The sequence below is a fragment of the Gordonia liuliyuniae genome, assembly GCF_021738805.1.
GTDB lineage: Bacteria > Actinomycetota > Actinomycetes > Mycobacteriales > Mycobacteriaceae > Gordonia > Gordonia liuliyuniae.
Genome location: NZ_JAKKOR010000014.1, coordinates 1 through 57,671 on the forward strand (window position 1 = coordinate 1; position 57,671 = coordinate 57,671).

Below are 57,671 nucleotides of genomic sequence, written 5' to 3' on the forward strand. Positions count from 1 at the left end.
CCATTCCGAACCCGGAAGCTAAGCCCTCCAGCGCCGATGGTACTGCACCCTAACCAGTGTGGGAGAGTAGGACACCGCCGAACTAAACCCGAGTTAGAGCCCCCAACACCACGTGTTGGGGGCTCTAACTCTATCTCGACTCGACCTCCATCTCGCTCACTCGGGCGTCGTGGGCGAGTGGTCGCCGATAGACTGTGCGGTATGGCTATCGACAGGCCGGCGGACGGTGCGGAAGTAGTAGTGAAGGCGCCTCGCGCACGGATGACGGGCGCGCAGCGTCGTCTGCAGCTGATCGAGGTAGCGCGCGGTCTGTTCGCGGAGCGAGGCTTCGAAGGGACGTCGATCGAAGAGATCGCGCAGCGGGCCGGAGTGTCCAAGCCGATCGTCTACGAGCACTTCGGCGGCAAGGAAGGCCTCTACGCCGTCGTCGTCGACCGCGAGATGGACAAGCTGCTCGAGCTCGTGACGTCCTCGCTGACGAAGAACCGATCGCTGTACCGCATCCAGCAGGTCGCGCTCGCTCTCCTCACCTACATGGAAGAGCGGACAGACGGCTTCCGCATCCTGGTGCGCGGCGAGTCGCCGCACAGCAATAAGGATGACACCCGGTATTCGAGCCTCTTGAACGATGCGATCAGCCAGGTTGAGCACATCCTGGCGGGCGACTTCGAACGACGTGGCTTCGACCCGACGTTGGCACCGCTGTATGCGCAGGCGCTCGTCGGCATGGTGTCCGTGACCGCCCAGTGGTGGTTGGACGTCCGGGAGCCGTCGAAGGAGGTCGTGGCAGCTCATCTGGTCAACCTGTGCTGGAACGGGCTCACCCGGCTCGACCCGTCCCCGATGCTGGTTGACTCCGACTACACCGAGCCGGTCCCGCAGACTACGAGTCCGGCGAAGCGGAACGCCGCCGAGCAATGATTGTGCCCACGCCCCACAGCACGAACGCGAGGAGCGCCGTCGACGCGATCTGACCGCGCACCGAGTCGGTCCATAATCCCAGCAAAACGATCACCGCCAATGCGAGCATCGTCGCCCACGACAGATACGGGAACAGCCACATCCTCATCGGAAGGTGGACGCCCTCGCGCTCGGCGCGACGGCGCAGAACTATCTGGGCGGCAGTGATGGCCAGCCAGGTGACGAGTAACGTTGAACCGACCAACGCCAGGAGCTTGTCGAGCACCTGCTCGCCCCACACATAGTTCGCGGGCACCATCGCGAATCCGACGATGACGCTCGCCAACACCGCGATGATCGGTACCCCTCTTGTCGACGTCGTTGCGGTCTCGGACGGCGCCATACGACGCAGTCCCAACGAGAACAGCATTCGCGACGCCCCGTACAGGTTGACGTTCATCGACGATAGGAGCGCGACGACGATGATCGCGCCCATCGTCGTCGCCACCGCCGGAAGCCCCGCCTGCTCGAGGACACCGACGAACGGGCCGGACTGCAGTCGGTCGTCGGTGGCAGGCAACACCAGAATGATGATGAGGACGGACCCCACATAGAACAGCAGGATCCGCCAGACGATCGTGCGGATCGCCTTCGTCACGCTCGGCCCCGGATCGTCGGTCTCCGCGGCAGCGACGGCGATGATCTCGATGCCGCCGAACGCGAACGCGATTACCAACAGGGCAGCGGTGACGCCGCCGATTCCGTTGGGCAGGAACTCGCCGACGTTGTCGATACCCGGCGAGGGTTCCGACGTCCAACCGAACAGGTAGGCGGCGCCGATCGCCAGGAACACGACGATGAACGTGACCTTGATCAACGCGAGCCAGAACTCGAGCTCGCCGAAGTTCGCGGCGCCGGTCAAGTTGAGAGCAGTGAATACCACCATGAACACCAGCGCCCACCCCCAGGAGGGGAGGACGCCGACCAGTCCGTTGAGGCCTTCCGCAGCGGCCAGCGCTTCTGCGGAGACGACAAGGGTCATCTGGATCCACCACAGCCAGCCCATCATGAAACCTGCGCCGGGCCCGAGGGCTTTACCGACATAGTACGAGAAGGCTCCCGGATTGGGGTCGGCGGCCGCGAGCTCGCCGAGCATCCGCATCACCGACACGATGATCAAACCGATGATCGCGTAGGCGACGAGGGCAGCCGGGCCGGCCAGCGCGATCCCCTCGCCGGATCCGACGAACAGACCGGCGCCGATCGCCGAGCCGAGGCTCATCATGACGAGGTGACGCGTCCGGAGGCCCGTCTTCAAGCGGCCGTCGCCAGCGGCAGTGATGTGATCTCGCTCGGGTTCGGCCATTCCGAACAGTGTAATCGCCTAGCCATGCGGAAGAATCAGGGCATGCTCACGATGCGGGACGCGACCGTCGCCGACTGCTCCGACGTCGCCGACATCTACCGGCACTACGTCGAGACCTCGACGGCCAGCTTCGACTACGATCCACCCGACGTCGGCGAATGGGAGGCCCGCGTCGCGCACGGCCGCTCCGCGGGTCTGCCGTTCATCGTCGCGGAAGACCCCGACGTGATGCCGGGCATCGTGGGATTCGCGAGACTCGGCCCGTACCGCGGTAAGACGGGGTGGGCGTTCACTGCGGAGAACAGTATCTATCTGCGGCCCGAAGCGGCCGGTCGGGGAACCGGCGGCCGCCTACTGGGCGCGCTGATCGACAAGGCCGGACCGTCGACGGTCCGCCACATCATGGCCGTGATCTCTGACGAGGCGCCCGCATCGGTCGCGCTGCACGCCAAGGCCGGGTTCGTCGAATCCGGCCGCACCCCGAACGTCGGATACAAGTTCGGCCGCTGGATCGGCGTCGTCTACATGCACCTCGACCTCGGCCCGGAGTCGGGGGCTCCCTGATTGGTAGGCTCAACAGCGTGTACGTCCGTCTGACCACCTCCGATTCGCCTGCCGATCCGGCGATTCACGGTGTTCTGGCGGGTGCGGTGTCAGCGACGCTCGGCATCTCCGCGCACGCGTTCGGCGGCGGCTTCGGCGATCACGGGTCGCCGACGTCCCACCTGTTGATTCTCGGCGCGCTCGCCGTCGTCGTCGGTGTCGCACGAGCAGGGCAAGTCCAGGGTCGGCGCCGGTTCACCGGCTCCGGGTGGGCGGCCACAGCCGCCGCCCTCGTCGGCGGGCAGGCGGCCACCCACGTCGCACTGGCCATGCTCGGTCACGGAGCGGTGACCCCCACCGTGCCGATGCTGGTCTGGCACGCCGTCGCGCTGCCGGTAGCGGTCGGCGTCCTCGTCGTCGCCGAGCGGCTCGCCCGCGCGTGTGGGTCGACGATCGCCGTCGTGCGACGCTTGGCCGACGGGCCCCCGACCGACGGCGACGTTGTGCCGACCGCAGCGCGTCCGGTGACGCGGCGGGCGTACTCGATCCTGCTGCAGTCCGCGACGGGCGTGCGAGGCCCTCCCGCAATGGTGTGAAGACCAACCGACCTTTCACACCTTGCTCATTTGAGGAGACCTCATGGCACGGCGCTATCTGCTGCGCTCAGCCGGCCTGACCGCGTTCGCGGCAGCCGCACTCGTATCCGCCACCTTGATCACCGCGTGTACACCCGACACCGACGACGCCGCCGACGCCGATTCGGTCACTGTTTCGCAACCGTGGATCAAAGCATCCGACGACCCGGCGGCCGACAACGGAATGACGTCGGCGTTCGCCGTCGTCGAGAATTCGTCCGACCACGACATCCGCATCGTCGGCGCCTCCAGCGACGTGGCGAAGAACGTCGAACTGCACGAGGTCGTCGAGTCGGGCGGAGAGACCACCATGCGGGAAGTCGACGGCGGCATCGTCGTTCCGGCCAACGGATCGGTGACCCTCGACCCGGGCGGCGAACACTTCATGTTGATGGACGTGACGAAGCCCATCCGAGCGGGCGACGTCGCGACGATCACCGCGCGATTCGACGACGGATCGACCGAGACGATCGACGCGCTCGCACGTGACTTCGACGGCAACCAGGAGAACTACTCCCCGTCCGCTGCTGCCCCCGTCGAGGGCGGCGCCCACGGCGGGCACAGTTGACCCGGTTCTCCCGGAGAACACTGCTGACCGGCGGAGTCGGTCTCGCAGGCCTCGGTGTCGGCGCGGCCGCAGTCGGTGTCGGACAAGAACTGTCCGAACCGGCGACGGCCCCGTCGACGCTGCCGTTCTTCGGTGACCACCAGTCGGGGATCGTCACCCCGATGCAGGCACACGCGAACTTCATCGGCCTCGACCTGATCGACGCAGCCGACCACACGGCCCTACAGGGCATGTTGCGGTTGTGGACGCAGGACGCGGCCAACCTGACGCAGGGCGAACCCGGATTCTCCGACACTGAGCCCGAACTCGCGGGCGCTCCGGCGCGGCTGTCGATCGCGGTCGGGTTCGGTCCGGGAGCATTCGCGTCGCAGGTGTTGGCGGCGAAGAAGCCTGCGTGGTGCGCGCCGCTCCCCGCATTCGGCATCGACCGACTGCAGGAACGGTGGGGACAGACTGACGTGGTCGTCGCGGTCGCCTGTGATGATCCGATGACCCTCGCACACGCGGTGCGGATGGTCGTCGCGCCGGTCCGACGGCGGATGCGGGTGCGGTGGATGCAACAGGGGTTCCACCACCGCCGCAACCTGTTCGGGCAAGTCGACGGCACCGTCCAACCGTCCGACGACAGGCACGACGACCTCGTGTGGGACGACGGCGCCGAGCAGGCGTGGATGGCGGATGGAACGTCTCTCGTGCTGCGGCGGATCGCCATGAACATGGACACGTGGGAGGCGCTCGACCGGCGCGGGCGCGAACTGTCGGTGGGACGTTCCCTCGACACCGGTGCGCCGTTGACGGGCACGACCGAAACCGACGAGGCCGTGTTCTCCGCGACCAAGGGAGGCATCCCGGTGATCCCGGAGTCGGCGCACATCGCTCGGGCACACCAGCGTTCGGACCGTGAACAGTTCCTACGCCGGCCGTACAGCTACGACCTCGCGCCGCCCGGCGTCGACGGCGACACGTCCGACAGCGGCCTGATCTTCGCTGCCTACCAACGCGATCCGCTGGCGCAGTATCTGCCTGTGCAGCAACGGCTCGCCGACCACGACGCCCTCAATGAGTGGACTACGCCGATCGGCTCCGCCGTGTACGCGATGCTTCCGGGTGCTCGGCCGGGGTCGTACTTGGGGGCGCCGTTGTTCGAGTGAACGTAGTGCGCTCGATCCGCAGCTGAGCCGCCCGACTTCGCATGATCACGGTCCGCGAATAGAGTGAACCGAGTGGCGACCACCGAAGAGATCCCTGGGACGACGCTGTCCGGACTGACTGCTTTCGCTCTGCGTGACGATGCGTTCGCGCAGATCAGGGAACGGGCGGCGCGGTCGCGACTTGCGGTGAGCGCGCCGGACGCCGTGCGGCCGTTCCTGGTGGCGGCTCTGGCAGCGACCGACGATGCTCCGGTCCTGGTGGTGACGGCGAACGGTCGGGAGGCCGACGACCTGACAGCCGAACTGTCGGAGTTGTTGCCGGACCGGGAGTCGGTCGCGCAGTTCCCGTCGTGGGAGACCCTCCCACACGAGCGGCTGTCGCCGAGCGCAGACACGGTCGGTGCGCGGCTCGCGGTTCTGCACCGGTTGGCCTCGCCTGCCGAGTCTCCGTTGGCGGTGGTCGTGACGACGGTGCGGTCGTTGGTGCAGCCGATGGCGCCCGGCCTCGGCCAGCTGCGGACGCTGACCCTGTCCGAGGGCGTCGACGTCGAGTTCGACGGGCTCATCGAACAACTCGTCGAGATGGCGTACGAACGCGTCGACATGGTCGGGCGACGCGGCGAGTTCGCCGTGCGAGGAGGCATTCTCGACGTCTTCCCGACGACCGCCGACTACCCGGTGCGCGTCGAGTTCTGGGGCGACGAGATCACCGACATGCGTGCGTTTTCCGTCGCCGATCAGCGGACCCAGCCGGAGATCGACTGTTCATCCGTGCAGGTCCACCCGTGTCGTGAACTCGTGCTGACCGCTCAGGTGCGCGAGCGGGCCGCCGAACTCGCCGAGTCGACGTCGGACGAAGCGCTGCGCGAGATGCTGACGAAGCTCGCCGAAGGCATGCCCGTCGACGGGATGGAGGCACTGATTCCGGCGCTCGTCGACGGCGAGATGCAACTGCTCACTGAGGTGATGCCCGACGGCGTTCGCGTGCTGGTCCTCGACCCGGAGAAGGTGCGTACCCGGGCCGTCGACCTCGCGCGGACCGGCGAAGAGTTCCTGGAAGCATCGTGGAATGCGGCGGCCCTCGGTGCGGACGCACCCGTCGACGCGCGTGCCATCGATTTGACCGCGAGCGCGTACCGGCCGGTCGAGGAGGTCGAGTCGGTGACGGTCGCCGCAGGTCACTCGTGGTGGACGTTGAGCCCGCTCGCCGCAGGTGACGGCGACGAACTGGTGTTGAACGTCGAGCCGGGGCCGACGCCGCACGGCGACGAGAAGGAGCTCGCCGTCCTGATGGCGTCGCTGCGCGCCCAGCTCGCGTCGGGTGGCCGGGCCGCGATCGTGGCCGCGGGCCGCGGCACCGCGACGCGCTTCGTCGAACGACTCGGTGAGGCCGAGGTACCTGCGCGCCTGATGGACGACGGCGCCGAACCGCCCGCCGACGCGGTCGGCGTCTACCACGGGACGCTGCGGCGCGGACTGACCCTGGGGCTCGGCTCCGAGGGGAGCGCGGGACTGATCATCACGACCGAAGCCGATATCACCGGTACGCGCGTGACCGGTGTGAAGGACGGTCGGCGGCTGCCGGCGAAGCGTCGCAACCAGGTGGACCCGCTCGCGCTGGTCGCAGGCGACATGGTGGTCCACGACCAGCACGGAATCGGCAAGTTCGTCGAGATGATCGAACGGACCGTCTCGGGTGCGCGCCGCGAATACCTGGTCATCGAGTACGCGCCGGGCAAGCGCGGCCAGCCGGGCGATCGTCTGTTCGTGCCGATGGAAGCGCTCGATCAACTGTCGCGCTATGTCGGCGGCGAGCAGCCGTCGCTGAGTAAGCTCGGCGGGTCCGACTGGGCGAACACCAAAAAGAAGGCGCGCAAGGCGGTCCGCGAGATCGCGGGCGAACTCGTCCAGCTGTACGCGGCCCGCCACGCCGCGCCGGGGTTCTCGTTCAGTCCGGACACCCCGTGGCAGCGAGAGATGGAGGACGCGTTCGACTACACGGAGACCGTCGACCAGATGACGGTGATCTCCGAGGTGAAAGCCGACATGGAGAGGCCGGTCCCGATGGACCGAGTCGTCGTCGGCGACGTCGGATACGGCAAGACCGAGATCGCGGTCCGCGCCGCGTTCAAGGCGGTGCAGGACGGGAAGCAGGTCGCGGTACTCGTGCCGACGACGATCCTGGCCGGGCAGCACTTGCAGACGTTCACCGAACGCATGGCCGGGTTTCCAGTCAAGGTTCGCGGGCTGTCGCGGTTCACCGATCCGGGGGAGTCGAAGGAGATCCTCGCGCAGATGGCGGACGGCGAAGTCGACATCGTGATCGGCACCCACCGGCTGTTGCAGACCGGTGTGCGGTGGAAGGATCTCGGCCTGGTCATCGTCGACGAGGAGCAACGGTTCGGTGTCGAGCACAAGGAGCACATCAAGGCGCTGCGCACGCACGTCGATGTGTTGACGATGTCGGCGACGCCGATCCCGCGAACCCTCGAGATGTCGATGGCGGGGATCCGTGAGATGTCGACGATCCTCACCCCACCTGAGGAACGCCATCCGGTCCTCACCTACGTCGGCGCGTACTCGCCGAAGCAGGTGGCCGCCGCGATCCGCCGTGAACTGTTGCGTGACGGCCAAGTGTTCTTCGTGCACAACCGGGTGTCGACGATCGACAAGGTGGCCCGCGACCTCGCTGCGATGGTCCCGGAGGCTCGTGTCGTCGTCGCGCACGGTCAGATGGGTGAAGACCAGTTGGAGAGCACCGTCGACGCGTTCTGGAACCGCGAGTACGACGTGCTGGTGTGCACGACGATCATCGAGACGGGAATGGACATCTCGAACGCGAACACGTTGATCGTCGACCGCGCTGAGAACTTCGGTCTCTCGCAGCTGCACCAGCTGCGCGGTCGTGTGGGACGTTCCCGCGAACGCGGCTACGCGTACCTGCTGTACAGCGGCGACAAGCCGTTGACCGAGACCGCGTACGACCGTCTCGCGACCATCGCCCAGAACAACGAGTTGGGCGCAGGCATGGCGGTCGCGTTGAAGGATTTGGAGTTGCGCGGCGCGGGCAACGTGTTGGGCGCCCAGCAGTCCGGTCACGTCGCGGGCGTCGGCTTCGACCTGTACGTGCGTCTCGTCGGTGAAGCCGTCGAAGCGTATCGCGCTGCCGCGGACGGTAGTCCGGTGCAGACGCAGGAGTCGGCGGAGGTGCGGATCGACCTGCCGGTGGACGCCCACATCCCGACCGAGTACGTCGAAGCGGACCGGTTGCGGTTGGAGGCCTACCGGAAGCTCGCGTCGGCGAGCAGCGACAGCGACGTCGACGAGGTGCTCGTCGAACTCGCCGACCGCTACGGGCCTCCACCGGTCCAAACTGAGCGTCTCGCGGCCATCGCGCGATTGCGCCTGCGGTGCCGCGAGCGGGGCGTGACCGAGATCGGGTTGGCCGGCCAGTCGGTGAAGGTCGCGCCGATGATCCTGCTCGACAGCCAGCAGATCCGTCTCAAGCGGATGTTCTCGTCGGCGCAGTACCGTGCCACCACGCACACTGTCACGCTCCCGATCCCGCGGACCGGCGGCGTCGGTTCGCCGCGGCTGCGCGATACGGAACTGATTGACTACGTCGTCGGTTTCCTCCAGGCGATCGCACCGTTGGACGCGTGACGGGCGACGCCGCCGAAGCTGTTTTCACTTACCGCATCGGGCGACGTCCCGATAGTCCGACGAGTCGTTCCAACGGTGTTGCCGACTCCGCGACGGGGACGGCGGCGGCGAACGCTTTACCCTCGCCTTGGAAGTCGGGCGTCAGCATGGCGGGCGCGACGGCCAGGGACGCTTCGACTGCCTCGTCGTCGGGACTCCAGTCCAGACCGGCCGCTTGGGCGAGATCCCATCCGTGCATCTGGTACTCCCAGAGGATCATCGACGCGGCCATGTCGCCGGGCATCCCCGCGTCGCCGATCTTCAACGGCTCGGCGAGAGCGGCGGGCAGCACGGTTCGCAGGCGGTCGGCGGCGGCACGTACCTGCGCGGCTCCACTGCCGGAGACGGTGACTGCGTCGGGGTCGCTGCAGGTGTGGTCGTCGGCGGTGAAGCCGTCGGTGAACGCGGTCAGCCACCCGACGATGTGGCCGCGGAGCGCGGCGACGTCGAACTCGGTGCAGGGCGTGGGCGCGGTCGAGGGTATGTCGGCGGCCTGGTCGAGCAGGTCGGCGAGCTGATCGAGGGCGCGGATGAGGGCGGCTGACGTGTCCATGCCGGCGACGTTACGGATGCACCGAGCTGCTTCTCTTGAAGATTCGCGACACATCCGTGAGCAAACCGACACCTGTCAGCGCGAACACCCCTCTACTGCCCATCGCACCGCCTGAGCGGTGTAGGTTCGCGTTACGCTTCCCTCGTGCACGCTGGCGCTCGCTCTTCGTTCGATGGACACACGCGCGGCATTCTCGAACCGGCCCGCATGTTCTCCGTGGTGGACTTCGACCGTTATCCGGCTCCTCCCGAGCTCGACGGGCTGATCGAATGGTTTTGGTCGGTGCGCTGGGATCTCCCTGGCGAGCAACGACATCGGCAGCCGATATTGGCGACGCCCGCGGTGAACGTCAGCGTCGGAACGTCGCCTGCCCCCGGCGACGCCCCGCCGCCCGGCCCCTATCCGTTGGCTGCGAAGTTCAACGGCGTCACCACCCAGGTGACGGTTCGGACGTTGAGTGGGAGGGGCTGGAATGTCGCGGCGAAGTCGACAGTCGGCGGGTTCGGCGCGTGGATCGACGACGTCCACGAGGTCAACGACACTCATCTGGGCCTCGCGGACGTGGTGGTCGTCGACGGTGGGCTGGCCGCGGCGGTCGCAGCACGTCCGTGGGGCGACGAACGGGTCGCCCCAATCGGTGATGCGCTCGTCGCGCTGCTGGCCGACCGTCCGCAGGCGCGGATCGATCGAGCCAGAGAGGTGTCGGCGATCGCTTCCGCGGCCGAACACGACCGTTCCATCGCGACCGTCGGGCAACTCGCCAAGCTCGGTGGGGTCACCGGTCGCACACTGCAGCGGATGTTCATCTCGTGCGCGGGCGTCTCACCGACGTGGACGATCCGTCGCTTCCGGCTCATCGATGCGGCCGAACACGTGCGGGACGGGAACGTCCCGGATTGGGCCGGACTCGCCGCAGAACTCGGGTATGCCGATCAGGCTCATCTGACGAGGGACTTCACCGCAACCATCGGGATGTCGCCCGGTGCGTATGCGGCGGCGAATCGGGTCGGCGGCAGTCAGCCCTGAGGTCGCGTCAGCGGCCAGAGGTTGTACGTCAGATCAAGCTCTCCGCGCGGCCGGTCATGCGGAGTGGGCTTCCGCGTGCACGGCCAGCGCGGACACGATCTGCCCGGCTTCGTCGGACGTCGCCTCGGTGAGCGGCGGGCGGACCGTCGCGTGGGTGATGACGCCGAGTTCACGCAAGGCGACCTTCGCGGCGACAGCACCCCCGGTGGCGATCGAGTTGAGCGCCGTCGCGGCGGGGATCAGATCGCGGTTGATCTCGCGTGCGGTCGGCAGATCGTTGTCGGCGACGGCCTTGATGAGCGCGGCGTTCGCGGCCGAACGGACGGCACCGACGACGCTCACGACCCCGGTGGCCCCCGCCGACAGGTACGGCAGGTTGAGGCCGTCGCTGCCGCAGTAGAACGCCATCGGACATTCGGCCATCACGGCCATGGCTTGTGCGATGTCGCCGGTCGCATCTTTGACGGCCAGGATTCTCGGATGTTGGGCGAGTTCCATGAGCGTCGCGGTCGCGATGGGGAGGCCGGTGCGGTGGGGGACGTCGTAGAGCATCACGGGCAGGTCGGTGGCGTCGGCGACGGCGCGGAAGTGGGTGGCGACGCCGACCTGTGACGGCCGCGAGTAGTACGGGGTGACGACGAGGAGGGCGTCGGCGCCCGCTGCCGCGGCGAGGCGCGCGCGCCGGATGGTGGAGAGCGTGTCGTTGGTGCCGACCCCGGCGATGATCCGGGCGCGGCCTTTCGCCTTCGATGCGGCCAGTCGGATGATCTGTGCCAGTTCGTCTTCGGACAGCGTCGGCGACTCGCCGGTGGTTCCGGCGACGACGATGCCGTCACAGCCGTTCTTGACCAGATGCTTCACCATTGCCTTGAATCCGGACTCGTCGACCGAGTAGTCGGGGTTCATCGGAGTCGGGACGGCGACAAGGTTGGTGCCGAAAGCGTGGGCGGCAACGGGCGCGAGCATCATGACTCCCATTCTCACGACGATCATCGTCAACGACAAGCGAACAGTTCTACGTCACATTGATTACGATCGCTTCATGATTGATGTGTCGGCCCTACAGGCTCTCCGCGCGCTCGCGGATCTCGGAACGATGAGCCGCGTCGCGGACGATCTGGGGTTCACCGCGTCGGCGATTTCCCAGAAGATCAAGCGGCTCGAAGCGGAGGTCGGCGTGCGGTTGGTGTCGCCCGCGGGGCGTCGTGTGGTGTTGACGGCGGCCGGGCGGGCGCTGGTCGAGTCGGTGCCGGGAGTCGTGCAGGCGTTGGAGCAGTCGGTCTCGGCGGCGAGGTCGGCGGATGCCGGTGTGCCGCGCGGAATGTTCCGGATCGTCGCGTTCTCGACGGCAGTCCGTGGGATCGTCGCGCCGGTGCTTGCCGGGTTGGCTGTCGACTATCCGGATCTCCGTGTCGAGATCGTTGAGGGAGACCCGGTTCCGGCGGTGTACGCCGTCGAGTCGGGCGGTGCGGACCTCGCGTTGGTGCACGACGCGGATGGGGTGCCGACTCCGGTGTCGCCCGGTGTCCGGCCGTCGTTGTTGCACACCGACGTCGGCGACCTCGCGGTTCCCGCTGGGCATCCGCTCACGCATTTCGACGAGCCGATCGGAATGGAAGACCTCGCGGGCTGTCGGTGGGTGACTTCTCCGCCGGGGACCGTGTGCCATCAATGGTTCCAGCGGATGTTCGCCGGAAGCGTTGCTGAGCCCGACGTCGTGCATTCGGTCGACGACTTCAGCACGCAGATGGCGCTCGTCGCGTCGGGCGACGTGGTCGCGTTGATCCCGCGTCTGGCACGTCCGACTCCGCCTGCGGGCGTGGAGCTTCGGCCGTTGAAGCAGGCGCCGCGCAGGGTGGTCCACGCGGTGTGGCGGCGCAGCAGTGAGGACGATCCAGCGCTGCGGGCCGTCGTCGCCGCGCTGGAGGCCGAAGCGTCGTAGGTCGCAGTGCTGGTCGCGCCGATCGGGCCGCTGTCGTCGGGGCGAGACCCCAACTGCGCGTTGGCACCATGTCGTAGGTCGATGACCGACTAAGGTCGTCCTGACAGAGTTTTCTCCGGGGAGGAGTGCACATGCCCGTCGTTCTGCTCGATCCTTCGCGGCCCGACATGGTGCCTGCGGGTGCCGTCGGGTTGATGTCGGGAACTATCGCCGTCACGGAGGAGGTTCATCCGAATCTGTTGTGGCAGTTGCCCGATTACGTCCTTGTGGGCGACCGCGCCCAGAACTTCGATGTGCTCGTCTCGTCGGACAAGCGTCATCCTGCGGTGCGTGCACGGATCGACGCCGGGGAGCGCGTCGTCGAGGGCGAGCCGGTCAAGGGCAGCACCATCTTGCGTGCCGTCGATTTGATGGATCGGCTGCGGCGCACCGGGCCGTGGGAGCAGCGGCAGACGCACGACTCGTTGCGGCGGTACCTCGTCGAAGAGGTCTACGAACTGTTGGACGCGATCGACAACGGGTCGCGCGATGAGTTGAAGTCCGAGCTGGGCGACTTGCTGCTCCAAGTACTGTTCCATTCCCGGATCGCGGCCGACGCGATCGATGGATTCGACATCGACGACGTGGCGCAGAGTTTCGTCGACAAGGTGTCGTACCGGACGCCCGGAGTGCTCGGCGGCGAACACGCCGATCTGGAGCGCCAGATCAACGAGTGGGAGGCCGCGAAGGCTGCCGAACGTGAGGCGCAGCGGGGGAGCGTGTTGGACGGGATTGTCACCACGCAGCCTGCTCTCGCGTTGACGCAGAAGATCTTCGAGCGGCTCGCGGGCGCCGATTTTCCGATCGCCGCGGTCAGTCCGTCGCTCTATCAGGTGGGCGTCCCGTTCCGTAAGCATGCGACGGTCAGTGTCGAGGACGAGCAGCGTCGTCGTGCGATCATCCTGATGGATCAGGTCCGCGCCGCCGAAGCCGCTGCCAGTGGGGACGGCGTATGGCTCACCGACGCGAACACGTGGCGCAAGTACCTCGGCATGGACTACGACGAGAACGCTTTCGACGACGACCTCGACACCGGCGAGATCCCTGTCATCGCTGAGGATGAGTGGATCGTCAGCTCGCTCGACGAAGAGGGCGAGGACGATGCCGATTACGAGGAGGTTGCTGTCGACGCCGACCCGATCGACTCGGACAACGAGTCCGAACGCAGCAGGGTCTCAGACGTGAAGGTGCGGAAAGACGTGCCCGGGATCGTGGTCGTCGAGAAGTGGAGCGCGGAGGAGGAGTGAGTGGTCCGTCTAGGTCGCTGTAGTCCTCGATCGTTGAACAGTTCCGCCGGCATCTCGTGCGCCAACCTCCAGGTGATCGAGATCGGGCGATTGCCGCTGTAGTCCGCGATCGTTGCAGGGCCGAGAAAGGTGTAAGGGCTCACCCCGTACTCGCTCGACGCGTGTTCTCTCACGAATAGCAAGACTGTGCTGTCGCCATTGATGTATCGCTGACCTGTTGGGGACTCCTGGCGTGTGGTCGACTGCGACTCCCAATGAAACAGTGACCGGCTGACTGGGTAGTCGCGATACATAGTCGTGGGGGAGAACGACTTTTCGTTCTTGACGAGCGTCACGAAGAAGGCATCAACGTTCAAGTGCTTGACGTACTTGACACCCTCCCGGAAGTTGGACGGGACTGAGTCGTACGATGCTTCGCCGAGTGCTCCGAGTATCTCTTCACGTTGGTAGTTTGCATGAACTTGGAGCGGAGCAAGCAGTGGGTGATTCGTGAGCGAGTGCGTCGTGTGACGCGTTTGGTCGAACGCGAAGTCGGTGATGGCGACCAGTTCGTCGCGGGCTTCGCGCTCGGACCTCAGTGCCACGAGTGCGTCGTCGATCGACGAAAATCCACCACCGGTAGGCCAGACCGAGAAGACGAGCATGGCGGCAAGGCGCTGCTCTGTGTGCGTCATATCCGCGCATCGAGTGTCGTGGTTGAGGAGATGTCGATAACCATTAGCCCGAACCGGATCGTCGATATGTGTGAAAGATCGATTGCGAGAGAGGATCTGTGATTCGAGCGCAGATCCAGGCTCGATTAGTATTTCGGCCTCTCGGCGAACAGCCGTCCACGATCGTTCGTTCTTAGCAGTCAATTCGCTCAGCGGAATCCCGGTGCCGTCCACGAAACTGCCGAGTGAGGCTCCGGGCAGCGAGCGTGCTTCGGCGACGATCTCCGGCCAACGCACCCGCATCTGGCGCTTGATGCTCGCCGGCACCCTTCCTTGTGTTTCCTCGTCGAGGACAATGCGGCATCCGGATGGCAGGGTTGGAAAGGCTTGTTCGACGTCGGTCGCAATCTTGGTCCGGCTGCGCCCGGTGATCGCGCGTAATCGCAGATCCCACCGGAACTCTTCGTGCTGCGCGCCAACGAAGTCGAGCACAGTGAGAACGGCTTTGCCATCCGCGAACCGAAGTCCGCGACCAAGCTGTTGCAGGAAGATTGTGACGCTTTCCGTCGGCCGGAGCATGAGGATGGTGTCGACAGATGGGATATCGAGACCCTCATTGAATACGTCGACGGAGAAGATGACATTAATCGTCCGGTTTTTGAGGTCGGCGATTGCTCGGACTCGGTCAACGTCTCGCGTCCCGCCGTCGACGATGGCTGCTGGGATCCCGGCCGCGGTGAACGTCTTAGCCATGTAATCGGCATGCTGACGGCTGGCACAGAACCCGAGCGCCCTCATAGCCCTGGGGTCGATGATTTGTCTCGTGATCGCACGAAGAATGATTGCGGCGCGCGCGTCGTTTCCGGTGTAGATCTTGTTGAGTTCCGACGGCTCGTAGCGACCTCGTTTCCATGTTAGACGCGATAGGTCGACCCGTCGGCGATCCCGAAGTAGTGGAAGGGGCACAGGAGTTCCGCTTCCAACGCGTCCCAGAGTCGGAGTTCGGTGGCGGTACGGTTGTCGAAGAACTCTCGGACGTTGATACCGTCGGCGCGCTCTGGCGTCGCGGTGAGACCGACGAGCTCACGCGGTGTGAAATGGCTGGTGATCGCGCGGTATGTCGGCGCAGCGCCGTGATGGAATTCGTCGACGACGACCACGTCGAAATGGTTCGGAGCGATAGTGGAGACGCCGTACGACGCAAGGGACTGAACGCTCGCGAAGACGTGGGACCAGCGTTCAGGACGAGCACCGCTCACGTACATCTCACCGAAATTTGCATCGGAGAGGACTTCGCGGTAGGTCCGACGGGCCTGGTCGAGGATCTCCTGCCGATGAGCGACGAATAGGATGCGGAGATCCTCGCCGGTCGAGCGCAGGAGGTTCCGGTAGTCGAGTGCTGCGAGAACCGTCTTGCCGGTGCCCGTCGCGGCAACCACAAGGTTTCGGTGGCGATCGTGAACCTCGCGCTCAGCGCGGATCTCGTCGAGCATCACTTGCTGGTATGGATACGGCCGGACCTCTAGACCGGAGATCGTCAGCGTCGACCTTTCACTTTTGCGGCCTCCAGACGTTTCGGCCAATGCGTCGTCGAGCCGGTCACGATCGCGGTCGGGGTCATACTCTTCGAACGAGGGGTCTTCGTTCCAGTAGGTTTCGAACGTCGATTGAAACTTGTCAATGAGGCTTGGTGTGCTGATGCGAGATAACCGCACGTTCCATTCGACGCCGTCTACGAGTGCAGCGTTCGAGAGGTTCGACGAACCAATGTAGGCGGTGTCGTAACCAGAGGTTCGGTGGAAGTGCCAAGCCTTGGCGTGAAGACGCGTGCGTAACGCGTCATACTGCACACGAACCTCAGCCCCGTACTCCCGGACAAGCCGGTCGAGCGTCGCACGCTCCGTTGAACCAAGGTAAGTGGTCGTGATTACTCGAAATGGCTTGCCGGCATCGGCCAGTGCTGTCAACTCGCGTTCGAGGAGTCGTACTCCGCTCCACCGGATAAACGCGCAAACGAGGTCCACTCGATCGGCCGACGATATTTCAGCAGGCAACTCGTGGCCGATCGACGGCTCCCCACTGGCGTTTGTCAGGAGCGCAACCTCCGATAGGGGCGTTGCCGGGCGGACCCTCGTACGATCGATGACGCCCGCCGCCGACGGACGGTAGAGCCGGAGGACTTGGCGAGCGGGATCGAGGACTGAATCGCCGGCGGCATCGAGATCGGCCAACAACTGGTTGGCGGCCGCAAGCTGCGCGCCTTGGTCAGAGATGCCGCTGAGGTGACGGAAGACGATATCACTCACATGCCGTGCGAGGACGTGTGGCTGGTCCGATTTCTCGACCGTCGACGCGTCGAATCGGAGTTCGGTCACGTTGAGTTGAGCCTGCAAGTCGTCTGTGAGGATCCGCTCGTAGATACCTTCGTCCATTCGACGAGTGTGTCAGATTCATCCGACAGTTCGGACTGTGCGGAATCGTTTCGATCATGCGCCGCTTCGTCCTTGAGCCGGTCGGAACCGCCGTCCGTGAAGCGGGGGAATTGTCGGCGGCAACTGATCTCATTTGGTTAGCGAGAACGGGAGGTGGCCGTGTCTGTGTACCGCGTCAACGTCGTCGAAGTAGTCAGGCGGTCAGCGACGATCGAGATACCTGACGGGTCCGACGTCGAGGATCCGTTGGTGCGGCGTGCAGTCGAAGACGCGGCGCGGGAAATTGCGGTCGAGATCGATGCAGGCGAAGCGCAGATCGAGATCCTGCCCGCACTCGTACCCAGATCGATCGACTGCAGGCTTACGTGAGAGACGTGCCGCTGTCGCGTGCGTCCGCAGGGCCAACGGCGAGTCGAACATAGTTTCTTGTCAGAGGTGAGTTGTACCATATTGATAGTTCTCGGGTAGCGCCGGGGGCGGGGGTTGTTTGACAAGTTGATAGCGCGCCGCAGTCCGGGCGAACCCGTTTCAAGACTGCTCGTTCCTCGGGGGAGAGTGCGAGCCGCGGGAGGAGTGCGGCGGCTGTGGCCGGGGTGGTGTCTCGGCGGTTCGTGTCCTGTTGTTCGTGCGCCGCTCGTATGAGTGGCCGTCTGGAGGGGAGGTCGTGTCATGTTCGCTTGTGATGTTCGTGAGTTCGCTGACCGGGTTGTCGATGAGCTCGCTCCACCTGCTGCCGGCGAAGTGGAGTCGGGGGAGTCTGATCGGTTGGCGTGCCGGCTCGGTCGGGCGAGCACGGTCGGGGTCGATGACGCCGAGATTCTGTCGGCGATCGTGGAGGTCGCGCGTGCACGCAATGTGCTCGATGCCGCGCAGTCGGTGTTGGTGCGTGCTGCTGAGCGGGCCGGGGTCCCGTTCCGGCGACGGGTGCGTTCGGCAGCGGGGTTGTTGACCGCGATCGGGGTCGCGCCGGCGGTGGCGCACCGCACAGTCCGCAATGGGCACCACGCCGACCGTCTGGAGGCGGTCGGGCGAGCGTTGCGGGACGGGTCGTTGTCGGCGGAGATGGCCGACGCGGTCGGCACAGGTGTTGCTGGTGTTGATCGGCGGGTTGGACTCGACGAGGCCGAACGCGGCGTGTTGGCGCGGAAGCTGTTGCTGCAGACCACGCCGGGCGAGGTTGCGGCCGCCGCCAGGGGTGAGGCGATTCGGTTGGCCGGCGAGAGTGCCGATCCGGATCGGGTTCCGGTAGCGGAGGATCCGGCGTCCAACGAGATGTCGTTGACCGTCGCCGAGGACGGTCGGATCACCTCCACGATCGATGTGGACGTGCTCACCGGGGAAGAGTTACACGCCGCGCTCGACCCGCTCTGCCGCCCGGTCCCACTGCCGGACGGGTCGCCAGATCCCAGGTCGACCGGGCAGCGGCGGGCCGATGCGCTCGGGCAGATCATCCGCACGTATCTGTCCGGGTCGGCGCGTCCCACCAGCGGGGGCGTGTTGCCGCACGCGACCCTGGTGGTCCCGACCGTCGGGAAACAATCAACCGCCTCGGTCGGTGGGGGTGTGGCCCGTCTCGGGTTCACCGGCCCGGTGTCGTCGTCGACGGTCGGGCTCGTGTTGTGTGCCGCGGCCGTGTCGGCGGTGCGGGTCGATGGCGAGGGTGTTCCGCTCGATGTCGGGCGAGAGCATCGGTTGTTTCCTCCGGGGATTCGGAAGGCGCTCGCGGTCCGTGATGGTGGGTGCGCGTTTCCCGGGTGTGGCCGCCCGGTCTCGTGGACCGATGCGCACCACTGTGTTCCGTGGTCGCGGGGCGGGGACACATCGTTGGGTAACGGTGTCCTGTTGTGTCGAATGCACCACGTGCACGTCCACCAGGGAGGGTGGGAGGTGTTCATCGGCCGCGACGGGCATCCCTGGTTCCGGCAGCCGGTCGACCCCGCACGCCCGGGCAGGCGAGGTGAACCGTTGCGCTCACACGGTCGGCGGACCATGACTATCCACCCGACAGCCGCCTGACGAGGGACGAGACGGCGGCTAGATCAGCTGAACAAGTGCTGACCCCACCATTCGCCGTCCTGCACACCGGGCGGCACCGCGAAGTTCGCGGAAGCGTTCGGGATCAGGTATTCGGTCATCGCATCCTTGCGGGAGAGCTGATGCTGCATCGGAACGAACTGTTTGAAGCTGTCCCGATTGAACGCGATGAAGAACAAGCCTGCGTCGAGGTGGCCGAAACCGTCGGAGCCGTCGGTGAAGTTGTAGCCGCGCCGCAGAATCTGCGCGCCGTTGTTCTGATCGGGGTGCGCCAGACGGACGTGCGCGGTGCGCGCGATCATCGGCGCACCGTACGACGTGATGTTGAAGTCCGGTTCGTCGAACTCCGACTCCTTACCGATCGGAGCGCCCTCGCCCTTCGTCCGGCCGACGATCGTCTCCTGCTCCTTCAAGTTCGCGCGATCCCACGGTTCGATATCCATCCGAATGCGGCGGGCGACGAGATATGTGCCGCCCGTCATCCACTGCGCCGCAGGTGGATTGTCCTTCTCGGCGACCCACACCTGCTCGTCGAGGACAGCGGTGTCCTCCGCGCGAACGTTCGCGGTCCCGTCCTTGAAACCGAACATGTTGCGGGGGGTGTCCTGCCCTCGCGTCGTCGACGACGTACGGCCGAACCCGAGCTGGGACCAGCGCACCGACACAACGCCGACACCGATCCGCGCAAGATTTCGGACCGCGTGCACGGCCACCTGCGGGTCGTCCGCGCATGCTTGAATGCAGATGTCGCCGAACGAACGGGACGGCTCGATCTTCTCCGCCGCGAACGCCGGCAGATCCGCCAGCGCAGCAGGCTTACGCGCACCGATCCCGAAACGATCCGGCCGACCCGGGTCCGACGCACTCGGCCCGAACAGTCCGGGACCGAAACCGATCGTGAGCGTGAGATGGGCGGGAGAGAGCCCGAGCGCCTCGCCGGTATCCGCAGGCGGCGCGTAATCGCCGAGGCCGAGAGCACCGTCCTCGACGGTCTCCTCGCCACGCGTCATACGTTCAGCGGCGACAGTCCACCGTTTCAACATGTCGACCAACTCGTCACGAGAATCGGTGACGACGTCGAACGCCGCGAAATGCAGACGATCCTGGGCGGCAGTCGTGATGCCGGCCTGGTGGTCGCCGCGGAACGGCACCGTCTGGTCGTCGGACGACGAATCAGCCGAACCGGCACCGTAACCGCCCGCTGCACCTGCGACACCGCCGACGACCAGCCCCGCGCCCGCCGCACCCAGCACGGCGCGACGCGAGACCGAGCTCTCCCCGGTACCCACTACTTCTTCAGCACGATGCCGGGAACCTGCGACAGGCTCGCCGACAGCGCATCGATCTTGTCCGACAATGCCTTTCGCGTGTTCTCGTCGACCTTGTCGTAGGCGACGTAACCGTCGCCCTCACGCAGCGCATCGATCGCCGACCGGACCTCACCGAACTGAGTGGTGATCTTGTTCATCAGATCCGGGCTAGCCTTGGAGATCATCGGCTGCATCTCAGCGATCAACGTCTCCGCGCCGTCGATGTTCGCCGCGAAATCCCACAGGTCCGTGTGGCTGTACCGGTCCTCTTCGCCGCCGACCTTCGTCGCCGCGATCTCGTCCACCAACGCCTGCGGGCCCTGGACGAACGACTGCGTCTCGAAATCGAAGTCCGGCTTGTTGACCTCGGTCTGCAACGTCTTCACATTCGTGACCAGCCCGTCGGCGATCTTCGCGATCGCCTCCTTCGTGTCAGCGGTCTTCGCCTGCGCGGCATCGGACGGAGCCACCTGGTCGCCCGCCTCGCCGACATCCGACGCCTGCGGCGCCCACAGGTAGCGCTCGATGCGGTGGAAGCCTGTGAACTCGACCTTGCCGTCTTCGGTGTCGTCCCAGCGCATGTCGACCATCGGATCCAGATCCGGGAAACTCTCGGCGACCGGCTCGATCCGCTCCCAGAACGTACGGACCTGGCCGAACTGTGCGCGCGCCGCATCCAGATCGCCCGACTTCACCGCGGTCGTGAAGGTCTCGGTCTGCGCGACGAGACCGTCCACCTGGCCGCGAACGTATTCGAGGTAGCGAGCCTTTGCAGCCTCGACGTCGGCCGGAGCCTCGCTCTTCTGCTTCTTCTCGCCCGACACCGTGATCTCGGTGCGGATACCCTGGCCGACCATGCCCGGCTTGCAGGCGACGGTGTACGTGCCCGGCTCGACGATCTCCACACCCAACTTGCCGGTGAGGCCCGGGCCGATGTTCTCGACTTCGCCGAGCACCCGGTTGTTATTGCCGTACACATAGAACTCGGTGACCTTCGATCCCGAGTTCGTCACCGCGAAATCGACCTGGCCGGTCTCCAACTCGGTGCTCGACAGATCGCAGGCGTCCGACGTCGACGTGACCGTGACCGCGCCCTCACCGTCGGACTTGGACTCACACGCGGCGAGAGCGATCGGCGTGGCAGCAGCCAGGCCGATGATCGTCGCGGTACGAAGACCGCGATACAGGGACGTGGGGGCCATAGGTGTTTCCTTTCGGGGGGTGAACTCGACTTGACGCGAGTATCAAGAGGCTGCGGGTTCGGACGAAGCGGCAGATGACGCCGAATCAGATCTCGCCGACGCGGCCGGATCAGTGCGCTTGCGCGACCGGCCACGGAGAACGAACAGTGCGCCGACGATCAGGACGTAGGCGACCCAGACGATCGCCTGCAGAACCGTCGGCTCAGGGCGGAAATTGAAGATGCCCTGCAACACCTCGCCGTACCACGCGCTCTGGTCGTACCAGGACGTGATGTCGAATGCGATCTCGTGCAGGCCCGGCAGCCAGCCGTACACCTGCAGAGCCCGCACCCCGTACGACGCGATGCCCGCGGCGACGACGATCAGGAACAGGCCCGTGTAGTAGAAGAACCGCGCGAAATCGATGCGGATGGCACCGCGGTACAGCAGGAACGTCAATGCGACCGCGACCACGATGCCGATCACCAGTCCGAGCAGCGGCCACGGACCGTTCGACGAACTCTCCGCGTAGCCGACCATCAGCAGCGCCGTCTCGAGACCTTCACGGCCGACCGCCAGGAAGGCGAGCCCCATGACGGCGACCGGACCGGCGGCCATCGCCGTCGACAACCCGGACTTCAATTCTCCGGAGATGCTCGCCGACGCCTTCCGCATCCACAACACCATGAACGTCACGATCACCACAGCGATGATCGACGCGATGCCCGCAATCAACTCGGCAGCCAACGACGACACCGTCGACGTGCCGAACTGGATGATCAGAAACGTGCCGATCATCAACGCGACGGCCGCCGCCACACCCGCCCAGATCCACTTCAACGCGTCCCGACGGTCCGACTTGACCGCGAACGCGATCAGGATCATCACCACAATGCCCGATTCAAGTCCCTCGCGGACACCGATCAGCCCGCTGCCGAACATCTGAGTCGCTATAGACGGCGCGCCCGACGCGGAGAGATAGATCATCGACAACTTCAGCTTTCATGAGGCAAGGCATGCCAAACGGCAACGTTTTACAATAGCCCCATCGGCCGCGCGTAGTGAACAGGCGGCAAGACTTTCGTCACGAAGCGAGTTCGACAGCCGCAGCAAAAGCGCTGAACCGGTGTCGTTGCACGTCATAGCCCTGCCTGGCGATCAAGGCATCGCGGATCTGCGGGTGTACACGCGCCGCGATTCCCGTCCACCACGGCTTATGCGACCGCGGGAGATCGTCGAGCAAACGATCGGACGCCGTCGAGAAAACGGGCGAAAGCCGTAGATAGTCCGGACGGAACTCACGCAGATCACGATCGGCGTACTCCGCGAGATGAAGGTCGGAGATGGCTCTCGGAAGATCGGCGTCGATGTGGGCCGCCACTCCCGACATCAAACCCTTCACCACCGGAACATGCGGATTGCGGTCGTCACGCAACTCGCACGTCGACCACGCTGTCTGCCACATCGGTTCGCACTGATCGCCGCGCTCGAACGCGATGAGGTTACGCGTGTAGTACTCGTCGAACACCGGGATCAGCGCCAGCACCCAGTCTGGGTTGTCGACGTCGCCACGATCGCACACGCCGATCAGCTCGTCAGTCACATACGAGTAGACACGCGCGAACCACTGCTTCGGATCGTCTGCCGCCGTGAGCCGGTCCGCGGTGGCGTGCTGTCGGGCGAGGACGTCGCGCGCGACGCGACGCGGCTCCGCCAGATCGGCGACGACACGTGGCTCGACGGTCGGTGCGGACGCCGGATCTCCCGGCTTTAGATCTGCGAGCAGGTCGAGCGACTCGGCGACCTGCCTGCGTACGGTCCTCGCGACGAGGGACGTCGCGACCCGCGACACCAGACGCATCCGCACCGTCCACGTCACGGTGCATCCAGTGGCGGTCGGTGCGATCTCTTGACGGCCGGAATGATCGAGCAGGGCGGGCCCGCCGTCGTAGACGCGGTAATCGAAGACCCGCGCGAAGTCGGAGTATTCGACGATCTCGCGGAGCTTGGCCCGACCGCCCGGAAGGGTGACGGTGCGGAGCGTCCCGACGCCGTCCGGACGATCGCCGACACCGGGTTCGCGCACCTCGATACGCGCTGTCGACCATCGGTTCATCTGCTCGGGGTCGGTGAGCATCGTCCACGCCTGTTCCGGTGAGCATGCGAGATCCTTGCGGAGACGAAAGTCGGTCACGCGACACCCCGATAGCGGTCGGCGTCGGGATTGGCCAGATCCATCCCGAGCTGCGTGGTGACCAACCGGAGCTCCCGCTGCGCGATGCGAGTGTCCGAGCCGAACACGCCGATCGCACGCAACACCTCGCGGGACCGCACCAGCGGCCGCGCCAACACCACAACGTTGTGCAAGGGCGTGGCGCGCAGCCCCAACGCGGCCGCCACGTCATCGTCGACCCATCTCGTCGACACGCTCTCGAACAGGGTTCGCAGCACCGGCCTCGTGACCGTGTGGACCGCGCCGTTGATCGCGTTCGCCACCACCGGAGGCAACGGCAACGGGAACTCGGTCCGGTACCCGTCGTCGAGCAGAGCGGTGACCAGGGTGCGGGCGTCTGGATCGGGCTCCATCCGGAACGCACGCGCGACGACGTCGATCTCCTCGGCATCGGAGAAGCTGCGCGGCAGCAGATCGTCGTCGACGCCCATCACATGGCCGATCCACCGCCACATGTGCGTGATCGCCTCCCGCTCCGCGGCCGAGTACCGCAACCCGAAGTCGTGGCCGATCCGCAGCGGAAGCGCTAAAAATCCGGCGGTGATCGTGAACTGGCCGTACGTCTGATTGATGGGCACACCCCACTGCGCCGTGTCCCACCCCTGACGATGGATCAGATGGTGGCGGACCATCGCGTGCACCAGTCGGATCCGCAACGTCTGCACCCAGCCGGGCTGCCCGACGTCCATGCAGCCGGGGGCTGTCGCGAGCGCCACCCACCGCGCCGTCGACTGGACGCGGTCCCACGTGCCCTCGGTGAGGCGACCCGTCTCGCTGAGCGGCCGAGTGAATCCGCGCGCCTGATAGCCGTAGATCAGAGACTGGTAGAGGGTCGACGACTGTAGCGACCCGAACCGCCACCACGCCATCGCCCCCGCTCGGGCGAGCGCCGGGTCGTACCAGGTCGGCAGTACGCTCGCGGCGTCGAGAAACGCGGCGAGAGCAGGGGGTTCGGTGTCGCTCAACCGGCCGGAAGGCGTGTCAAGACTCTCCAGCGCCGCCATCACATCGCCCCACGACATCGGGTCGGTGCCGTCGCGTCCAGCGAAGAACTCGTCGACCACCGCGTCAGCGAGCGGATCACCCTGCATCAAGCCCGCCGCCATCCTCGCCGCACGCTCGGGATGATCGTTCGCGACAGCGTGCCAGTTGCGGGCGCCGGTGATTGCGGCCGCGTGGTCGGCGGACATCGTCTCCATAAAAGACAGTGTGTTCTTTTATGAGACGGACGTCAAGATCCGTCTAAGGGTTGGTCGCGGAAAGGCCCGACCACAGCAATGACGTGACGTGATCGACGAGTTCGTCGCGACTGATCTCCCGCGTCGTGGCCCACCATTCGACACTCGACGCGACCGCGCCGACCATCGCGCGAGCCCAGACGGCGGCCGGCGCGCTGTCGAGGGAGCGTGCGGCGAATCCCGCCGCCAACACCTGCGTCAGCGTCGTCTCGACGAACGAGCGACCGTTTGCCCGCCACCGGTCCGCGAGCGCCGGAGCCAGCGTCGGATTCTCGTCGAACCACGCGGCCAACAGGTCGACGGCGGCTCGCGTCTGACCGTGGGCGTCCTCTGAACCTGTTGCCAGAGCCTGCAATCGGCCGACGATGCGGTGGGAGTGACGGGCAGCGAGTGCGTCGAGAACGCTGTCGCGATCGTCGAACGCCGCGTACACCGCCGACCGGGTGAGCCCGGCCTCCGCGGCGACCTGACTCAACGACACATCGGCGCCCGACCGGGCGATCGCGCGTTCGGCGGCATCCAGCAGCGCCTCGCGTCGCGCATCCCGATCGACTCCCGGTCCAGGTGGTCGGCCGCGTCGCCGGTTGATCTCGCTCACACGGGAGACGCTACTGGGAACCTCGGCGGGTCGTCTGGAGTTGACCTAGTGATGTGGCACGCTGGTGCCCGCCCCCGACCGGGGTGCTCCGTATGTATGGAAGGACTGATCAGCTGTGTCGACGGCAACCACCCTTCGACGCGTCGCCCTCGCCGCGACGGCCGGACTGGCAGCCGTGACGCTGACCGCCTGCAACATCGAGATGCCGTGGGACGGCCCCGACATCCCCGACGGCCTGCCGCCCGGCCCCGGCGTCCAGCAGCCGTTCGTCGACATCCACGCCCCCGGCCGCACCGCTGACACACTGCGTGAATGGGCCGCGCCCATCGCGAAGGATCTCAGCATCCCGGTGACGGCGATGGAGGCGTACGGTAACGCTGCCGAGATCCAACGGCAGCAACACCCCGAATGCGGCATCGCGTGGACCACCGTCGCGGGCATCGCAGGCGTCGAGACCAAGCACGGCACGCACCGCGACGCGGACGTCGCAGTCAACGGCGACGTCCGGCCCGAGATCCGCGGACCGCAACTCGACGGCACCGACGGCAACTGGGAGATCCGCGACACCGACAACGGGAAGATCGACGGAGACACGGAGTACGACCGCGCCGTCGGCCCGTTCCAGTTCATCCCGACCACGTGGAAGCGCTTCGGCGTCGACGCTAACGGCGACGGCAAGGCAGACCCCGACAACATCGACGACGCCGCGCTCTCGGCGGCCCGCTACCTGTGCGTGTCGGCGGACGGGGACATGACGACCCCCGAAGGGTGGGAGAAAGCCGTCCTGACCTACAACAACTCGATGGACTATGTCCTCAAAGTCCGCAACCACGCGAACGCCTACTCGGTGAACGTCAGGTACTGAACCGGCTTCCGGGACGGAGCCATTACCCTAGTAGACGTACCCGAAGGCGACGTCGCACGAGGCGTCGGCACGACCATCTGAATGGGGCTGGAACAAGTGGCAATTATCGAGCAGGTTGGCGCGCGCGAGATCCTCGATTCCCGAGGCAATCCGACCGTCGAGGTGGAAGTGGTTCTCGGCGACGGTTCTTTCGGCCGGGCAGCGGTCCCGTCGGGTGCGTCCACCGGTGAGCACGAGGCCGTCGAATTGCGCGACGGCGGCGACCGCTACCTCGGCAAGGGCGTTCAGAAAGCGGTCGAAGCAGTCCTCGACGACATCGCCCCTGAAGTGATCGGCATCGAAGCCGACGACCAGCGCGTCCTCGACCAGACCCTCGTCGACCTCGACGGCACACCCAGCAAGTCGCGTCTGGGCGCCAACGCCACCCTCGGCGTATCGCTGGCCGTCGCACGTGCCGCAGCTGAGTCGGCAGGCCTCGACCTGTTCCGTTACATCGGCGGCCCGAACGCCCACATCCTGCCCGTCCCGATGATGAACATCATCAACGGTGGCGCGCACGCCGACAACGGCATCGACTTCCAGGAGTTCATGATCGCGCCGATCGGTGCGCCGACGTTCGCCGAGTCGCTGCGCTGGGGTGCCGAGGTGTACCACGCGCTCAAGTCGGTGCTGCACAAGCAGGGCATGAGCACGGCGCTCGGCGACGAGGGCGGTTTCGCACCCGACCTGCCGAACACCGAGGCCGCGCTCGACGTCATCGCCACCGCAGTCGGGAACGCAGGCCTGAAGTTCGGCAGCGACGTCGTCGTCGCCCTCGACTCGGCGTCGACCGAGTTCTTCACCGACGGTGCCTACCAGTTCTCGGGCGCCCCGAAGACCGCAGACCAGATGATCGAGTTCTATTCGAAGCTGATCGCCGAGTACCCGATCGTGTCGATCGAAGACGGTCTCGCCGAAGACGACTGGACCGGTTGGGCCGCCCTCACCGAAGCGATCGGCGACAAGGTCCAGCTCGTCGGCGACGACCTGTTCGTCACCAACCCGGAACGTCTGGAAGAGGGCATTAACAAGGGCATCGCCAACGCTCTGCTGGTGAAGGTCAACCAGATCGGCACCCTCACCGAGACCCTCGACGCCGTCGCACTGGCGCACAACAACGGCTACAAGTCGATGATGAGCCACCGCAGCGGCGAGACCGAGGACACCACCATCGCCGACCTGGCAGTCGCCTGCAGCTGTGGCCAGATCAAGACCGGTGCGCCTGCACGCAGCGAGCGTGTCGCGAAGTACAACCAGCTTCTGCGTATCGAAGAGGGCCTGGGCGACGCCGCGCGCTTCGCAGGGGACCTCGCGTTCCCGCGTTTCAACGTCGACGCGTGATCGACTGATACGTATGGCTGAATCGACGTCCGGGCGCGGTAGCCGGGGCCGAAGCGACCGGCGAGACGGCAGGTCTCGACGGTCGCAGCCGGTCACGCGCCGCGCCCGGAGTCGGTCCGACGATGATCTCGCCGCGCTCGCCGACGCCGTCTCGACGCGCGCAGAGAACAAACCTGCTGAGGAGAATCCCGCTGGGCAAAATTCTGCGGGGAAGTTAGCGGGGAAGAAGCCTGGGCCTCGCGACGTGCGTGGGCGTGGCGGGGTCCGTCCGCCGAAGCGCACACTGGCGTCGCGCCTGGGCCACGTGGACCCGAAGCGGGCGGCCGTGATCACGTTGGTCATCGTCTTCCTGGCGTTGACCCTCGCCGTCCCCGTCCGGACGTATCTGTCGCAACGCAGTGAGTTCAACGAACTGCAGCAGGCCAACACGCAGTTGCAGAAGGAAGTCGCCGAGTACCAGCGCAAAGCAGTCGAACAGAACGACCCCGCGTACATCGAGGCGAAGGCGCGCGAACGTTTGCAGATGGTCAAGCGCGGCGAACGCCAGGTGATTTTGATCGCGCCGAACAAAGAACAGCAGGAAGCCGCGGAACGCGCCGAACGCGAGCGTGAAGCCAATCCGTGGTACCAGAACATGTGGGATGCGGTGTCGACACCGCCGGAGGGCAAGTGAGCGTTTCCGATGACGATCTCGCGGCCGTCGAGCGACAGCTCGGACGGATACCGCGAGGCGTTCTTGAAGTCAGTTACCGGACCCCGGATGGTGCGCCTGCCGTGGTGAAGACGGCGCCGCGTCTGCCGGACGGGACGCCGTTCCCGACCCTCTACTATCTGACCGATCAACGGTTGACCGGCGCGTGCAGTCGTCTCGAGTCCGGCGGCGTGATGCGCGAGATGCAGGCGCGTCTGGCCGACGACACCGAACTCGCGGCAGGCTACCTCCGCGCCCACGAGAGCTACCTCGCCGAACGCGATGCGATCGAGTCGCTGGGCACTGACTTTACCGGCGGTGGCATGCCCGATCGGGTGAAGTGCCTGCACGTCCTCGTCGCTCACTCGCTCGCGAAGGGGCCGGGCGTCAACCCGCTCGGCGACGAGGCTGTCGCTATGCTCGCCGACGTCGAGAAGCTCCGCGGCATCGCCGTCCCCGCCGACTGGCCCGCCATCGCTGGTGCACAGTGACGCGTGTCGCGGCCGTCGACTGCGGAACCAACTCGATCCGACTGCTGATCGCGGAGCTCGGGCCCGACGGCTCCCTCGTCGACGTCACGCGTGACATGGAAGTGGTCCGGCTCGGTCAGGGCGTCGACGCCACCGGCGAGTTCGCGCCGGAAGCGATCGAACGCGTTCGTGCCGCGTTGGCCGACTACGTGGACGTCATGCTCGAAGCGGGCGTCGACCGGGTCCGGATGGTTGCGACGTCGGCGACGCGTGACGCCGGGAACCGGGACGAATTCTTCGCGATGACGGCGCAGCTGCTCGGCGAGGTCCAGGCGGGTGCGTTCGCCGAGGTGATCTCGGGCGACGAGGAGGCGCGGCTGTCGTTCCGCGGCGCGGTCGGCGGTCTGGACCCGGCGGACGGCCCGTTCGTCGTGACCGACCTCGGCGGCGGCAGCACGGAGGTCGTGCTCGGGTCGGTCGTCGGTGGCGACGCCGTCGTCGCCGGCGCGTATTCGACGAACATCGGCTGCGTCCGGCTCACCGAACGCGCGCTGCACTCGGATCCGCCGACGCTCGACGAAGTCGACGCCGCGGTCGGGTACGCCCGCGACGAGTTGGCGAAGGCTTTCGCGGCGGTCGACGTGTCGGCTGCGCGCACCTGGGTCGGCGTTGCGGGGACGTTGACGACGTTCGCGGCATTGCACGCGGGACTCGACCACTACGATCCGGAGTTCATCCACCACTCGCGGATCGGGCTGGCCGACCTGCACAAACTGTGCTCCAAGCTCGTCGCGATGACGCGGGACGAGCGACTGGACCTCGGCCCGATGCATCCGGGGCGCGCAGACGTGATCGGCGGCGGCGCCCTGGTCACGCAGGAGTTGGCGCGCAACTTCGCCGACCGTGCCGCCATCACCGAGATGGTCGTCTCCGAACACGACATCCTGGATGGAATCGCGCTGGGTCTGCTCGACTGAGGTCAGCGGCTCAGACGTTGCGTCCGAACAGCGTGACGTCGTTGCATGCCTCGCAGACGTCGTCGGGGATGACGCCGGCGCGCTGCAGGTAACCGAACGCGATACAACCCGTGCACAGCCCCACGGCGAACTCGAGCAGCGCGGCGACGATCAGGGCGCCGACGATGATCTGCGCGGCCAGGCCGAGTCCGACGAGCGACAGGACGAACGCAGTGCCGGAGAAGGCGAGGCCGATGGCCTGGGCGAAACGCTTCGGCGGGCCCGCGACCGCCTTCTCCTTGCGCCACACCTGCGGAACGATCACGTGGACGGCGAGCCGACCGAAAGGCGAATAGCGCGGTCCGCCCGCCACCCGCAGCACGAAACCGAGCGCGAGCACTCCGTACAGCCACGGCTGGTTCACGACGATCGAGACGGCGGCCAACACGACCACCAGGCCGGCCGTCGACCGTGCGGCGTAGTCGTTGACCGGATTCGGGAAGTCGAGCAGCCCGCGATGCCACGACGGCTCCGGCTGCACCGCGACAGACGTTTCGACCGGGGTGAACAGGGAGTCCGGGGTGCTCATGCGGTCACCGTACGTTTGCATCGCAGGTGCGTCGAGGGTTTAGTGCACGGCGCCCGAATCGGCGACCACCTCGAGGATGGCTTCGCCGTACCGCTCGAGTTTCGCTTCACCGATGCCGTTGACCGAGAGCAGTTCCTCGCTGCTCGTCGGACGGATCTGAGCGATGCCTTCGAGCGCCTTGTTCGACAGCACCGTGTACGGCGGGATCTGCGCTTCCCTGGCGACCGATGTCCGCCACTGACGCAGCGACTCGAACACATCCCGATCGTCGTCGGACAGGTCGACCGACACGGCCACGGTCTTCGGGCGGCGTGTGCGCCCGGCTGCCCGCGTGTCCTCGCGGAACACCTGCTGCACCTTGCCGTGCATCACCGGGACGCCCGCCTCGGTGAGGTAGTACTGACCGTATTCGCCGCGTGTCTGGAGATACCCCGACGCCAGGAGTTGGCGGACGACGCTGCTCCACGCGTTCGCATCCAAGTCGGACCCGATCCCGTATGTGCTCAGGGACTTGTGTCCGAGCTGATTCATCCGCTTGTTGTCGACGCCGCGCAGGATGTCGATGAGATGTCCGGCACCGTAGTGCTGGCCGTGCTCACGGTCGAGCCGCCAGATGGTCGCCATCAGCTTCTGCGCGGGCACGGTGCCGTCCCACGTCTTCGGCGGATTCAGACACGTATCGCAGTTGCCGCACGGGCCCGAATCCTGGTCGAAATAGCGCAGCAGCTGTTGCCGACGGCACGTCGCCGACTCGCACAGCGCCAGCATCGCGTTCAAATGCTCCGACTGTGCGCGACGATGCGCGGCGTCGCCGTCGGACATCTGGATCAACCGCTGTTGCTGGACGACGTCGGCCAGCCCATACGCCATCCACGCCACCGACGGCAGCCCGTCCCGGCCGGCGCGGCCGGTCTCCTGGTAGTAGCCTTCGACGCTCTTCGGCAGATCGACGTGGGCGACGAACCGCACATCCGGTTTGTCGATACCCATGCCGAACGCGATCGTCGCGACGACGACGATGCCGTCCTCCCGCAGAAAGCGGTGCAGCGTGTCGTTGCGCACCTGCTTGTCGAGGCCTGCGTGGTAGGGCAGCGCGTTGATCCCGTTCGACACCAGGAAGGCCGCGATGTTCTCCACCGACTTACGGCTGAGGGCGTAGACGATCCCGGTCGCGGGCTCGCCGTCGACGACGCCGTCGGCCTGGATGAACTCCAACAGCTGCCTGTTGACCTGCTTCTTCGGCTCGATCCGATACGTGATGTTCGGCCGGTCGAAGCTGGCCACGAAATGCTGCGCGTCCTGCAGGTGCAGACGCTGCGTGAGTTCCTCGTGGGTGCGCCGTGTCGCCGTCGCCGTGAGCGCGATCCGCGGGACGTCCGGCCACAGTTCCGCGAGATCGCCGAGTGCCAGATAGTCCGGCCGGAAGTCGTGACCCCACTGGGACACACAGTGCGCTTCGTCGATCGCGACCAGCGACAGCTTTCCGCGCGAGAGTAGGTCACGCGTGTACTGCTGACTCAACCTTTCCGGGGCGACATAGATCAAGTCGAGATCGGCTGCGAGGTAACGGCGTTCGACATCCGCACGTTCGTCGGGGAGTTGCGTCGAGTTCAGGTATGCGGCCTTGACCCCGAGCTGACGGAGCGCGCCGACCTGATCGGCCATGAGCGCGATGAGCGGGGAGACGACGACCGCGCACCCGTCCCGAACCAGAGCAGGCACCTGATAGCAGAGGCTTTTGCCGCCGCCGGTCGGCATCAGGACCACGGCGTCGCCGCCCGCCACCACGTGGGAGACGATCTTCTCCTGGTCGCCGCGGAACGCGTCGTAACCGAAGACGGTGCGCAGCACCTCGTACTGGTCGGTCACCGGATTCAGGAGTCCTCGTCCTGAGACTGTTGAGCCTGCTCCGCCTTCTTCGCGGCGTCGCGCATCTCGAAACCGTCGGTGATCAGCTCGCCGACCTCGCGTGCCACGTCGACCACCGCGGTCGTGATGATCGCGGTGATGTTGCCGACTCGCGACGCGGCGCTCTGCACCATCTCCTGCGCGAAGTCCTTGCTGCGTTCTGCCCGACCGACCACGATGACGATCCCTCCGTTCGACGTTGCCGTCCATCGTAAGCGAGTGGGGCCCTCCGACGACTTCGGCACTTTCTTTCGGCGTCACGCCGAAAGAAAGTGCCGAAGTGCGATCAGCTCGCGTCAGGCCGCGTCGACGGCCTTCGTGCGCTCGATGTTGACGACGATGTCGTTGTCGTCGCGGGTCATCCAGTTGGGGAGCGACAGCTTCGCGATCTTCTTCCACGTCGACCCGAGCTGCTGGCGCAGCGAACCGGTGTTGTACGGCAGGTCGTACTTCTCGCAGATCGCGCGGACCTCGCCAGCCATCTCCGGGTACCGGTTGGCGGGAATGTCGGGGAACAGGTGGTGCTCGATCTGGTGCGACAGGTTGCCGCTCATGATGTGGAACAGGTCGCTGCCGACGATGTTGGCCGAGCCGAGCATCTGGCGGACGTACCACTGACCCTTCGTCTCGTCGACGCACTCTTCGGCGGTGAAAGTCTGTGCGCCCGAAGGGAAGTGGCCGCAGAAGATGATCGAGTACGCCCACACGTTGCGGATCAGGTTGGCGCTCGCGTTGCCGACCACCGTGCTCACGAAGAACGGGCCGGTGAGCGCGGGCCACAGGATGTAGTCCTTGGCGACCTGCTTGCTCGCCTTGCGCCACATGCCCTTCGCGAGGCCTTTGATGTCGCTCCACTTGCGTTTGCCCTGAACGATGTTCTCGGCTTCGAGGTCGTGCAGCATGACGCCCCACTCGAACAGGAGCATGAGCGCGGTCGCGTAACCGAGGTTGCCGAGGAAGTATGGGTTCCACTTCTGGTCGCGCGCCATGCGCAGGATGCCGTAACCGATGTCGCGGTCCTCGCCGAGGACGTTGGTGAACGTGTGGTGCATGTAGTTGTGGCTGTGCTTCCACTGGTCGCCCGGGCACACGTTGTCCCAGTCGAACTCGCGGGAGTTGTACGTGTCCTCACGCATCCAGTCGTACTGGCCGTGCATGACGTTGTGCCCGATCTCCATGTTGTCGAGGATCTTCGCGACCCCGAGCGATGCGACGCCCGCCAGCCACACCGGCGGCAGGAACGGGACGAACATCGCTGCGCGGCCTGCGAACTCGAGCTTCCGCTGGGCGCTGATGATCGAATAGATGTAGTTGCGGTCCGACTCGCCGAGGTCGGCGACGACGCGGGCGCGCAAGGCGTCGAGTTCGGCGCCCAGGGCCTCGACCTGGTCGTAGCTCAGGTCGATCTCGGTGGACGGGGCGGTCTGGGTGCGCGATGCGAGGGGTGAGACGGTCATGGTCCTTGCTTCCCTTCGAGAGTGGTGGGTGGTGGTCAGACGTCGATCTCGACGTCGCCGACGGGGGCGTTGACGCAGAGCTGGATATGGGAGTCGGGTTCGGAGTCAAGCTCGCCGGTCAGGACGTTGCGGGTGCAGCCGGACGTGCGGACCTTGGTGCAGGTGAAGCAGATGCCCATACGGCAGCCGTACTCCGGGCTGAGGCCTGCTGACTCAGCCTGTTCGAGGAGAGTCCGGCCGTCGTTGTCGGCGGTGGTGCCCGATGCGCCGAAGGTTACGGTGCCGCCGACCTGGTCGTCGGCGACGACGGAGGGCAGCGCGATCGTGAACGCTTCACTGTGGACGGCGTCGGCGATGCCTGCGTCGTCGGCGTACTCGCGGACCGCGTCCATCAGCGATGCCGGACCGCACATGTACACCTGTGCACCGCCGTGGGCGACGTCGGCGATGTGCTCGGGCGAGAAGTGCTCGGGCGCGTCGCCGCGCGTGTAGTGGAGGCGGACGTCAACGCCGTCGATCGTGCGGTTGATCGCGTCGAGCTCGGCCCGGTAGGGCACGTCGTCCGCGGTACGTGCGTAGTGCACGAACGTGATCTGACCCGAGTGTCCTTCGGCGACCAGCGTGCGCAGCATTGAGAGGACGGGTGTAATCCCGCTGCCGCCGCTGACGAGGACGACCTTCTCCGGGCGTGCAGCCGGGAGAGTGAAGCCCCCGTCCGCGGTGGCGAGCGTCACGACCTCGCCGACTTCAAGGTTGTCGCGCAGGTGATTCGAGACCAGTCCGCTGTCGTGGACGGCGACGGTGATCTCGATGTCGCCGCGCGTGTTCTCGGCGTTGGCGGGCGAGTAGAAGCGGCGGTGACGAACGCCGTCGATCACGACTCCTACCTCGACGTACTGTCCTGCCTGGTGACCCTTCCACTGGCGGGTGGGACGCAGGGTGACAGTCGTCGAGCGGTCGGTCTGACGGCGGACGTCGATCACTTTGCCGCGAGTGTCGCGCCAGGTGATCATCGGGTCGATGAACTCCAGGTAGCGGTCTACCGGGTACGGGGTGGCGGTGGCTTCGACGAGTGATTCGACGAGCGTCGCGATGTGGTGTGCCATCTCGGTGTCCTTCGGTCTGTTCGAACTTTTCAGTGAACATGTGTACACAACGAGAATGTCTGCCCGTACCGATATGTGTCAAGGTCTCGCGTGCGTGTCCGTCGTCACCGCTGGCCGGTCCACTAGACTGCTCGCGTGGCCGGAAGCCGAGCAGAGAAGAAGGAACAGACTCGGCAGGCGCTGCTCGACACCACCATCGATTTGGTGGACGACCGTTCATTCGGAAGCATCAGCCTGCGTGAGGTGTCACGCGGTGCAGGCATTGTGCCCACCGCGTTCTATCGGCATTTCGCGTCGATGGAGGATCTCGGCGTCACTCTCGTCGAGGACGCCATGCGGATGCTGCGCGGCGCATTGCGTGAGGCGCGACGCGACCTCGCCGGTCGCGGCATGCCGACCGCACGCGATTCGCTCGACATTCTGTTGCGGAAGGTTCGGACCGACCAGAAGCAGTTCCGGTTCCTGGTCCGCGAGCAGCACGGCGGGGTCGCCGAGGTGCGGCGCGCCATCGGAACCGAGCTCCGTCTGCTCTCGCGCGAGCTCGCGATCGATCTCGCTCGCACGCCCGCGCTGGTGTCGTGGGAGGCCGAGGATCTGGAAGTGGCCGCGGATCTGATCGTCACGATCATGATGACCGCGGTCGCGGAACTGCTCGACGGCGACGGCCGCGAGTCCACCGAACGGACACTGGTCGCGCGTGCGGAGAAACAGTTGGTGATGGTGTTTCTCGGGATGTCTGCGTGGCGTCCGAGTGAATGACAATGTCCGCGTGGAGGCGATGATTGTCGGACTCATGAGGAATGATCGTCCTCATGGATGTTGGATCTCAGTTCGGCCCGTACCGACTGGACGCATTGGTCGGTCGGGGCGGCATGGGGCAGGTGTTCCGGGCGCACGACACCGTCCGTGACCGTGAGGTCGCACTCAAGCTCCTCAAAGCGGATCTGGCCGCCGACGAGACCTTTCAGGAACGTTTCCGCCGCGAGTCGCAGACCGCGGCGAGACTCGGCGAGCCCCACATAATTCCGATCCACGATTACGGCGAGATCGACGGCGTGCTCTATCTCGACATGCGGCTGGTCGACGGTCGTGATCTGCGTGCGGTGTTGCGTGGCGACGGGCCGATGGCGCCGTCTGCCGCGGTCGCGCTGGTCGAACAGGTCGCGTCCGCGCTCGACGCAGCTCACGCAGTCGGGCTGGTGCACCGGGATGTGAAGCCGGAGAATGTCTTGGTGACGCCAAACGGGTTCGCCTATCTGGTCGACTTCGGCATCGCGCACCACGCGGGCGATGCGCATCTGACGCACACCGGGACCGCCGTCGGCTCGATTGCCTACATGGCGCCCGAGCAACTCGACAATGTCCCGGTCGGCCCCGCGTCGGACGTGTACTCGCTCGCGGCCGTGCTGTTCGAGTTGTTGACCGGCCGGCAGCCGTATCCGGGCGATTCGGTGAGCGCGGTCGTCAAGGCGACCGTGCTCTCGGCGGTCCCCGTGCCGAGTTCGATTAGCCCGGTGGTGACGCCTGCGCTCGACGAGGTGGTCATGCGCGGCCTGGCCAAGTCGCCGGGGGAGAGGTATCGGTCGGCGGGCGAATTCGCGGCGGCGGCTCGGGCCGCAGTCGAAGGCGCACCGCTGAATCCGGCGTTCGACGCCACCCAGATCGGTGCGCCGCTGCCGTCGGGCACCAAGAACTACTCGGGTCCCCAGTACTTCTCAGGTCCCCAGCACTTCTCAGGCCCCCAGCACTACTCAGGACCGCAACTGACGAATCCGATTCCCCCGCAGGGGTACCCGGGGCAGCCCTACGGGGCGGCATACATGGGCGGGCCCCCGGCGCAGGGCGACGACGACGGTCGCACGCTCAACATCGTTCTGGCGATCATCGCGGCGGTGCTCATCGTGGCGTTGATCGGCCTCGCGGTCTACTGGTTCGGTTTCCGCGACTCCGGCACCGCGACGACGTCCTCGTCGTCGACCACGACGATCACCAACACCGTCCAGCCGCAGACACAGACGGTGGCGCCCACGCCGCCGCCGGGCACCGCGTCGTGCGGTGGCGGAGTCGGGGTGGCGACGTCGGTGACGAGCTGTGAGTTCGCCGCGAACGTCGGGGCGGTCTATCTACAGGAGGGACAGAAGGGCGAGGCGAGGACGATCGTCGCGTCCAGCCCGGTGACCGGCCAGGCGTACACGATGTCGTGCACACCCGAGAACGGTGTGGTGGTCTGCCGCGGCGGAAACAACGCCGTCGTCGTGATCTACTGAGCCGCTCACATCGAACTGGGAAACAGATGACTGGAGGGATGCGCGCGTGGCATCGATAGCTCGAAACGTTGGAATCGCACTCGTCGCGGCGATGACCGCCGCATCACTCGCAGCGTGTGGGTCGGACTCCGAATCGGAGTCGATCGCGACGGTCACCGAGGTCGTGACGGCGAGTTCGTCGACATCCGCGGGGGCTGCTCCACAGGGGAAGGCGCGGCTCACTGCGAGCTTCGGCCAGCTGGCCGTGTCGCAGCCGGTCGGTCTCGCTGTCGTCCCCGTCGGTGGCGGCGAAGCGATGACGTTCGGCGACCAGGATCCGCAGGTCGCGTGGTCGACGATCAAGGTGCCGCTCGCGTTGGCCGCCGAACGTGCGAACGGGCCGAGTCAGGCCGAGTCGTCGGCCATCATCAACTCCGACAACGCCGCCGCGGAATCGCTATGGGCGTCACTCGGATCCAACGAGCAGGCGGCCGCAGCGGTGACCGCCGTGTTGCGTGAAGGCGGAGACGAGCAGACCACCGTGCCGTCGGCGAAACTGCGCCCCGAGTACACGGTCTTCGGCCAGACGACGTGGCCCCTGACCAACGCGGCGACGTTCACCGCCAACCTGCCGTGCCTGCCGGACAGCGGCCATCTCGTCTCCCTGATGGAGAAGGTCGCAGGTAACCAGCAGTGGGGCGTCGAAGTGATCCCGGCGCGAACGACCGCGGTCAAAGGCGGCTGGGGCCCGAGCGCGACGGGCGGGTACATCGTGCGGCAGATCGGGCTGGTGACGCTGCGCAACGGTGCCCGCGCGGCCGTCGCGATGAGTACGTATTCGCCTGGCGCTTCGATGGATTCGGGTATAGCTGCGCTCAACCTGGTCGGCGCCTGGGTTGGACGCCACCTCGCCTCGCTGCCGTCTGGTCGCTGCCGGTAACGGTCGGGCAACGCCCGGGTTTCGGGTGAGCCACGCGGATTGGCCGACCTCACATCTGTGGTTAGAGTGACAAAAGTTGTTGGTGTTACTTAAGGGGTGTTTGTGATTCGTCGTGGATCGGTGCTGCGCGGTGCCACCGCCGTACTCGCCGCAGCAGTGGTCGCCGGTGGAATAGCGATGGGGGCCGGCGCAGCTGGAGCCGCGCCGGTGATTCCGATGCCGAACGTGCTCCCGCGACTCTCCCCCCACTCGTCACAGGTCGATCTGATCAAGAGCTTCAACCGGCGTTCACGCACCATCACCAAAGCCATTCCGGGACGGATCGGTCTGGCGATCACCCCGGTCGGCACCGACGACACGATGAGCTTCGGGACCGTCAAGACGGCGCGCGCGTGGTCGACGTTGAAGGTGCCGGTGTCCATCGCTGCCGAGCGTGCCAACGGTAAGGCCGTGGTCGGCGACATCCGTTCGGCGATCCGCGCATCCGACAACGCTGCAGCCGAACGCCTGTGGGCCTCGCTCGGCGGCGATCGGCTCGCCGTGAAGCGCGTATCCGAGGTGCTTGCGGAGGACCATGACGGCGACACCCGTGTGCTGTCGACGATCTCCCGGCCGTCGAGTTTTCCCGGCTACACCGACTGGACTCTCGCCCGACAGTCCGTGTTCGGCGCGCACCTTCCGTGCCTCCCCGACTCCGGTCGGGTGCTCGGTTACATGCGAAGCGTCGAGTCGAACCAGAAGTGGGGCGTCAAGACGATGCGCAAACGTGGTGTCACCACCGCGGTGAAGGGTGGCTGGGGGCCGGTGTCCGACGCAACGGGGAAGTATGTCGTACGCCAGCTCGGAGTCGTCACCACGCCGCGAGGCGCATTCGCGGTGAGCATGGCGGCCCTGCCGTCGAGCGGAACGTTCGACGACGGGACCGCCATGCTCGACCGAATCGGTAAATGGATCTCGGCCAATCTGAACAAGATTCCGGTCGGCGGCTGCTGAATATCAGAGGCCAGGCTCCGTCGGCGATGAAGGTGAGGTCATCGCCTCCTTGAGGACCTCGCCGCTGCCCGGCTGCGTGATCGAGGCCTTCACCACGGAGTCGTCGGCGGTCTTGGCGAGCGGCCACTTGTCGAGCCGATAGACGACGAACTGTGCCGAAACACATTGCGTAACAGTAGCTTCCGCATGTCATTCGTCATCCGACGGCGTCGTTCTAGCGCACGAGCATTCGAACGTACGTTTTTGTCAGGGGTGAGTTATATCATGTTTGTAGGTCTCGGGAAGTGCTTCGGGAGCCAGTTGTTTCTTGACAATTCGATAGCGCGCCGCAGTCCAGGCGAACCCGTTAAAGACTGCTCGTTCCTCGGGTGAGAGTGCGAGCCGCGGGAGGGCTACGGCGGCCTTTGTCGGGGTGGTGTCCGGCATTCCATACGGGTGGGGTTGTTCACTTCGTTCGCTCAACCCACGGCAGGGGAGGTGCCGGTGTTGGAGTGCCGAATGATCGAAACCCGTTCTGCACAGGTCGCGTTAGGCCTGGAGCACGCAATGTCGTCGACGCCGGGCAAGCTCGCCTGGTTCGCACTGCCGAGATCGCGGGTATTCCGTTCCGTAGACGAGTCCGCACGGCGGCGGGACGGCTGACGGCGATCGGTGTCCCACCGGCGGTTGCGCACCGCACCGTCCGCAACGGAAACCGCACCGAACGCTTCGAGGTGATCGGACGCGGTACGCCGGACGGATCACTGCCGGCGGAGATGGCCGATGCTGTCGGGAAAGGCGTCACACTCGTCGAGCAACGCGTCGACCTCGACGACACGCAACGCCAGATGTTGGTGCGCAGGCTGGTCGTTCATGAAACGCCGGGCGATGTAGCGACCGCGGCGCGGCGTGAAGCGATTCGCCTCGGTGCCGCCATCGATGATCCGGAGCGGGTTCCGGTCGCGGAGGACGCTTCGCTCAATGAGACGTCGTTGACCATCGTCGAGGATGGTCGAGTCACGTCAATTCTGTCCGGATCGGACCCGCCCGACCCGCGGCGGAGTGTTGCCGCACGCCACGCTGGTCGTCCCGACCGTTGGGGAAGCGTCGGCCAGCAGTACCGCTGGTGATGGTGTGGCTCGTTTCGGGCTCACCGGCCAGCGGACCCGATCCGGCCACACCGCCGACCGGAACCACTGCGATCGCACGCCAGGCGAACCATGACCGTCCGCCCGACCGACCGCAGCGTGACGTCCTATTTCGCTCCGAACGTCGCGAGGACGATCGCCTCGGTGAGGGCGGTCCGGCGGATCTCGTCAGGATCGACGCTCTCGTCCGGCGCGTGGATGTGGCAGAGCGGCTCTTCGACACCCAACAGCGCGATCTCGGCTGCGGGATGGGCTTCGGCGAGCACCGTGCACAGCGGGATGGAACCGCCCTGCCCGGCATAAAACACCCCGTCGGATCCGTACGCGGCCTTCATCGCATCGGTGAGCACGATGTAGCCGGGACCGTCGGTCGCCGCCCGGAACGGGCGGCCGAACGCGTCCGGCTCGAACTCGACCCGCACACCCCACGGAATGTGTGCGCGCAGGTGCGCGACCAGCGCGTCGTACGTCGGCTGCGGCTCCATGCCCGGTGGGATGCGCAGGTTCAGCATCGCCGACGCCTGCGGGATGATCGCGGCCGCGCAGTCGGCTGTGCTCGGTGCATCCATGCCGATCACGGTGACGGCCGGCCGAGCCCACGCCATGTCGGCGGGGCTTCCGCTGCCGAGGATCTCGGTGCCGGCGAGCGCTCCGACGTCGGCCCGGAACTGTTCGTCGGAGTAGACGACGCCGCCCCACTCCTGCGTGTTGTCGACTCCGTCGATGACGGTGTCGCCGCGGGAGTTCCGCAGCGACGCGAGGCCTGCGACGAGCGCGGCCATCGCGTCGGGTGTCGGTCCGCCCGCTGCGCCGGAATGGACTGCTGTCTCGAGCGCCGACACGGTGACCTTCACGTTAACCACACCGCGCAGGCTCGTCGTCAACGTCGGCAGACCGACGGCGACGTTTCCGGCGTCGCCGATCAGGATGAGGTCGGCGGCGAACAATTCCGGTCGCGTGTGCACCAGGTCGTCCAGACCTTCGCCGCCTGCTTCCTCGGACCCTTCGATGATGATCCGTACGTTGCACGAGAGGTCGTCGGCGACGGCGCGCAACGCCGTTAGATGCGAGACGACGTTGCCCTTGCAGTCGGCGCTGCCGCGGCCGTACCAGCGTCCGTCACGTTCGGTCAGCTCGAACGGCGACGACGACCACAGCGCGTCGTCGCCCGCGGGCTGCACGTCGTGGTGGCTGTAGAGGGCGATGGTCGGGCTGCCCTCGGGTCCGGCACGATAGCCGACGACGGCGGGTGAGCCGTCGCTGGTAACGATCACTTCGACGTCGAATCCGAGTTCGGCAAAGGCGTCCCGGACCCATGCGGCACTCGCCGCCGACGCGTCGGCCTTTGACGAGTCGAGGTGGACGGAGGGGAACGAGACGAGGGCGGCGAGGTCATCGCGGGCGCGTTCCATGAGTTCGGAGACGGCGGACGAGAGGTTTTCGGTGGACGGAACCGTGGTCATGCTCTTCAGGATCCCACGAGATCGAAGCTCGCGTGCATCTCCCAGTACAGGATCTCGGGCCGTGTGCCGTCGTCGACGGCCGTCACCTGCACGTCGCCGGAATCGGTGAGCCGCACCGCATCTCCTTCGCGGAGAGCATGGTGCTCACCGTCGACGTCGACCGTGGCCGACCCCCGCGCGACGTACAGGTGCGCGAACGGCGCTGCGGGCAGGGCGATCGTGGTGCCTGCCAGTGGTCGCGCGATGTGCAGTGCGGCGAACCTGTTCGCGATCGGCGCGGCGCCTGATCCCTCGTGTTCGGGACGGCCCGACGCGACGACGACCGGCTGCCCGGTGTCGAGGGCGTCGTCGAACCGGTGCTCGGATTGGCGTGGCGGCAGCCCGTCGGTGTGCGGTGCCACCCACATCTGAACCACGCGCAGCGGTCGGCGTTCGGCCCGGGTCGACGCGTTGGCCTCCCCGTGGGTGATCCCGGTGCCCGCCGACATCGCGCCGAGCGTGCCGGCCTGGAGTGTGGTGGTGTTGCCGACCGAGTCCCGGTGTGTCACCGCGCCGTCGAGGACCCAGGTGAGGATCTCCATGTTCTCGTGGTGGTGGGCGTCGAGTCCTTCGCCAGGATCGACGACATCGTCGTTGTGGACCACCAGCACACCGTGAGCGTTGCCGAACAGGTCGTAGTTGCCGGTGGCCGGGAACGACTGCCGGGAGGTGAGCCACTCGTTGGCCCAGTGGTGGCGGTCGGCGGACGGGATAACTGTGATCATCACTGCTCCCCAAGGGAATCGAGTCGGGTGGCGTCGAGGTGAGCGGCGAGACGGGTCAGGACCGCTTCGAGTGCGGAGCCGTCGTCGGGCGTGAGCCCCGCGAAGAAGAGTTCGTCGACGTCGAGGCCATGCCGTTGGGCGGCCGCGGTGAACGCGTCGAACCCGGCGGCGGTGAGGCACGCGAACGCACCGCGTCCGTCCTCGGGCACGGGTTCGCGGCACACCCAGCCGCGTTTGACGAGCGCACCGATCTGATAGGTGAGCCGTGACGCCGAGAACACCATGCGGTCGGCCAACGACCGCATCCGCATCCGATGCCCGGGTGCCTCGGACAGCAGGAGCAGCACGTGGTAGTCGCTGAGGGTCATGCCGTCCGAGGCGCGCAGCCGTTCGTCGACAGCGGTCTGCACGCGGACGCTGCTCTCGATGAACAGTCGCCACGCGGCGGGCCTCCGATCGGCGGCAGCGGTCACTGACTGCCGCCCGTCCGGTGCGGTCGCAGCGCGTCGGCGGGGACGACGCCGAGGCGTCCGGCCTGGAAGTCCTCCATCGCCTCGATGACCTGCTGGCGGGTGTTCATGACGAACGGCCCGTACTGTGCGACCGGCTCGCGGATGGGCTGTCCGCCGAGCAGCAGGACCTCCATCGCGGGACGGTTGGCGTCCTGGCCGGTGTCGGCGGCGAGGGTGATGCGGTCGCCCGCACCGAGAACGACGAGCTGTCCGCCCTCGACGGGCCGCTTCTCGACGCCGACGGTCCCGCGCCCGGACAGAACGTAGATGAGTGCGTTGAAGTCCGGGCGCCACGGCACAGACAGTTGTGCGCCGGGCGAGATGCTCGCGTGGGCGAAGACGATCGGCGTGTGCGTCGAGCCGGGCCCGGTGTGCCCGTCGAGGTCGCCTGCGACGACCCGCACGAGGGCTCCGCCGTCGTCGGAGGCCAGAAGGAGGACCTGCTCGCCTTCGAGGTTCTGGTAGCGCGGGGTGAGGAACTTGTCGGTCGAGGGCAGATTGACCCACAGCTGGACACCGTGGAAGGTGCCGCCCGACTCGACGAGCTCGGCGGGCGGGGTCTCGATGTGCAGAATGCCCGCTCCGGCGGTCATCCATTGGGTCGCACCATTCTCGATGAGTCCGCCGCCACCGGTGGAGTCCTGGTGTTGAAAGCGGCCGTCGATCATGTAGGTCACGGTCTCGAAGCCGCGGTGCGGGTGCCAGTCGGTGCCGCGCGGCTCGCCGGGCTGGTACTCGATCTCGCCCATTTGGTCCATGTGGATGAACGGGTCGAGGTCGCGGGCGTGGACGCCTGCGAAGGCTCGCACGACGGGGAATCCTTCGCCTTCGTAGGCGCGTGGACCGGTCGTCACGGCCCGCACGGTGCGTTCGGTCGCGTCGAGCGGCGCAGCGGAGATGCGCGGCAGGGTCAGGGTGTCGGCGGTGACGGCGGGCATGGCTCACTCCAGTTCGTTAAAATTTGAACGATCTAGATGGGATAACGGCGGCGATGCCGAGTTCATTCCGAACCGTGACGCGCCGATCTGCTCGTCCTGCTCATAGCGCGTGAAAATCTTGGTGATACTCAACTACAGGGCGAATTGGCCTGTCGGGGAACGCCGGTGCCGAACTGGTATCGGTCGCATCATCAGATCGGGAGGTATTTGCATGAGTGACGTGGTATCAGCGCCGACCAAGTGGTTGGCAGAACTGTTCGGAACATTCTGGCTCGTCTTCGGCGGCTGCGGCAGCGCGGTCTTCGCCGCCAAGGTGATCGCCGAGGACGAGGGCACGCGGTCCAGCTTTCAAGTCGGCATCGGCTTCCTCGGTGTCGCACTCGCATTCGGTCTGACCGTCGTCACGATGGCGTACGCGGTCGGCCATATCTCGGGCGGCCACTTCAACCCGGCCGTGACGCTCGGCGCGGCGGTCGGCGGACGACTTCCCTGGAAGGACGTGCCGGGCTACTGGGTGTCCCAAGTCGTCGGCGGTCTGATCGCCGGCGCGGCGATCTACGCGATCGCCTCCGGCAAAGACGGATTCGACGCGACCGGCAACATGGCGGCCAACGGTTATGGCGACCATTCGCCGAGCGGTTACGGCCTCGCAGCCGTGCTCCTCGCCGAGATCATCCTGACCGCGTTCTTCCTGCTCGTCATCCTCGGTTCCACGGAGTCGCGCGCACCGAAGGGCTTCGGCCCGTTGGCCATCGGTCTGTCGCTGACATTGATCCACCTCATCTCCATCCCGATCTCCAACACGTCGGTCAACCCGGCGCGCTCGACAGCGGTCGCGTTCTTCAACGGCAACGGGGCTCCCGGTCAGCTATGGGCCTTCTGGGTGGCTCCACTCGTCGGCGGTCTGATCGGCGGCCTCCTGTATCCGCTCCTGTTCGAGAACGGGAAGTTCAAGTTCGGCTCATCCGGAGCGGCTGTGGACGACGGCGCGGCGTCGTAGTCTTCAGAGATGGCCATGAACCCACCGGACCGGGGCGACGACCGCCAGCGGATCCGTAAGCTCGCGCAGGCTGCGATGAACGCCGACCAGACCGTCGGACAGGTCGAATCGCTGCTCGCCGACATGGGGCCGCTCCTGGTGGGGCTGACCAAGACCGCAACGGCGCTGGACGGGACGCTCGCCAACATGGACGCGACCATCGCAACGATGGACGCGACCCTGAGCAAAGTGGACACGACGGTCGATCAGATGGCGACCGTCGTCGGCCGGCTGGAAGCGGTCACCAGCCGCGTCGAGCAGGTCGTGCTCGTCGTGGAGGCCGCGATCCGCCCCTTCGGCGTCGTCGAATCCGCTGGTCGCGCGATCGTCGGCCGACTGGGGCTTCTCGGTCGCGAGTGATCGGGATCGGCGCGGTCGCAGGCTAGTCTCGCTGCATGAGCATCGAGACCTCGTCCGTCGTCGGCCGCCACGGCAACACCATCGTCTACGACGTCCACCGGCCCGACTCCGAGCCGGTGGGCGTCGTCGTCCTCGCGCACGGACTCGGTGAGCATGCCGGCCGCTACCAACACGTCGCACGCAAGTTCACCAATCTCGGCTACGTGGTGGTCGTGCCCGATCACGCGGGGCACGGCCGGTCTGACGGGAAACGGCTCGGCGTCACCGACTTCAGCGATTTCACCGCCGACCTGCACACCGTGATCTCCGCGATCGACGTCGACGGACCGCGCTTCCTGCTGGGACACAGCATGGGTGGCGCGATCGCGCTCTCGTATGCGCTCGATCATCAGGCCGAGTTGGCCGGACTCATCCTGTCCGGGGCCGCACTGGTCCCCGGCGCAGACCTTTCGGCGATCATGGTGAAGGCGGCTCCGGTGATCGGCCGGATCGCGCCGTGGCTACTCGCCACCGCGCTGCCCGCATCCGGCGTGAGTCGGGATCCGGAGGTCGTCGCCGCCTACGAGGCCGACCCGCTCGTCTGGCATGGCGGCATCCGCGCCGGACTCGGGGGAGCCCTCATCGCCGAGATGAAGACGTACCCGGATCGCCTCGGGTCTCTGACGATCCCGACGCTCATCCTGCACGGCGGCGCCGACGTCCTCACCAACCCCGACGGCAGTCGTATGGCGGCCCGCCTGGCGGGCGGCGACGACGTGACGTTGGCGATCTACCCGGAGCTATACCACGAGATCTTCAACGAACCCGAGCGCGACCAGGTGCTCACCGACGTGACCGACTGGGTCGTCGACCACACCGGCGCGTGAACGCCTACAGCCAGTTCGGGTCGGTGTCCATCGTGGTGCGGTCCAGCGATTCGAGCAAGTCGAACTGCACGGCCGTCTTCGGCAGCTCGTACGAGTAAAAGTAGCGGGCGGCTGCACGCTTGCCCTGATAGAAGTCGGCTTCCGGCGACGCGGCGGCGTCGGCGGCGAGCACCTGCTCGAGCCACATCCAGGCGACGACGATGTGGCCCGCCGCTTCCAGGTAGGCCGTCGCATTGGCGAGCGCGAGCTTCGGATCGCCCGGCGCCCACACCGCGGCGGTCACCTGGCCGAGTCTGCCGACGGCCTCAGCCAACGCTTCCGCGTGCTCGGCGGCCTCGTCGCCTGCTTCCCGGCCCTTCGTGATGGTCTCGCCGATCGCTTCGACGAGGACGCCGAGGCCTTCGCCGTCGTGCATAATCACCTTGCGGCCCAACAGGTCCAGGCCGTGGATGCCGTGCGCGCCCTCGTGGATCGGATTGAGGCGGTTGTCACGGTAGTTCTGTTCTACGTCGAATTCCGTGGTGTAGCCGTAGCCGCCGTGCACCTGGATGGCGAGACTGTTCGCCTCCAGGCACCACTGGCTCGGCCAGCTCTTAGCGATCGGTGTCAGCACTTCGAGGAGCAGGTGTGTGCGGTCGCGAGCCTCCGGGGGACCGGTGGTCTCCTCGTCGAGCAGCGACGAACAGTACAGCAAGAGCGCGAGCGCGCCCTCCACGTACGACTTCTGCGCCAGCAGCATCCGGGTGACGTCCGGGTGCTCGATGATCGGGATCGGTGCCGACTCGGGGTTCTTGTCGTCGACCGGACGGCCCTGCGTGCGGACCTTCGCGTACTCCAACGAGGTCCGGTAGCCGGCGTGGCCGAGCGCGGTCGCGAGGAACCCCACCCCGATGCGAGCCTCGTTCATCATGTTGAACATGTACTTCAGGCCTTGATGCTCTTCGCCGACGAGATATCCGACAGCGCCCGCGGGCGCTCCCTCGGCGGCATACGTTCCGTCGCCGAAGTTCAGCAGCGTATTGGTGGTGCCGCGGTTTCCCATCTTGTGGTTCAGGCCGACGAGCGCCACGTCGTTGCGGGTTCCGTCCGGCAGGACCTTGGGGACGACGAACAGTGAGATGCCCTTGACGCCGGGGCCGCCGCCGGGTGCTTTCGCGAGCACGAGGTGGACGATGTTCTCGGTCAGTTCGTGATCGCCGCCGGAGATCCACATCTTGGTGCCGGTCACCCGGTAGGTGCCGTCGTCGGCGGGCACGGCCTTCGTGGTGATGTCGGCCAGCGACGATCCGGCCTGCGGCTCGGACAGGCACATGGTTCCGAAGTACCGGCCTTCGAGCATGGGGCGCACCCAGGTGTCGATCTGTTCCGGCGTCCCGTACGTCGTCAACAGGTTGGCGTTGCCCACGGTCAGGAACGCGTACGACGTAGTCGGCGCGTTCTCGGCTTGGAAAAACGCCATCGACGCGCGGGCGACGGTGTTCGGCAACTGCATGCCGCCGAGGCCCTCGTCGAACGTGCCCGCCAGGAGACCTGCCTCTCCGAATGCCGACAGGGCCCGCCCGATCTCGGGCAGGAGCACCACCTCGCCGTCGTCACCGATGTACGGTTCGGTCTGGTCGGCCGACTTGTAGTGGGGTGCGAAGAGTCTGGTCGCCATGTCTTCGGACAGGTCGAGGACGGCGTCGAACGTGTCCCGTGAGTGCTCGGCGAAGCGTGGTCGCGAGGTCAGCGAGGTGACGTCGAGCCACTCGTGCAGCATGAAGTCGATGTCGCGGCGATTGAGATGCTCGGTCATGGGGCGATCATACGAGGAACGGTCGGTCGGTCAGATGCCGAGGCGTCCGATGATGCGGCCGACCGAGCGAGGGGACACGTCGCCGACGGCGCGCAGGATTGACGCGTAGCGCGGATACAGCTGCGCGGGCCGCTCCTGCACGGCGCGGAGAATCCACTCGCCTGCCTCCTCGGGCGTCAACGCCGGGGCATCGTCGTAGGATTCGGTCGGCGCGATCATCGGGGTCCGCACCAGCGGGAACCCGACCTGGGTGACGCAGACGCCGGTGTTCGCGCACTCGGAGTCGAGGGAGCGGCCGAACGCCGCGAGCGCCGACTTCGACGCGTGGTACGCGCCGAACTTCGGCATCGAACCGGCGTGGACGCCCCAGGTGACGACGTTGACGATCTGTCCGCGTCCGGCGTCGAGCATCGCGGGCAGCAGTCCGAGGGTGAGGGCGACGGGGCCGAAGTAGTTGACGGCCATCGTCCTCTCGTAATCGTGGAATCGGTCGACGGTGTCGAGCGCGGTCCGGCGGATGGACCGGCCGGCGTTGTTGACGAGGACATCAGGCGCCCCGAACGTCTCGAGGATCTCGGTGGCGAGACGTCGAGCGTCGTCGGGGTCGGCGAGGTTCGCGGTGAGAAGGTGTGCTGTTCCGCCTGCGGCGGTGATGTCGTCGAGGGTCTTCTGCAGGCCATCGATCCCGCGTGCGACGAGGACGAGTTCGGCGCCGTACGAAGCGAGGAGCCGGGCGGCCGCGTCACCGATGCCCGACGATGCGCCGGTGACGACGATCGTTCGACCACTCAGATCGTCGTCGTGAGTGCCTCCACTGAGCAAGTGACGGCCCACGTGACGGAGGTCGGTGAGTCCACGTGACGGATTCAACACGAAGTCACCGGTCGCGGAGACGACAGACTGGATCGAGTGCAGCCCGAACACGGTCTACTTGTGGTCCTTGATCACATCGCGAACCTCGTCCGCGCTGACATTCTTGGCGACTAACTTGCCGTTCTTCACCTTGCGAACGCTGTACTTGCCCGTCTTCTTGCCTGTGGCGACGTGAAGGCCTGCCTTCTTCGCCTTCTTGTTGAGTTCTTCCAGCACGCCTGGATCGTAGCCTGTGAAAATGAACAGGCGCGTCGGGTCGGCACTAACCGTGTTCGATGGCGGCCCGCACACGACGCTCGAGCGCGGCTGTCCCCTCGACGGGCAGCGCGATCAGGCCGTCGAGCGCGGATCTCGCTCGTGCGTACGCTTGTCGCCGCTCCTCGCCGGACGCCGCGTCGTTCATGGCGAGGGCGAGCAGGCGTTGGGCCTTGGCGAGTCGCTCCTGTTCGAGGGGACTGAAGTCGCCGCGCCGGCGACGTCTCGCCTCCTGCTCGGCGACCGTGAGCGACGTCGCGTACGCGTGGACGGCGTCCCGGTAGGCACGGACGGCAGTGGCGTCGGTGGAGTCGGCGGCTGGACGCAGGAGGTCGGCGCGGCTGCGATCACGGTGGAATGTCTCGGTGAGTGGTTCGCGCAGATCGACGAGCATCGGATAGTCGAGGAGCGTGGCCAGGTCGGTCTCGTAGGCGAACCAGGTGTCGTCGGCGCGCTGGTGTTCGGCGACGGCCGTCGCGAGTTCCGATCGCACGGACTCTACGTCCAGGGCTGCCCGGCTCTGCGCCTGCGCACGCGCCACCGACGCCTCCTGCTTGATCCGGTACCGCTCCAGGCGTCGCTGCGCGCGACGCTCGTTCCACGCGCTGATCCCGCGCATCACGCCGCCCACAGAACCCCCGAACACGAAGATGAGCCACCAATAGTTGCCGATCGCATCCCACACGCCGCTCATGGTTCGAGCGTAATCCCCGTCAGCAGATCTCGACGCCCACGGCGGTGACGTCGTCGAGGCGACGCGAGTTCGAGCCGCTGTACTGTGCGGCCGTCGCGCAGGTGTCGGCGAGCGACGAGCCTTCGAAGTAGACCGCGTATATCGGGTTGCCGTCGCTGCTCCGGCGCAGCGACGCGCACGACTGGTCTGTGCGCAGGTACTTCGAGCCGGGATATCGGGCTAGCGTGTCGCCGACCTCGCGGGCGTACGCGCCAGGGGCGGTCGCCGAGTAGACGATGGTGACCGTACGTCCGTCGCACGGCGGGGTGCTGATGGGCGTGGACAGGCCGAGGTCGCCGACGGCGCGCGAGGTCTCAGTCGTCTCCCGCGTGGTCTCGCGAGCCTTCGTGTCGGGCGTCTGCTGGGCTTCTGTGACGGTCGTCGTCACCCGCGAGTTCTCGGCGGGCTGCGTCGAAACGTCGGCGACCGTGTCCGGCGAGTCGTCTCCGCTGCTGTCGATGGCGAACCAGACGACTCCCGCGACCAATGCCACGACGAGTACGACGATGGCCGCCACGAGTGCGACGTGGCCGCCGTCGGTGCGCCCGGGTGGCGGGGGTGGGGGAGCCTGGGGTGGGGCAGTAGGAGGCGGGGAGAAATCGCGCACGGGTGCGGGGAGAGTAGGGGTGTAGCGGCCGGCGAGCGCGTCTCGGGCGGCAGCGGCGAACGCACCGCACGTCTGCACTCGCTGCGCCGGGCTCTTCGCAGTGCCCGCCGCTATCACCGGATCGAGGACGGTGCCGGTCGGCGCGACCGGCCTGGTCAGGTGGCCGCTGATGATCTGTTCGATGCTCGTCGCCGCGTAGGGCGGACTCCCGGTGACGGCTTCGAAGAGGACGCACGCCAGCGAGTAGACGTCGGCAGCCGGTGTGAGGCTCACCGAGTCGGCGAACCGTTCGGGCGCCATATAGGCGAACGAGCCGATCGCCGCGCCCGTCTGCGTCAACCGGGTGGCGCCTGCGGCCTGCGCGATCCCGAAGTCCACGAGGTACGCGAAGCCGTTGTCGTCGACCAGGATGTTCTCGGGCTTCACATCCCGGTGCAGCAGTCCGGACGCGTGGGCGGCGTCGAGCGCGCCCGCGATCTGGCCGACGATGTCGACCGCACGGTCGGTCGGCACCGGGCCGCCGCGGAGAATCGAGCGCAGATCCCGACCGTGCACGATCCGCATGTCGAGGTAGAGGCGACCGTCGATCTCACCGAAGTCGTGGATCGGGATGACGTGGGGGTCGTTCAGTCGCGCGACGGTTCGCGACTCACGCAGGAACCGAGCCCGGTACTCGGCGTCGTCGGCAAGATGGGCGGGTAGCAGTTTGAGCGCGACCGTTCGGTCCTTGACCGTGTCAACCGCCTCGTACACCTCGCCCATCCCGCCGCGCCCGAGCAGTCGGACGAGGCGGTACGGGCCGAGTGACATGTCGGGGGACGTCATGCGGGGAGTATATGGTGCGTCCGCACCGTTCCCTTGTCGCGGACGCCCGCTTAGACGGGCAGCCCCGCTTCGAGCAGGTCGAGAGCCTCGAGGCATTCCTCGAGTGTCGGAATCTCCCCGTCGCCGGTGTGACCGACCACGTGGAAGAGCACCCCGGCCGACGCCGCGATGAATACGCGCAGCCCGAGGCCGTCGGCAGGCACCCCGAGATAGTCGGCGATGAACCCACGCATCTCGATGAGGGCCTGGTCGGCTTGAGTCTGTTGTGCGGTGACCAGTGCGGGCTCGGTCTGGATCAGCCGGAACCTGTCCGGATTCGACGCCCACTCGTCGTCGCTGCCTGCCCGGTACAGCTCGGTGATGAGCCTGCGGACCAGATCGAACCGACCCAGCCCCGGCTCGATGGACCTCATCAACTCGTCTCGCACGTCGTCGAGGTCGTCGGACAGGACCACCTGCTCCTTGCTCTGGAAGTAGCGGAAGAAGGTGGTGTGGCTGACGTCGGCGGCATCGGCGATCTGCGCGACCGTGGTCGCGGCATAGCCCTGCTTTTCAAACAGCGACATCGCGGCCGAGCGGATGGCGTGGCGGGTGCGGGCCTTGTTGCGTTCCCGCAGACCCGGCCGCGGCCCCGAGGAGTCCCTCGGGGCCGCGGCCTGCAATGGCGTCTCAGACATCTGTGACTACTTCGCCTCGACCAGGTCCTCGTTCTCGGTGAGCAGTCCTGCGTCGCGGACCTTGCTGCCCTCGATGTCGAAGTCGACGACCACCTTGTCCAGCCACTTCGGCAGGCCCCATGCGCGGTCGCCGAGAAGGGCCAGCAGCGCGGGAACGACGATCATGCGAATGATGAACGCGTCGAAGAACACGGCGACGGCCAACGCGAAGCCCATCATCTTGGCCGTGGTGTCCGGCGCCAGCATGAACGCCGCGAACACGCTGATCATGATGACAGCGGCCGAACTGACGACGCGGGCGCCGTGACGGTAGCCGGCGATGATCGCATCCTTGGCGCTCATTCCGTGCATGAACTCCTCGCGCATTCGGGTCACCAGGAACACCTGGTAGTCCATCGCGAGACCGAACACCACGCCCACCAGGAAGATCGGCAGGAACGACAGGAGCGGCTTGGTGTGGTCGATTAGGCCCAGCGCGCCGTCGGTGAAGATCCACGAGGTGATGCCGAATGTAGCGAGCACCGAGAACACGAAGCCGAGCGTGCCGATGAGCGGCACCCAGAGCGACCGGAACACACCGATCATAATCAGGAACGCCAGACCGACGACCACCGCGATGTACGGGATCAGCGCGGAGTCGAGCTTGGCCGACAGGTCGGACATGATGGCTGTCTGACCACCGACGTGGAGTTCACCGCCGGCAGCTTCGGCGGCCGGAGCCAGATCGCGGATCTCCTCAACCAATGTGTGCGTCTCATCCGACGACGGTGAACTGATCGGCGTCACCACGATGATGGCGCTGTCGGCGCCGACGTTCGGATTCTTCGGGTCGGCGGTGCCGTTGCCCATCCAGGCGAGGGTGGCAGGCGCGACGACGCCGTCGAGCTTCTTGATGCTGTCGATCGTCTCGGTCGCGACCGTGTCGATCGTGCCGTCGTCGGTGTGCAGGACGACGTACAGCTCGCCGCCGATGCCTTCGCCGAATCCCTGAGCGATCAGCTCCTGGCCCGCCACCTGGTCGTCGGAGACGGTGTCCATGCCGAGCTTCATGCCGCTGGCCGGGATCGCCGCAGCGATCAGGATCGCCAGGCCACCCGCGATGAACGGGAGCGGACGCTTGGTCACCGACCTGCCGAACTTGGTGCCGAGCGTTTCGGTGTCCGGCCCGGGCGCGGCGTGCTTGATCCACGGGATGCGCGGGGTGAACGCGTACTTGCCGAACGCGCCGAGGAGCGCCGGGATCAGGGTGAGCCCGCCGAGGACGGCGACGATGACGGCGACCGCGGCACCCATGCCCATCTGGGTGATCAGCGGGATGCCGATGACCGTGAGGGCGGCGACAGCGATGACGACGGTCAGGCCGGCGAACACGACCGCGGTACCCGCCGTTCCGACGGCTCTGGCGGCCGCGTCCGCGGGGTCACCGCCCCGAGCGCGTTCGGTGCGATAGCGGGAGACGATGAACAGCGCGTAGTCGATGGAAACGGCGATGCCGAGCATCATGACGATCGCGGTCGCCGTCTGGTTGATGGACATGAACTCGGCCGACAGCGTCAGCAGGCCGATCGTCAGAATGACGCCGACGATACCGGTGACCAGCGGGATGAAGGCCGCGATGAGTGCGCCGAACGCGAGGATCATGATGACGAATGCGATCGCGAAACCGATCAGCTCGGCGGTTCCGCCCTGTTCCATCGCCGACATCACGCCGCCGGTCGCCTCCACCTGGAGGCCTCCGGTGCGGTGTTCGGCGAGGACGTCGAGGACGGCGTCCTTGTCGTCGACCGTGACGTCCATCAGGTCGATGCCCTGGTGAAGTGCGATCAGACCGACGCGGCCGTCATCACCGAGCACGGCGGCGGCCTTGTCGGGCATCGCCTGCGCGACGGTGACCGGGTTCGCGATCGTGTCGGCGCCGGTGACCTCGGGCAGCTTCTTCAGGTCGGCGACGAGAGAGTCGATCTCGCTGGCGTGTTTGGCCAGGCCGTCGTCGGCTGCGATCACGATGTTCGTCGACGCTTCGGTCTGCTGCTGGTTGACAGCGGGGAAGTACTCCTCCATCTGCTCCATCGCGGTACCGCCGTCGGTGCCCGGCATCTCGAAGTCCTGAGCGAACTTGGGTTGAAGTGCGCTGATCAGCGAGAAGACCACAGCGAGGGCTGCGATCCACACGCCGAGCACCCACCATTTGTGGCGGAATGAGAACCGTCCTACACGAAACAGAAAGGATGACATGAGAACTATTGTTACTCACTAACAGTTTTCCGCGCCACTGGAAATTAAGTGGCGGTCATCTCCCGTCCGGCGGCACCGTGCCGACCGTCACGCTGGAGTTTTGCCGCCCGGTACGACGAGCGCGGCGGCGACCGCCGTCGTCAATGGCACCGACAGCGCCAACGCGATGCCGCCGACGAACGCGCGCGCCAGTTCGATCGCGACCTCTTCGGACGTGAGGAGCGACGAGGCCGGTTGCGCGGCGACCGAGAACAACAACAGCAACGGGAGAGCGCTGCCCGCGTACGCGAACACCAGCGTGTAGACAGTGCTCGCGATGTGGTCGCGGCCGACCCGCATCGCGGCACGGAACGCACCGAGGCGCGTCTGACCGGGCATTGCCGCGAGTTCGAACGTCGCCGACGCCTGCGTGATGGTCACGTCGTTCAACACGCCGAGCGTGCCGATCACGAAACCCGCCAACAGCAGGCCGTTCAACGAGAGCGTCCCCTGATACAACTGCAGGCTCTTCGTCGAATCCGCGGAGAGACCGGTCAACTCGAGACTGCTGATCGCCGCGCTGCTGAGCAGCCCCGCGACGACGAGTGACGCTAGGGTGCCGACCAGCGCGGCGCTCGTGCGGAGAGTGACCCCGTGCGCGAGATAAAGGACCACGAACAGGATCGCGGCCGCCGACACGATCGCGACCACGACGACGTCGTGCCCGTCCAATATCGACGGCAGCGTGAAGAACCCGAGAATCGCGAACGCCACCGCGAGGCCGATGATTGCGCGGAGACCGCGCCAGGTGGCGACGACGACCACGGCCAGCACGAACGCGACCGCCCAGAAGATTAGCGGCGTCCCGCGCGTGTAGTCGTAGAACGCGTACGTCAGCGTGTCGTCGTCGGCGTCGATGCTGTGCGACGGCATCGCGCTGACCCGGATCTCGTCGTCCACCGACAGGCTCGGCTGCCCGGGCTGCGGATCATTCGGGGCTCCGGCGTCGATGGACTGCGAATCCGGTCCCGACCCCGACTGTGCCGCGTTCGTCGGGATCGACAGCGCGGTGTACTGGCCGCTGTTCGGCCCCGAATCGAGGTGCAGGACCGCGGCGATGCACGGGCCGCCGGTCGTCGGGATCATCGGATACTCGGCCGTCGGCTTGCCCGAGTCGACGACCGAACAGTCAGCGCGCGTCTGCGAGACGACCGTCGCGTCGTAGATCTGCAGTGGCCCGCCGTCTGACGACTGGAACTGCAGGGGGATGGGGTGGTCGTCGTCGGACGGCCAGGTCATGATCGCGCCGACCGTCACGAACAGCGCGGCGATCGCGAGCACCACGATCACCGCGGGCTTGGCGTACCGGGTGAGGACCCCGGGGATGTCGCCCCCGTGACTGTGGCCGTGGTTGTGGCCGTCGCCCGGAGCGGGACTGGGTTCGGGGTCGGGGCGGGCCGCGGGTGCTTGACGGCGCGGCCGTGGCTTCGTCGCCGGTTCGGGGGTGGGTTCCGGGTCGGGAAGGCGGTGGCTCACGCCGTCAAGCGTCGCATGTCAGTGACTCTCGGTCACAGCCCCATGTTCTTCGCGATGATCGAACGCATTACTTCGCTGGTCCCGCCGTAGATGCGGTTCACCCGGTTGTCGGCGTACAGGCGCGCGATCGGGTACTCGTTCATGTAGCCGTAGCCGCCGTGCAGCTGGAGGCAGCGGTCGATGACGTCCGACGCGGCCTCGGTGCAGAACAACTTCGCCGACGCTGCGTCGGCCGCCGTCAGCTCACCCTTGTCGTACGCCTCGAGGGCGCGGTCGACGACGGCCTCCATTGCGTCGACCTGCGCCTTGCAGGCGGCCAGCTCGAACTTGGAGTTCTGGAACGACGCCACCGGTTTGCCGAACACCTGGCGTTCCTGCGTGTATTCCTTGGCGAAGCGGATCGCCGCCGACCCCTGTGCGTACGCGCCGACTGCGATCGACAGGCGCTCGCGCGGCAGGTGCTGGCCCAGGTAGTAGAAGCCCTGGTTCTCTTCGCCGAGAAGGTCCTCGACCGGGACGAGGACGTCGGTGAACGAGAGCTCCGCGGTGTCCGAGACGCGCAGACCGATCTTGTCGAGCTTGCGGCCGACCTCGTAGCCCTTCGACGTGGTGTCGACGACGAGCAGGCTGATGCCGAAACGACGATGGGTCTCGCTGGGGGTTGAGGTCCGGGCGCAGACGATGACGCGGTCGGCGTTGACGCCGCCGGTGATGAACGTCTTCGAACCGTTGAGGACGTAGTGGGTGCCGTCCTCGGTCAGCTTGGCGGTGGTCCGCATGCCCGCCAGGTCCGAACCGGTGCCCGGCTCGGTCATCGCGATCGCGAACATCGTCTCACCGGTCGCCATCGCGGGCAGCCAGCGCTGCTTCTGCTCGTCGTTGGCTTGCGCCAGCAGGTACGGCAGGCACAGGGGGATGTGCACCGACGAACCGCCGAGGCTGACGCCTGCGCGTGCCATCTCCTCGGTCATGACGGCCTCGTACTTGTAGGAGTCGACGCCTGCGCCGCCGAACTCCTCGGGGACCTCGATGCCGAACACACCGAGCTCGCCGACCTTCTTGTAGAACTCGCGCGGCACGATGCCTGCCTCGAGCCACTGGTCGTAGACGGGGACGATCTCAGATTCGATGAAGGCCCGGATGGTCTCGCGGAACGCTTCGTGGTCTTCGGTGTAGATGTCGCGGCGCACAGCGCCTCCTTGTCTGTGGATCGGGTACACCGTCTGTTGATCGGGTACACCGGGCCGCCGTGTGGCAGCCCGGAAGAGTGAACGGTCAGCGGGCGCCGACCATGGCCGACGTGAGTTCGGCGTAGTAGTCGCCGACCGATTCCGGGCTCCACGTCCGCCCGTCGCGGAACCACCGGGACACGTCGATGCCCAGCGACGAGATCGCCGTCGTCGTCATCGCGACGTCGCTGACCGTGAACTCGCCGGACTCGACACCGTCCTCGATGACCCGGGTGAACGTACGGTCGATGCGGACGCGGATCGCGACGATCTCGGCGAGATGCTCGGGTTCGAGCTTGGTCATCTCGTAGTTGACGACGCGCGAACTCGCGTGGTGCTGCGCGTGGTAGATGACGAATTCGCGGACGATGTTGCGCAGGCGCGTGGTGGCATCGGGCGCGGAGTCGTCTGCGGTCTGGACGATGCCGAGGATCTGCTCGTGGCCCGCCTTGGTGATCTCGTACAGCAGGGCCTCCTTGGAGGCGTAGTGCACGTAGACCGCGGCCGGACTCATGCCTGCGGCCGCGGCGATGTGGCGGGTGCTCGTCCCGTGGAAACCGTGTTCGGCGAAGGAGGCCATCGCGCCGTCTTGGAGTCGAGCGCGAGTGAGTTCGGATTTCGATACCACGGCCTGCTCCTCTCTGGCACACTGTCGATGAAACTAAGCGACCGCTTATTTTGCAGACTACACGACTCGAGGAGACCTCATGACTTCGGATTCCACCGCTCGACGCGTCGTCGTCACCGGAGCCGCCGCGGGTATCGGGCGCGCCATCGCTGCCAAACTCGCGGCCGAAGGCGCGAAGGTCATGGTCAACGACCTCGACGCCGACGCCGTCCACGCGCTCGCGCACGAGATCGGCGCGATCGCCGCGCCGGGCGACGCCGCGTCGCCCGAAGGCGCCG

Annotated in this window: 53 protein-coding genes, 1 rRNA gene and 1 pseudogene (1 of these 55 running past the window's edge); 26 read left to right on the plus strand and 29 right to left on the minus strand. The window is 66.5% G+C overall.

Annotation, left to right across the window (positions count from 1 at the left end):
- Positions 1–83 (plus strand): 5S ribosomal RNA (gene rrf / locus L5G33_RS19530); the annotation flags it as partial.
- A gap of 118 nt (positions 84–201) precedes the next feature.
- Positions 202–921 (plus strand): TetR/AcrR family transcriptional regulator, encoded by a 720-nt coding sequence (locus L5G33_RS18390; RefSeq protein ID WP_236999630.1) that lies wholly within the window; start codon positions 202–204, stop codon positions 919–921.
- Here the strand turns inward: L5G33_RS18390 and L5G33_RS18395 are convergent.
- Positions 884–2,266 (minus strand): amino acid permease, encoded by a 1,383-nt coding sequence (locus L5G33_RS18395; protein WP_236999631.1) that lies wholly within the window; start codon positions 2,264–2,266, stop codon positions 884–886. The two genes, L5G33_RS18390 and L5G33_RS18395, sit on opposite strands and share 38 nt — an antisense overlap.
- 24 nt (positions 2,267–2,290) lie before the next feature.
- Between L5G33_RS18395 and L5G33_RS18400 the strand changes: the two genes are divergently transcribed.
- The 5 genes from L5G33_RS18400 to mfd all read left to right on the plus strand — a co-directional run bounded on the left by L5G33_RS18400 (position 2,291) and on the right by mfd (position 8,826).
- A complete protein-coding gene (locus tag L5G33_RS18400) occupies positions 2,291–2,830 on the plus strand; it encodes a GNAT family N-acetyltransferase (protein ID WP_236999632.1) in 540 nt (179 codons plus the stop codon).
- Between the two features lie 17 nt (positions 2,831–2,847).
- Entirely contained in the window at positions 2,848–3,405 is a 558-nt protein-coding gene (locus L5G33_RS18405) for a hypothetical protein (protein ID WP_236999633.1), read from the plus strand.
- 43 nt (positions 3,406–3,448) lie between these two features.
- Entirely contained in the window at positions 3,449–4,012 is a 564-nt protein-coding gene (locus L5G33_RS18410; protein WP_236999634.1) for a copper chaperone PCu(A)C, read from the plus strand.
- On the plus strand, positions 4,009–5,163 hold the full coding sequence (locus L5G33_RS18415) for a Dyp-type peroxidase (protein WP_236999635.1): 1,155 nt from the start codon (positions 4,009–4,011) through the stop codon (positions 5,161–5,163). The genes L5G33_RS18410 and L5G33_RS18415 overlap by 4 nt, the downstream gene beginning before the upstream one ends.
- Positions 5,164–5,235: 72 nt before the next feature.
- Entirely contained in the window at positions 5,236–8,826 is a 3,591-nt protein-coding gene (gene mfd / locus L5G33_RS18420) for a transcription-repair coupling factor (protein ID WP_236999636.1), read from the plus strand.
- Positions 8,827–8,854: 28 nt separating this feature from the next.
- Here the strand turns inward: mfd and L5G33_RS18425 are convergent, their stop codons facing one another.
- Positions 8,855–9,418: a TIGR03086 family metal-binding protein gene (locus L5G33_RS18425; protein ID WP_236999637.1), complete on the minus strand. Its 564-nt coding sequence runs from the start codon at positions 9,416–9,418 to the stop codon at positions 8,855–8,857.
- Positions 9,419–9,562: 144 nt separating this feature from the next.
- Between L5G33_RS18425 and L5G33_RS18430 the strand changes: the two genes are divergently transcribed.
- Positions 9,563–10,444 carry a helix-turn-helix domain-containing protein gene (locus L5G33_RS18430; RefSeq protein ID WP_236999638.1) on the plus strand — a complete coding sequence of 294 codons (882 nt, stop codon included), beginning with the start codon at positions 9,563–9,565 and terminating at the stop codon, positions 10,442–10,444.
- Positions 10,445–10,498: 54 nt separating this feature from the next.
- On the opposite strand, the gene dapA is transcribed toward L5G33_RS18430, so the two are convergent.
- Entirely contained in the window at positions 10,499–11,422 is a 924-nt protein-coding gene (gene dapA / locus L5G33_RS18435) for a 4-hydroxy-tetrahydrodipicolinate synthase (RefSeq protein WP_236999777.1), read from the minus strand.
- 64 nt (positions 11,423–11,486) lie between these two features.
- On the opposite strand from dapA, the gene L5G33_RS18440 reads away from it, so the two are divergent.
- On the plus strand, positions 11,487–12,386 hold the full coding sequence (locus L5G33_RS18440; RefSeq protein WP_236999639.1) for a LysR family transcriptional regulator: 900 nt from the start codon (positions 11,487–11,489) through the stop codon (positions 12,384–12,386).
- Between the two features lie 131 nt (positions 12,387–12,517).
- Positions 12,518–13,672, plus strand: coding sequence for a nucleoside triphosphate pyrophosphohydrolase (locus L5G33_RS18445; RefSeq protein WP_236999640.1), 1,155 nt, complete (start codon positions 12,518–12,520; stop codon positions 13,670–13,672).
- Positions 13,673–13,707: 35 nt separating this feature from the next.
- Here L5G33_RS18445 and L5G33_RS18450 read toward each other — a convergent pair.
- Positions 13,708–16,757 (minus strand): annotated as a pseudogene (locus L5G33_RS18450) (DEAD/DEAH box helicase); the annotation flags it as partial.
- 159 nt (positions 16,758–16,916) lie between these two features.
- Between L5G33_RS18450 and L5G33_RS18455 the strand changes: the two are divergent.
- Entirely contained in the window at positions 16,917–17,126 is a 210-nt protein-coding gene (locus L5G33_RS18455; protein ID WP_236999641.1) for a hypothetical protein, read from the plus strand.
- Positions 17,127–17,426: 300 nt separating this feature from the next.
- Entirely contained in the window at positions 17,427–18,773 is a 1,347-nt protein-coding gene (locus L5G33_RS18460; protein ID WP_236999642.1) for an HNH endonuclease signature motif containing protein, read from the plus strand.
- Between the two features lie 23 nt (positions 18,774–18,796).
- Here the strand turns inward: L5G33_RS18460 and efeB are convergent, their stop codons facing one another.
- The 6 genes from efeB to L5G33_RS18490 form a co-directional block, all read right to left on the minus strand.
- On the minus strand, positions 18,797–20,080 hold the full coding sequence (gene efeB, locus L5G33_RS18465) for an iron uptake transporter deferrochelatase/peroxidase subunit (protein ID WP_236999643.1): 1,284 nt from the start codon (positions 20,078–20,080) through the stop codon (positions 18,797–18,799).
- Positions 20,080–21,303: an iron uptake system protein EfeO gene (gene efeO, locus L5G33_RS18470; RefSeq protein ID WP_236999644.1), complete on the minus strand. Its 1,224-nt coding sequence runs from the start codon at positions 21,301–21,303 to the stop codon at positions 20,080–20,082. The genes efeB and efeO overlap by 1 nt, the downstream gene beginning before the upstream one ends.
- Positions 21,304–21,345: 42 nt before the next feature.
- A complete protein-coding gene (efeU, locus tag L5G33_RS18475; protein WP_236999645.1) occupies positions 21,346–22,269 on the minus strand; it encodes an iron uptake transporter permease EfeU in 924 nt (307 codons plus the stop codon).
- Positions 22,270–22,366: 97 nt separating this feature from the next.
- Positions 22,367–23,476, minus strand: coding sequence for an SRPBCC family protein (locus L5G33_RS18480; RefSeq protein ID WP_308191599.1), 1,110 nt, complete (start codon positions 23,474–23,476; stop codon positions 22,367–22,369).
- Positions 23,473–24,714 (minus strand): oxygenase MpaB family protein, encoded by a 1,242-nt coding sequence (locus L5G33_RS18485; RefSeq protein ID WP_236999646.1) that lies wholly within the window; start codon positions 24,712–24,714, stop codon positions 23,473–23,475. Before L5G33_RS18485 ends, L5G33_RS18480 begins: the two co-directional genes overlap by 4 nt.
- A gap of 43 nt (positions 24,715–24,757) precedes the next feature.
- Positions 24,758–25,351 (minus strand): TetR/AcrR family transcriptional regulator, encoded by a 594-nt coding sequence (locus L5G33_RS18490; protein ID WP_236999647.1) that lies wholly within the window; start codon positions 25,349–25,351, stop codon positions 24,758–24,760.
- Positions 25,352–25,466: 115 nt separating this feature from the next.
- Here L5G33_RS18490 and L5G33_RS18495 point away from each other — a divergent pair, with 115 nt between their 5' ends.
- The 5 genes from L5G33_RS18495 (at position 25,467) to L5G33_RS18515 (ending at position 29,734) form a co-directional block, all read left to right on the plus strand.
- The gene (locus tag L5G33_RS18495) at positions 25,467–26,216 is read left to right on the plus strand and encodes a lytic transglycosylase domain-containing protein (protein ID WP_236999648.1); all 750 of its coding nucleotides are present in this window, start codon (positions 25,467–25,469) and stop codon (positions 26,214–26,216) included.
- A gap of 96 nt (positions 26,217–26,312) precedes the next feature.
- Positions 26,313–27,596: a phosphopyruvate hydratase gene (eno, locus tag L5G33_RS18500; RefSeq protein ID WP_236999649.1), complete on the plus strand. Its 1,284-nt coding sequence runs from the start codon at positions 26,313–26,315 to the stop codon at positions 27,594–27,596.
- Between the two features lie 304 nt (positions 27,597–27,900).
- Positions 27,901–28,269, plus strand: coding sequence for an FtsB family cell division protein (locus tag L5G33_RS18505; protein WP_236999650.1), 369 nt, complete (start codon positions 27,901–27,903; stop codon positions 28,267–28,269).
- Positions 28,266–28,778 (plus strand): DUF501 domain-containing protein, encoded by a 513-nt coding sequence (locus L5G33_RS18510; RefSeq protein ID WP_236999651.1) that lies wholly within the window; start codon positions 28,266–28,268, stop codon positions 28,776–28,778. Before L5G33_RS18505 ends, L5G33_RS18510 begins: the two co-directional genes overlap by 4 nt.
- On the plus strand, positions 28,775–29,734 hold the full coding sequence (locus L5G33_RS18515) for a Ppx/GppA phosphatase family protein (protein ID WP_236999652.1): 960 nt from the start codon (positions 28,775–28,777) through the stop codon (positions 29,732–29,734). Before L5G33_RS18510 ends, L5G33_RS18515 begins: the two co-directional genes overlap by 4 nt.
- Positions 29,735–29,744: 10 nt before the next feature.
- Here L5G33_RS18515 and L5G33_RS18520 read toward each other — a convergent pair whose 3' ends face one another.
- The 5 genes from L5G33_RS18520 to L5G33_RS18540 form a co-directional block, all read right to left on the minus strand.
- Positions 29,745–30,302, minus strand: coding sequence for a DUF4395 domain-containing protein (locus L5G33_RS18520; RefSeq protein WP_236999653.1), 558 nt, complete (start codon positions 30,300–30,302; stop codon positions 29,745–29,747).
- Between the two features lie 39 nt (positions 30,303–30,341).
- Positions 30,342–32,171, minus strand: a complete 1,830-nt coding sequence (gene recQ, locus L5G33_RS18525) for a DNA helicase RecQ (protein ID WP_236999654.1) — start codon at positions 32,169–32,171, stop codon at positions 30,342–30,344.
- Positions 32,172–32,176: 5 nt separating this feature from the next.
- Positions 32,177–32,386, minus strand: coding sequence for a hypothetical protein (locus L5G33_RS18530; protein WP_236999655.1), 210 nt, complete (start codon positions 32,384–32,386; stop codon positions 32,177–32,179).
- A 120-nt stretch (positions 32,387–32,506) separates the two neighbouring features.
- The gene (locus tag L5G33_RS18535; RefSeq protein WP_236999656.1) at positions 32,507–33,667 is read right to left on the minus strand and encodes a fatty acid desaturase family protein; all 1,161 of its coding nucleotides are present in this window, start codon (positions 33,665–33,667) and stop codon (positions 32,507–32,509) included.
- A gap of 35 nt (positions 33,668–33,702) precedes the next feature.
- A complete protein-coding gene (locus L5G33_RS18540) occupies positions 33,703–34,773 on the minus strand; it encodes a ferredoxin reductase (RefSeq protein ID WP_236999657.1) in 1,071 nt (356 codons plus the stop codon).
- 135 nt (positions 34,774–34,908) lie between these two features.
- On the opposite strand from L5G33_RS18540, the gene L5G33_RS18545 reads away from it, so the two are divergent.
- The 5 genes from L5G33_RS18545 to L5G33_RS18565 all read left to right on the plus strand — a co-directional run bounded on the left by L5G33_RS18545 (position 34,909) and on the right by L5G33_RS18565 (position 40,061).
- Positions 34,909–35,532 carry a TetR family transcriptional regulator gene (locus tag L5G33_RS18545; RefSeq protein ID WP_236999658.1) on the plus strand — a complete coding sequence of 208 codons (624 nt, stop codon included), beginning with the start codon at positions 34,909–34,911 and terminating at the stop codon, positions 35,530–35,532.
- Positions 35,533–35,585: 53 nt separating this feature from the next.
- Positions 35,586–37,040, plus strand: a complete 1,455-nt coding sequence (locus L5G33_RS18550) for a serine/threonine-protein kinase (protein ID WP_236999659.1) — start codon at positions 35,586–35,588, stop codon at positions 37,038–37,040.
- Positions 37,041–37,131: 91 nt separating this feature from the next.
- The gene (locus L5G33_RS18555; protein WP_236999779.1) at positions 37,132–37,959 is read left to right on the plus strand and encodes a serine hydrolase; all 828 of its coding nucleotides are present in this window, start codon (positions 37,132–37,134) and stop codon (positions 37,957–37,959) included.
- Positions 37,960–38,061: 102 nt separating this feature from the next.
- Positions 38,062–38,952 carry a serine hydrolase gene (locus tag L5G33_RS18560; RefSeq protein ID WP_236999660.1) on the plus strand — a complete coding sequence of 297 codons (891 nt, stop codon included), beginning with the start codon at positions 38,062–38,064 and terminating at the stop codon, positions 38,950–38,952.
- 491 nt (positions 38,953–39,443) lie between these two features.
- Positions 39,444–40,061 carry a hypothetical protein gene (locus L5G33_RS18565; RefSeq protein WP_236999661.1) on the plus strand — a complete coding sequence of 206 codons (618 nt, stop codon included), beginning with the start codon at positions 39,444–39,446 and terminating at the stop codon, positions 40,059–40,061.
- A 125-nt stretch (positions 40,062–40,186) separates the two neighbouring features.
- Here L5G33_RS18565 and L5G33_RS18570 read toward each other — a convergent pair whose 3' ends face one another.
- Genes L5G33_RS18570 through L5G33_RS18585 form a run of 4 tightly spaced genes read right to left on the minus strand, consistent with a single transcriptional unit; the run spans position 40,187 to position 43,756 of the window.
- Positions 40,187–41,542 carry a dipeptidase gene (locus L5G33_RS18570; protein WP_236999662.1) on the minus strand — a complete coding sequence of 452 codons (1,356 nt, stop codon included), beginning with the start codon at positions 41,540–41,542 and terminating at the stop codon, positions 40,187–40,189.
- Between the two features lie 5 nt (positions 41,543–41,547).
- The gene (locus L5G33_RS18575; RefSeq protein ID WP_236999663.1) at positions 41,548–42,306 is read right to left on the minus strand and encodes a pirin family protein; all 759 of its coding nucleotides are present in this window, start codon (positions 42,304–42,306) and stop codon (positions 41,548–41,550) included.
- Complete coding sequence (locus L5G33_RS18580) at positions 42,306–42,779, minus strand: MarR family winged helix-turn-helix transcriptional regulator (RefSeq protein WP_236999664.1); 474 nt, start codon at positions 42,777–42,779, stop codon at positions 42,306–42,308. Before L5G33_RS18580 ends, L5G33_RS18575 begins: the two co-directional genes overlap by 1 nt.
- Positions 42,776–43,756 carry a pirin family protein gene (locus L5G33_RS18585; RefSeq protein ID WP_236999665.1) on the minus strand — a complete coding sequence of 327 codons (981 nt, stop codon included), beginning with the start codon at positions 43,754–43,756 and terminating at the stop codon, positions 42,776–42,778. Before L5G33_RS18585 ends, L5G33_RS18580 begins: the two co-directional genes overlap by 4 nt.
- A 211-nt stretch (positions 43,757–43,967) precedes the next feature.
- Between L5G33_RS18585 and aqpZ the strand changes: the two genes are divergently transcribed.
- Genes aqpZ through L5G33_RS18600 form a run of 3 tightly spaced genes read left to right on the plus strand, consistent with a single transcriptional unit; the run spans position 43,968 to position 46,021 of the window.
- A complete protein-coding gene (gene aqpZ / locus L5G33_RS18590) occupies positions 43,968–44,756 on the plus strand; it encodes an aquaporin Z (protein ID WP_236999666.1) in 789 nt (262 codons plus the stop codon).
- A gap of 9 nt (positions 44,757–44,765) precedes the next feature.
- Positions 44,766–45,155 carry a hypothetical protein gene (locus tag L5G33_RS18595; RefSeq protein WP_236999667.1) on the plus strand — a complete coding sequence of 130 codons (390 nt, stop codon included), beginning with the start codon at positions 44,766–44,768 and terminating at the stop codon, positions 45,153–45,155.
- A 35-nt stretch (positions 45,156–45,190) separates the two neighbouring features.
- Positions 45,191–46,021 (plus strand): alpha/beta hydrolase, encoded by an 831-nt coding sequence (locus L5G33_RS18600; protein ID WP_236999668.1) that lies wholly within the window; start codon positions 45,191–45,193, stop codon positions 46,019–46,021.
- Between the two features lie 4 nt (positions 46,022–46,025).
- Here the strand turns inward: L5G33_RS18600 and L5G33_RS18605 are convergent, their stop codons facing one another.
- From L5G33_RS18605 to L5G33_RS18650, 10 genes are all read right to left on the minus strand, one after another.
- Positions 46,026–47,816, minus strand: coding sequence for an acyl-CoA dehydrogenase (locus L5G33_RS18605; protein WP_236999669.1), 1,791 nt, complete (start codon positions 47,814–47,816; stop codon positions 46,026–46,028).
- Between the two features lie 30 nt (positions 47,817–47,846).
- Complete coding sequence (locus tag L5G33_RS18610) at positions 47,847–48,740, minus strand: SDR family NAD(P)-dependent oxidoreductase (RefSeq protein WP_236999670.1); 894 nt, start codon at positions 48,738–48,740, stop codon at positions 47,847–47,849.
- 3 nt (positions 48,741–48,743) lie between these two features.
- On the minus strand, positions 48,744–48,905 hold the full coding sequence (locus L5G33_RS18615) for a hypothetical protein (RefSeq protein ID WP_236999671.1): 162 nt from the start codon (positions 48,903–48,905) through the stop codon (positions 48,744–48,746).
- 46 nt (positions 48,906–48,951) lie between these two features.
- Complete coding sequence (locus L5G33_RS18620) at positions 48,952–49,638, minus strand: hypothetical protein (protein ID WP_236999672.1); 687 nt, start codon at positions 49,636–49,638, stop codon at positions 48,952–48,954.
- A 19-nt stretch (positions 49,639–49,657) separates the two neighbouring features.
- Entirely contained in the window at positions 49,658–51,109 is a 1,452-nt protein-coding gene (locus L5G33_RS18625) for a serine/threonine-protein kinase (RefSeq protein WP_236999673.1), read from the minus strand.
- 50 nt (positions 51,110–51,159) lie between these two features.
- Positions 51,160–51,786 (minus strand): TetR family transcriptional regulator, encoded by a 627-nt coding sequence (locus tag L5G33_RS18630; RefSeq protein ID WP_236999674.1) that lies wholly within the window; start codon positions 51,784–51,786, stop codon positions 51,160–51,162.
- A gap of 6 nt (positions 51,787–51,792) precedes the next feature.
- On the minus strand, positions 51,793–54,021 hold the full coding sequence (locus L5G33_RS18635; RefSeq protein ID WP_236999675.1) for an MMPL family transporter: 2,229 nt from the start codon (positions 54,019–54,021) through the stop codon (positions 51,793–51,795).
- An 87-nt stretch (positions 54,022–54,108) separates the two neighbouring features.
- Positions 54,109–55,536: a YibE/F family protein gene (locus tag L5G33_RS18640; RefSeq protein ID WP_236999676.1), complete on the minus strand. Its 1,428-nt coding sequence runs from the start codon at positions 55,534–55,536 to the stop codon at positions 54,109–54,111.
- A gap of 32 nt (positions 55,537–55,568) precedes the next feature.
- Complete coding sequence (locus tag L5G33_RS18645) at positions 55,569–56,726, minus strand: acyl-CoA dehydrogenase family protein (RefSeq protein WP_236999677.1); 1,158 nt, start codon at positions 56,724–56,726, stop codon at positions 55,569–55,571.
- A gap of 85 nt (positions 56,727–56,811) precedes the next feature.
- Positions 56,812–57,393, minus strand: coding sequence for a TetR/AcrR family transcriptional regulator (locus tag L5G33_RS18650; RefSeq protein ID WP_236999678.1), 582 nt, complete (start codon positions 57,391–57,393; stop codon positions 56,812–56,814).
- Between the two features lie 79 nt (positions 57,394–57,472).
- Between L5G33_RS18650 and L5G33_RS18655 the strand changes: the two genes are divergently transcribed.
- On the plus strand, positions 57,473–57,671 hold the 5' portion of the coding sequence (locus L5G33_RS18655) for an SDR family oxidoreductase (RefSeq protein WP_236999679.1). The gene runs 578 nt beyond the window's last position; only the first 199 of its 777 coding nucleotides appear in the window; the start codon lies at positions 57,473–57,475; its stop codon lies beyond the right edge, outside the window.

Coding starts and splice junctions, on each gene's coding strand:
- L5G33_RS18390 (WP_236999630.1), top strand. CDS start 202: ATGGCTATCGACAGGCCGGCGGACGGTGCGGAAGTAGTAGTGAAGGCG.
- L5G33_RS18395 (WP_236999631.1), bottom strand. CDS start 2,266: ATGGCCGAACCCGAGCGAGATCACATCACTGCCGCTGGCGACGGCCGC.
- L5G33_RS18400 (WP_236999632.1), top strand. CDS start 2,291: ATGCGGAAGAATCAGGGCATGCTCACGATGCGGGACGCGACCGTCGCC.
- L5G33_RS18410 (WP_236999634.1), top strand. CDS start 3,449: ATGGCACGGCGCTATCTGCTGCGCTCAGCCGGCCTGACCGCGTTCGCG.
- L5G33_RS18425 (WP_236999637.1), bottom strand. CDS start 9,418: ATGGACACGTCAGCCGCCCTCATCCGCGCCCTCGATCAGCTCGCCGAC.
- dapA (WP_236999777.1), bottom strand. CDS start 11,422: ATGGGAGTCATGATGCTCGCGCCCGTTGCCGCCCACGCTTTCGGCACC.
- L5G33_RS18440 (WP_236999639.1), top strand. CDS start 11,487: ATGATTGATGTGTCGGCCCTACAGGCTCTCCGCGCGCTCGCGGATCTC.
- L5G33_RS18445 (WP_236999640.1), top strand. CDS start 12,518: ATGCCCGTCGTTCTGCTCGATCCTTCGCGGCCCGACATGGTGCCTGCG.
- L5G33_RS18460 (WP_236999642.1), top strand. CDS start 17,427: ATGTTCGCTTGTGATGTTCGTGAGTTCGCTGACCGGGTTGTCGATGAG.
- efeO (WP_236999644.1), bottom strand. CDS start 21,303: ATGGCCCCCACGTCCCTGTATCGCGGTCTTCGTACCGCGACGATCATC.
- efeU (WP_236999645.1), bottom strand. CDS start 22,269: ATGATCTATCTCTCCGCGTCGGGCGCGCCGTCTATAGCGACTCAGATG.
- L5G33_RS18485 (WP_236999646.1), bottom strand. CDS start 24,714: ATGGAGACGATGTCCGCCGACCACGCGGCCGCAATCACCGGCGCCCGC.
- L5G33_RS18520 (WP_236999653.1), bottom strand. CDS start 30,302: ATGAGCACCCCGGACTCCCTGTTCACCCCGGTCGAAACGTCTGTCGCG.
- L5G33_RS18535 (WP_236999656.1), bottom strand. CDS start 33,667: ATGACCGTCTCACCCCTCGCATCGCGCACCCAGACCGCCCCGTCCACC.
- L5G33_RS18540 (WP_236999657.1), bottom strand. CDS start 34,773: ATGGCACACCACATCGCGACGCTCGTCGAATCACTCGTCGAAGCCACC.
- L5G33_RS18550 (WP_236999659.1), top strand. CDS start 35,586: ATGGATGTTGGATCTCAGTTCGGCCCGTACCGACTGGACGCATTGGTC.
- L5G33_RS18555 (WP_236999779.1), top strand. CDS start 37,132: ATGACCGCCGCATCACTCGCAGCGTGTGGGTCGGACTCCGAATCGGAG.
- L5G33_RS18570 (WP_236999662.1), bottom strand. CDS start 41,542: ATGACCACGGTTCCGTCCACCGAAAACCTCTCGTCCGCCGTCTCCGAA.
- L5G33_RS18575 (WP_236999663.1), bottom strand. CDS start 42,306: ATGATCACAGTTATCCCGTCCGCCGACCGCCACCACTGGGCCAACGAG.
- L5G33_RS18585 (WP_236999665.1), bottom strand. CDS start 43,756: ATGCCCGCCGTCACCGCCGACACCCTGACCCTGCCGCGCATCTCCGCT.
- aqpZ (WP_236999666.1), top strand. CDS start 43,968: ATGAGTGACGTGGTATCAGCGCCGACCAAGTGGTTGGCAGAACTGTTC.
- L5G33_RS18595 (WP_236999667.1), top strand. CDS start 44,766: ATGGCCATGAACCCACCGGACCGGGGCGACGACCGCCAGCGGATCCGT.
- L5G33_RS18600 (WP_236999668.1), top strand. CDS start 45,191: ATGAGCATCGAGACCTCGTCCGTCGTCGGCCGCCACGGCAACACCATC.
- L5G33_RS18605 (WP_236999669.1), bottom strand. CDS start 47,816: ATGACCGAGCATCTCAATCGCCGCGACATCGACTTCATGCTGCACGAG.
- L5G33_RS18620 (WP_236999672.1), bottom strand. CDS start 49,638: ATGAGCGGCGTGTGGGATGCGATCGGCAACTATTGGTGGCTCATCTTC.
- L5G33_RS18625 (WP_236999673.1), bottom strand. CDS start 51,109: ATGACGTCCCCCGACATGTCACTCGGCCCGTACCGCCTCGTCCGACTG.
- L5G33_RS18630 (WP_236999674.1), bottom strand. CDS start 51,786: ATGTCTGAGACGCCATTGCAGGCCGCGGCCCCGAGGGACTCCTCGGGG.
- L5G33_RS18635 (WP_236999675.1), bottom strand. CDS start 54,021: ATGTCATCCTTTCTGTTTCGTGTAGGACGGTTCTCATTCCGCCACAAA.